This window comes from Moritella viscosa (genome assembly GCF_900120065.1).
GTDB lineage: Bacteria > Pseudomonadota > Gammaproteobacteria > Enterobacterales > Moritellaceae > Moritella > Moritella viscosa.
The window spans coordinates 57,672-115,342 of sequence record NZ_FPLG01000156.1 but is presented as its reverse complement, the minus strand read 5'-3'; the positions used below and the strand labels follow the sequence as shown (position 1 = coordinate 115,342).

Below are 57,671 nucleotides of genomic sequence, written 5' to 3'. Positions count from 1 at the left end.
GTGGGATTATTTGCTAGTTTAGGCAATGCAACATCAGGTATTATTTTAACGTTATTAGCGGCAATGGGTGTGTCAGCAATGATCGCGATGAGCCCGATGGCGCTTAAAGCCTTGCATTTATTGGGTGGTTTATATTTATTAAAAATGGGTTGGGATTGCTTACGCACTAACTCGGTTATTGCTCCTGAAGTGAATCAAACAAGCAAAATGGCGCGTTCACTGTATCGTAAAGCGGTATTCAGTAACTTATTAAATCCTAAAGCCTTATTATTCTTTGTGTTGTTTTTACCACAGTTTGTATCATCAAATATCGAGACGTCTTCTGGCGAACAAATGCTCGTGCTAGGCTTATTGCTTAACGTATTAGGCCTATTGTTTAACTTAATGTTAGTGGTGACGGTCGGTACCTTAGGTAAATCGTTATTAACCAATGAACGCTTCCACATCTACCAACATAAGATCATGGGTTCGGTATTCGTATTACTTGGCGCTTGGTTGTTATTCTCACAAGTACCTGCGGCAGTAGCCTAGTATATAAATAGTCATTAGATAAAATAAACAGTTAAACATAGCCTCTAGATTGCAAGGATGCAGTCAGTTCGTTCGTCAAATAAGCTCTAAAGTAATATTTTAAGTTATTCACTTATTTTTACCAATTAGACTACGTGATTTACATCACATTAGGTGCTATACTCCGCCAACTTAAAATTCAGTAATTTATATTTAGTCCACTTTTTGGACAGGAGCGTTCCCTATCATTAGCACAGCAAATATTACAATGCAGTTCGGTGCCAAGCCACTTTTCGAAAATATCTCAGTTAAGTTCGGTGGCGGTAATCGTTACGGTTTAATCGGTGCTAACGGTTGTGGTAAATCAACATTCATGAAAATCCTAGGTGGCGATTTAGATCAAAGCTCTGGTAACGTGAAGCTTGATGAGAACGAACGCCTAGGTAAATTACGTCAGGATCAATTCGCATTCGAAAACAACACGGTACTTGATACTGTGATCATGGGCCACGCAGAAATGTGGGCAGTGAAAGAAGAGCGTGACGCAATTTATGCTAACCCTGATATGTCTGAAGCAGATGGTATGCGTGTTGGCGATCTAGAAAGTGAATTTGCAGAGATGGACGGCTACACAGCTGAATCTCGTGCGGGTGAACTACTAATCGGTGTTGGTATCCCAGTTGAACTACATTACGGCCTAATGAGCGAAGTTGCCCCAGGTTGGAAACTACGTGTACTACTAGCACAAGCACTATTTTCTGATCCAGATATCTTACTACTTGACGAACCAACGAATAACTTGGATATCGCAACGATTGATTGGTTAGAAGAAACACTAAACGCGCGTCAAAGCACAATGGTAATCATCTCGCATGATCGTCATTTCTTAAACAGTGTTTGTACTCATATGGCCGACCTTGATTTCGGTGAACTACGCGTTTACCCAGGTAACTATGATGACTACATGTTTGCTGCTGCATTAGCACGTGAACAACTACTAACAAGCAACTCTAAAAAAGAAGCGCAAATTACAGAGCTTAAAGCATTCGTTGCTCGTTTCTCTGCAAACGCATCTAAAGCAAAACAAGCATCATCACGTGCTAAACGTCTTGATAAAATCGAACTTGATGAAGTTAAAGTGTCTAGCCGTCAAACGCCATTCATTCGTTTCGAGCAAGAAAAACAGCTTTACCGTAACGCATTAGAAATTCAAGGTCTAACAAAAGGCTTTGATGAAGGTCCGTTATTCTCTAACTTCAAGAGCATGGTTGAAGTTGGCGAGCGTATCGCAATTATCGGTACCAATGGTGTTGGTAAAACGACATTAATGCGTATGTTAGCAGACGAACTGACTCCAGATGCGGGTGAGTACAAATGGTCTGAAAACGTAAACATCGCTTATTATGCACAGGATCACGAATCATACTTCGAAGAAGATCTAACGCTAATGGAGTGGATGAACCAGTGGAAAGAAAAAGGCGATGACGATCAAACTGTTCGTGGTTTCCTAGGCCGTTTACTGTTCTCTAATGATGACATTAGCAAGAAAGTAAGCGTACTATCTGGTGGTGAAAAAGGCCGTATGCTTTACGGTAAATTAATGATGCAAAAACCAAACGTATTATTAATGGATGAACCAACTAACCACATGGATATGGAATCAATCGAAGCATTGAACATGTCTCTTGAGAAATATGAAGGTACATTACTGTTCATCTCTCATGACCGTGAGTTCGTATCTACAGTTGCGACACGTATCTGGGATATCACGCCAAACGGCATCGTTGATTTTGACGGTACTTACGAAGAATATATCGCAAGCAAATAATAAGCATTAACCGAGCAATCGGTGCTTGTTTTAAGTGAGTGAATTACTGATTAAAAATATAAAAGGCCATCACATTATGTGATGGCCTTTTTTGTACTTAATAACCAACCTCGGCATTATACTGCGTTATTGCTCACGCTTGATTTTGATTCGTACGTCACTGGTATGAAGCGGCTGAGTATCAAAGATAAACTGGCAATCGCCGCGCCTGCGTAAAATACTAACGATGGATTGTATAACCAGATCATGCCGAAAATCACCGGAATAACGACTGCGGCAATATGATTAATCGAGAAACTAACGCCCATGCTACCCGCAATGTCTTTTGGATCAGCAATCTTCTGAAAATAGGTTTTTAATGCAATAGCGACTGCAAAGAACAGGTGATCAATAATATACAGCACGGCAGCAAATTCAGCTGACTCCACCAAGGCGTAACCAATAAACACAAAGATAAGTCCGGTATATTCGAATGTTAATGCGCGGCGCTCACCTACACGACCAATCCATGCGCCGATTTTAGGCCCTAAATATAGATTAATAACATGGTTAAGCATGAATAGCGCGGTTATCTCTGGTACACCGTAACCGAATTTTTCAACCATTAAGAAACCAGCGAAGACGACAAATATTTGTCGGCGAGCACCCGATAAAAACGTCAGTAAGTAATACAAACTGTAGCGCTTACGCAAGATGAGTTTTTTGTATTGTACATGGGCGTTTTGGATTTTAGGTTTATGGGTTGCAAGCCAAGCTGTTATCACGAGCCCGAGCAGCCCACATGCCATGTATACGGTTACGTAGTCCGCATCAAACACGGTGAACGCCAGCCAAATACCTGCAAAGGTAAAGAGGGCTGCAAATGATTTCACCGCGAGTAGTTTACCTAATTGCGCAGGTGCTTCGGTTTTACTAAACCATTGCAGACTTAATGATTGGTTGATGGTTTCGTAATAATGGAAGCCCACAGACATAAGTACGGTTGTGGCATATAAGCCATAAACAGAGGGGGAAAATCCTGTTATCGCCACACCAATCGAGAGTAAAGATAAGGCAATAATGGCAAATACTTGTTCTTTTAGTATCAGTAATACAAATGCAGCTGTGAAAGCAAGTAACCCAGGGAGCTCACGTATCGATTGTAAGGTGCCTATTTCGGCCCCTGTAAATGCGGCATTCTCGATAGCAAAGTTATTCAGTAGTGCGTTCCATGCTGAAAAGGTCATCGACATGACAATACCGGCAAGGGCGAGAAAAACAAATGGGCTTTCTTTGGAGAATGAGGTAGAGGGTGATTTAGGTAATAGTTTCATGGCTATCGACTGCTAATTGGCTGAGAGCCAGTTAGATTAGCATTGTTATTGTGAAAATAAAAAGACCATCATGTTGAAATTATGGTCTTTTTTAGTGTTATTTTAATTTTCCTTTTTATCTTTAGAGCATATGACGATCAAAAGAATCATAATCATATAAGTTATTGCAATCATTGAAAACCCTTGATTTATCGCTAAAAGACTTATACTAATAGCACCAACTCCAATCCCTATTAATGCGCCAAGCTTGCTCGCACTGTGGCCCATACCGATACTTTTGCCAATGTCATTTGTCGTCACTAATTTTCGTAACTGCATAAATAACAACGGTAAAATAGCTGCAAGAAAAATACCCCATATAAAACGTAATAAGCCTGCCAGTAGCAAGCTTTGTTCTACAAAACTAAAGGCAAATTGTGATAGACCTGCCATGGTACAGATTAAAAGCAGACTGTTTTTTATTTGTTTATTATTGGCTCGGTCAAAGTATCGTCCCCAATAAGGAGCAAAGAGTAAAATAGCGAAGCCGGTTAACCCGTATAGCATGCCGATTTGAAATGAACTTGCTTCTAATATGTCTTTCCCATAAATGGCAAAAAAGCTGCTAGGCAAACGTTTAGCAAGTTGTGCCAATGCTAACAAACAGAGTAAAACGGGGAGACTAAAAAGAGGAGGTGAAATAACTCGCGCTGTAGACTTCCCCCTCGCTTTGTTAACTGGACCATTTTTATCTTCAGGTAATAACAAGGCGACGGCAAAAAATACCAGCAAGCAACTGACGGAGCCTAATGTAAACACGCTATTGAACCCCCAGTAATCGATTAGCATTCCGCCTAAAACGGGTCCTAATAGCGTACCGGCGGCAACAGATGATTGTAGTTTACCCAAGATCTGACCTTGTTCTTGTGTCTTACTGGTTCGTAAGGCATAGGCTTGCATTGCTGCAATCGACCCTGCGCAAACCCCTTGTACAAAGCGGATCAAACAAACCCACTCCACTTCTTTCACATAAAGTAATAAACATTGTGATAGAGCTAAAACAAATAGTGCTCTTAAGATCATATATTTATGCCCTATACGATCACCTAATTTACCCCAGATAGGCGCGCTAAACATGGCACCTAATAGAGGTAATATATAAATGAGGGCAGAAAATACTGATAAGCTGACACCTTGGCTCTGTTGAGATAAAATAAGTGGCCAAAAAGGGCCACTCATTTCCATCGAACCAATCGCGATTATTTGACTAAACCACAGTAAACGAATCACATTGGTTGGCATCTAGTACCGCCTCCTGACTTAAAGGATTCAACAATGCCTGATAGTTATATTCATTGTTATTGGCTAATCTCATTAAAGTGAAGCGTTTCATTTGCCAAGGTTCATTTAATAACGCTTGATATTCCTGAGCCCACCATTGCGCTGGCGCATCATGTTTAGTTTGCTCGAAAATAGTAGCAATACGTTGGTAAGCCATTTTCCAAGCCTGTGCTTCATCAATATAACCCCGCACGACCAAGTGGTTAATTAACTCTGAAAGATGACAAATAAATACCGCGTGTAATAGTTTATTTCTGACATCTTGCTTGTCATTACTGAGTACACTTTTATCTTGGTGAAACTCAAGTTTTTCACCACTCGAGATAAATGTGTCTTGGTGTGCTCTAAAAGCCCCAAAGTCTCTTAACAGTAATGATTGTGGTAGGCCCTTATCATTAAAAATCATCATGGAATTTTGCTGATGAGCCTCTAGGCTAATGCCAAAGCGTAAATATACTTGTAGTACTGGCGTCAGCAACACATCAAGATAAGTGTCTAAAACGGACGCGATAGAAAGTTGATTGCTTTGGGCTATCTCTGCAAATAAAGAGTCCGAACTCGGGGTGTCAGCCATGAGCGTAGCAACAGGTACGGCAACCTCATTATCGATTAACTTTTCACGGGGGTTTTGACGAAATAGCACCGAAAAGTATTTGCCATATTTTTCTTCTCTGTATTTATCGCCAGCATAATGTAATCCTGGTGTTTCGCGCATAACACGTAATTTACAGCCAATCTCGGGGTACTTTTCAGCAATGGTCTCTAAAAACTGGCTCACTCTTGGTCCCATATGGCAAGAACGATTGGATAAAACGCGTTCCGCACTGGTTAAGCGCATTGCGATCGGCAGTTTGATATGCGGGTAAAATGATGAATTTTCAGGAACTAAAGTACGAAAAGACATAGTAGGACCACAGTTTATTTGTGGTCCTGAGTCGAGTAGTAATAAGCCTTGCTTCATAATTAAGTCTGCAAAAACTTCGGGTAAAAAGCTATCTGCCTGAAATGGGTGTACGGGCACAGGAATATAATCGTTAGCGTCTGCACCCTGCGTTATTAATGCTGTTTTCCAGCGTTGTTGCCATTCTGGATACTGTTCGGCAAACCACTCTTGATACTGAGATTGTTGATAACCCTCTATGGAAAATAAATTGATTTTTACTGCAGCGAGACGTACTGCAACATTAGCTTGAAACTCGGGTGACATGGTTAATACTTGATGTGCAGTTAGGTCCTGCTTACATTTTACGCCGGGGTGGATCGGGTGACCGACTGTTCCCCACTGCTCTAGTAGCAAGCAGTTATTTTTTTCATTTAAGTTTTCCACCCAAGACCAGAAGTTTGCATACCCAGCTTGTTTTCTTTGTTTCTCTATTTGTTGTCCCCACACGAACCGATAGCTTAAAAACAAAGCGTCGTTTAGCATAGAATTGAGCAACTCATGTGCGAATCGCTGTACTTCAATTAAAGAGTAGTTTGTACAAACCTGTAATAGAGCCAAGAGTTTAGTTGGCTCGTCCAAGACGTAAATAAGCTGATCATCTTCGTGTAAGGTTAACTCTGTAAAACCTTCCAGAAAGCCATAGCGTACCTGTTCAATATTTTTCATTTTTAAAGTTAACGGGGTATTATTGATACGTAAATAAGCATTGTTATCATTAAATTTCAGGTTTTCTGGCGAATTAAAGATACCTTCTCGCAACATCGACTTACATAATGTGACTAAACAGCGTCTCTGCGCATTGGTAAATTGTGCGTGTATATCGACGACTGATAATTGCTTCTCTTGCAGCGTATCATGCTGTAATTGTGAGAACCATAATTCGCTGAGTTGCGCGGTTTCATGGTTAATTTGTTGATGGGCGTGCGTTAGGCTTTGTTGATATTGATTCATTATACTTCCTTCACTTTATTTGGGGTTACGCGAAGCAAGCCTAAAGGGTTAGGGAAGTCCGTATATTCAGCTTGTTTATCGGCACGCTTTAAAAATCGGGTGATCAGGTTGGCTTTATTCGGGATCGCTTTTCCTGCTAATAAATCACCTAGCTTGTTAGTTGCAAATTCACTGTCGCTTTGAGCTAAATACTGTTGAATCGTTAAACGTACTTGATGCCAAAGTCGCGCTTCAAGTACCGACTCTCGTCTAGCGATGCAGAAAATCGCCTGCACAATATTATTAATCAATAAGCAATAAGCGAGGCGATTCCAGCATTTCTCTTGATCGTATAACACACTACTACTTGCCTTTTCACTCATACTTGAGAGCTGTTGGGCTTGCCACGTTTGCTTATTGAGCTTGGTGCCTTCTAAATCGCGGATCCAAACACCTGCCACTAAGTCCAGCTCTAGTTTGATTAAAATATTTTGTAGGTGCGGCTCAAACACTAACCCGTGTTCAAACAGGGCATCAAACATACTTGGCAATAATGCATCAAGGTAACTTCTAAACCATAATAAACTGCTTTGTTCGTAGCTCATTTGATTGCGCTGTGAAAGATGCCAAATATGGGTTTTTACATTACTTTCCCCGGATACACCTTGGGTAAATAGAGAGCCAGCTAATAAGATATTTTGCTCTCGTAATTCAGCTGGATTTTCACGAAATAGAACCCCGAAACCTTCTTCTATTTGTACTCGTTTTTCTGTATCTAATTCATCAAAATCAAGAGTCAAACAACCAGGCTCATGCATGATTTTAAGACCTGGGTATTTTTTTTCTAATTGATTAAAGTTAGGTGTTAATAGTTCGGTTAACTTAACTGCGCTTTCAAGTTCGTAATAGGCATTTTTACGTACGCAATTTGTGATGCGGACATTGAGGGACCCTTTAATAAAAAAATCCAATTCTGGATTATATAAGGTACGTAGTGATGACGTTGCTGTTAGTTTTTTTCCGCGGACACCGAGATCAATTAATAAACCTTGTTCGATTAATTTTATAATTACATCCTGTTTCAGCAGGTATTTTGCCTGCCAAGGATGCACAGGTAATAATGCATAATCAGGTGGTAAACTATCATAGGTAGCTGAAAAAACACGTAATGTGTCATCACTCAAGCCTGTGCCTAAACGTTTCACCTTGTCGCTCTTTGCCGCGAAATAATGTAACTGAAAACTAGCGCGTAATTCTGGGGAATAATCTAGTATATCTTGCTGACTAAAACCTAGGCGTGATTTTGCAGCAGGGTGAGTGGCATGACCGAGTAATAACTTAGATTCTGATTCAAGATAGAGGTTTGTTGATTCTTTTGATCTTTTTCTATTTAATAATAAATAAGCTAATACTTGTTCACTATTATCCATTTGTTCTAATAACTCATCATTAGCATCGGTATTAAAACGATTCGCAAGATCGTTTAACAGTATAATTTGTAGCTCATTCCAGTTTAATTCCTGTTGATCTTGGGTATGACTTTGAAATAAAAAATAAGATAAATAACGGTATTGGTAACTTTGTGATTTTTTATCAACAACACAGACTAATTGTCCATCATGTAGGTCGATGTTTAATAAAATACCACCAGTTTCTTGTAAACTTTGAAGAATACTGTCAGGTAAGTTAATGATATCTTCTGGGTAAGAAAGTGCGCCTTGTGGCCCAGCTACTTCACGGCAAAAACAATTTAGAAAACCACGTAGTGAATAAATTTTTGCAAGATTTTCGTGCAAGATTTGATCGTAACTTCGTATCATATTCGTTCCTTAATAGAGGTGACTTTACAGCCACCTTTAATTGAATTACCAGTCAAGGCTGTAGGCAAGACCAAAGACTCGTCCAATACCTTTTGCATATTGCGCATTACGGTTTCTAAACTGTGATTCGGCAGTGTAATAATCTTGGTTAAATAAATTTGCTACAGAGAAAGATACTTGACCTACCGGCAGGTTATAGCGGCTAACAAAATCAACAATGGTGAAAGATTCTACCTTGCCTTCAGCGTATTGACGTTTAACTTTATCGCTCGGGTCGACATCAGCAGCTGTATTGTTATCTGCGAATTTATCTCGATTTCCTGAATAAAGTATATCTAATTGGTTATACCAACTTTCGCTAGTTTGGTTTGATATAAACGCGGTGATTTTAGTGGGTGGAATACGTTCACCAGTTAGGTAATCGTCATAATCGCTATTGCCTTTAGGGGCTGACTTTCCTTCTTGCCAGCTAAATGTACCACCAGTGTTCCAGTCATTACTGATGTTGTAATTCAAGGCTAGCTCTATACCATAGATTTTTTCTGGTTCACGTTTAGGGCTGAAATTAGTATCATTGGCATCACCTACAAAGCGCAGACCTAAATCAGAGGTGTTATAAAAAACGGCAATATTAGCATCAAGATGTTTCCATTGGCTTTTGCTACCAACTTCATAGTTTTTCACTCGTATTGGCTCAGGATCTAGTAACTCGACGCTACTTGCACCACCATCACGTAAAATCCTACCAACATCAGGTAAAGAGAAGCCTTCTGAATAAGAAACATAGACAGAGTTACTATCGCTAAGAAGATAGGTTAAGCCAGCATTATAGGTGGTTGCTGAATAGCTTAAATCACCACCGGTGACCGTATCGCCTTTATTTTTCCCAAAATTCACTTGGAAGGTATCAATATCTAAATCAAAAAGATCATAGCGCGCCCCAAAACGTAAGATCCAACTGTCTGTTAGCTGTAATCGTACGTTCGCAAAAGGGGAGATAGTTTGTTGTTCGAGATTAGGCGACCAAAGTCGACCATCTGTCATATATTGTCCTGCTTTTTCTTGTGCTAAATCAGCGCCCCAAAAAACAGATCCATTCACGAATTTTTCAAACTCAGTATTTACAGTAAGGCGTAAGCCTAATTTATCTGAATCGGTAACAGACTGCGCTTTATTTTTTGTATTGTATTTATTTCTTGCCTTGCTGCTTTGCGCGTACGCTTGCAAGGTCAACTGGCTGCCCATAAGATCATCATGGTGATATTTGCTGTTAACCGACCAACTTTCACTCTCTTGTCCGAGCGCATTTTTCTCTGGACCATCAGCCAGTATCGCTTTGTCTTTACCGTACAGGCCACTAACAGTGTGATAATTATTTTCTTGTGTTAAGCGTGAGGTGATTACTGATAATTCTATACTTTGATTATCATCTAAATAGTGGTCTATTTTCCCGTATAGGTCGTAGTCTTCTGAATCACTGACACCACCTTGACCATGTGGACTGACTGGGATTGCATCACCTTCTGCATCATAAAATAATCCAGTGCTAGCATATTTTGCTGAAGCAATATAGCTGGTATCTCCGCTAGCTGCACTAATCTGTTGGAAAATATCAGCAGATGCGCTTTTACTAAAATTTTCACTTTGTGCATGTGTCGACACTTTGGTGGTGAAGGTAAGCGCTTCTGATGAGGCTCGACGGGTTATAATGTTGATAACACCACCCGCAGCACCTTGGCCGTAAATTCCTGTAGGCCCACGTAATATTTCCACACGTTCGACCATATCAGGAGAAATATTAGCTAAATCTCGTGATGAGCCTCTTAATGAACCTGATTGCGGTACGCCGTCAATTAACACTTGTATCTTACGACCACGAATCGTTTGGCTATAATTAGACATACTTTGTGAGCTGGTGGCCATACCGGGTACAGTTTTAGCTAAAATTTCACCTAAACTAGTGGCATTTGATGACAGATTTTCTATTTGTTCTCGGTCAACAATTGTGACTGAATTGGGTAGGGTTAAATTTTTCTCTGGATTGCGGGTGGCCGTAATTACCGTATACCCAAGATTCTCTTTTTGTTGGGTAATAGACGCTTCCGCTAAAACTTGTTGGCTCATCAACAAAGAAATTACAATGACGTTCAATTTAAAGGGGGTATTATTTACTAACATTTATGTCTCCATACATTTTGTTATACAAGTGATAATCATTATCCGTACACTAAGATGCTTCCTTTTTTTCCTCAGAATATATAGCTAAATTTCAGATATTATAAACACATACAACCTAAACGCAAATGGAAATCATTATCATTACCTTTTTTGTGGTGAGAAAGTAGTGACATAAGTTATTCTTAAATGATGCTTAAATTAAGGTTTTTCACAATGTTTACACTGCAAACTTAACTGTCGATAATATTCAGACTGAGGAGCGAAACATTAGCTACAATGGTTCTCAATTTTTGAGAACGATATTTCCGTTGGATAGCATCAAGTAAGCCCTTCATTATTATCTGGCTTTTTTATCAAGTATCTTTATTGATCACAGGTATATGTTTTAATTATCCAACAGTAGCAAATGAAAATTATTATCACTTGCATTTACTACTTAATGCTTATGTAGTAGATTTGCAAAGCTAATTTTAAGGGGGCTGAGTAATGAATATGAAATATGGAGATATATCGAAGCTTATCAATTTAAGGTGATACAACGAAATAGTGGTGCTAGGTGATCTAAAACTTACTTATAAATCTGTTGATAACCAAAGTGCACCCTCCAACTTATTGCTTACTTAGAGTTATTCATTTAAATAGTTATTCATTCAAATAAAGGGCAATAACGTTAATTAATGAGACTACTTATTTTGCTGATTTTTTTAGTTTTACCTAGTGTAGGTAGGGCTGTTGTGGTTTCGGACCTGAGCGGCAGACAGGTCATATTCGATCAACCACCAAAGAATATAATTCTTTCTGAAGGGCGTATGATGTACTTGGTGATGGCGCTGCAGCCTCAGAATCCTGGGCATAGTATTCGCGCTATGGCTGATGATTTGGCTAAAGCCGATCAAGATACTTGGCAAAAACTCACTGAGTTGTATCCATCATTCCTCAATAAGCCAACCGTGGCTAGTCCTAGCACTGGTCAATTTGACGTTGAGCAAGCCTTTAGCTTAAATGCTGACTTAGTTATATTTAGTCTTAATTATCAAGAAAGTTTGCAGCAATCGGAAACATTAAATCGCCTTGATGCTTTGTCTATTCCTTATTTATTTATTGATTATCGCCATGACTTAAGTCGAAATCTTTTACCGAGTATGAATATTCTCGGCAAGGTTTTAGGGCGCGAAGCACAGGCGCAGAAGTTTTCTAATTTTGTGCAAAAGCAATTGAATATTGTTGAGCAAAGGTTGGCGGAAAATAAACATCAACAACCTCTAGTATTACTGGAGCGTGCAGCAGGAATTAATGGTCCGGTTTGTTGCCGCGTTTTTGGTCAAGCCAATTTTGGTGCATTTGCTGAGATGGCAGGCGGAAAAAATTGGGGGAGTAGCAAAACCTCGGGTGTTTCTGTGGATCTAAACTCGGAAACCCTACTAGTAGAAGATTTTGATATTATTATCGCCACTACAGGTAACTGGTCTCATAAAAAACAGAGCATTTCTCCGCCACTAGGTTATTCGGCGGAGCAAACCCTGGTCGACTCAGGTATGAAAGCCTTAGTGCAGCGAACAGGTTGGTCACAAATGCCAGTGGTAAAAAATAAAAAGGTATACGTAATATGGCACCAGTTTTATAACCACCCGGGTTATTTTGTCGCTATTCAAATGATGGCTAAGTGGATGCACCCGAGTTTGTTTACCGATTTGAATCCAGAGCAAGTTTGGCAGGAATATCACCAGCAGTTTATGCCATTTCAATCTTCAGGTATTTTTTGGAGTCAATTACCGTGAGCAGTACTCAGTTTGTTATTACTCAGCAGCATTTTTTCTATCGTCGCCAACGTTTAATTAAATCAATGATTTTATTGGCGTTAAGTGTTTTATTAGTCGTTAGTTTTATTTGGGATTTAAGCTCAGGGCCAAGTAGCTATGGCTTGTTTGAGGTCGGTGCCTGTTTAGTGGACTGCCCAGATCCTAAATTAGATTTAATCCTGTGGAAAATACGAATGCCTATCGCCCTGATTGCTATGTTGGTGGGGGCTATGCTGGCTTGTGCCGGTGCGCAGATGCAAACTATTTTAAATAATCCGCTGGCCGATCCCTTCACCCTTGGGATCTCTGCTGCTGCCGCCTTTGGTGCTGCTTTAACTTTTGTTTTGGATTGGGCTGTGTTGCCTGTTGCTGGCATATACATCGTATCGGTTAATGCGTTTCTATTTGCCATGCTCAGTGCTTTGGTGTTGTTTGCCATCAGTAAGATGCGGGGCGTGGGTTATCAAACGTTGGTATTAGCCGGAATTGCCTTGATGTTTAGCTTTAATGCCTTGTTAGCCTTTTTACAATACATCGCCAGTGAAGACGCCTTACAACAATTGGTCTTTTGGACCTTAGGGTCTCTTGCGCGGGCCAGTTTTGAAAAAGTCATGATTTGTTTTGTTGTATTGCTCAGTATGTGTACCTATTTTTTCTGTTACAGAGACCAATTAACGGCGTTACGTTTTGGTGATGAACAAGCCAGAAGTATGGGTGTTAATGTGGATCGGTTACGTTTATTTTCGCTATTGGCTTGTGCGTTATTAGCCTCGGTTGCCGTGGCATTTGTTGGCACCATAGGTTTTGTTGGTTTAGTGGCCCCTCATATAGCACGTTTATTACTCGGTGAAGATCAACGTTTTTTCTTACCTGGCAGTATTTTAGTCGGGGCTAGCCTGTTATCGCTAGCTAGTGTCCTCAGTAAATTAGTCATTAGTGGTGCTTTGTTACCCATAGGTATCACTACGTCCTTGATTGGTATTCCTTGTTTCTTCATTTTAATTTTTACAATAAGGCAGAAATAAAAATGGCTTTATCAATGTCAAATATCCACCTTAGTTACGGTAAAAGAAAGGTCTTAAATAACCTCAATATAGCAAGTGTTAACCGAGGCGTATTAACTGCATTAATTGGCGCGAATGGTACGGGTAAATCGAGCTTGTTTCGCTTGATTGCCGGTATCACCAAAAATCGTAGTGGAAAAATAATGCTAGAAGGTCAGGACCTCGATCGAATACCTAGCAAACAGCGTAGTTTAGCGGTTTGTTATGTACCTCAGCTAACGGATTACCATATTCGCTTGACGGTCTTTGAAGGCTTGATGCTTGCCCTTAATCTAGCATCTGAATCAATAAATCAACAATCTAAAGAGCAAAAAGTCAGTGATATTATGCAGCTTCTTAATATCAGTGATTTAGCTAATCAATTTTTAGCGGATTTAAGTGGAGGTCAAAAACAACTCGTGGCTATTGGTCAGGGCTTGATCCGTAATCCCGATGTATTGCTTTTGGATGAACCTACTAGTGCCTTGGATTTATCGCGGCAGCTGCAGGTAATGATGTTATTAGCTGACTACATAAAGCAGCATAATATGCTGTGCATTATAGCCATTCATGATTTAAATTTGGCTAGTCGTTTTTGCCCACAAATGATAGCGTTGCATCAAGGGGCTTGCTTTGCTCAAGGTCCTACACCAACTACTTTAAATTCTCAGTTAGCTGAGAAAATGTTTAATATTAGGCTAAACAAGGTTGCTTCGAACTCAGGCTACGATTTACTCGATGCGCAGTATATCGCTTAGTAATATTCTGATTTTAGATTCTGAGTTACTCGTGTGCGTTATTTTGTGGGAAAGGGTTCTTACACTGAATAAGCTATGTATTAAAACAAAGCACCAAACGAGCGAGTAAGCTGGTTTACTTGGTGCTTTGTCTCAATATTGATATCCGCTTATTAGATTTATTTAGGGCGCGGATTATCGTGTAGGTGTATAGCGTTCGATTTCTTCTTATTTTTCGTTAACAGCTTTTGTTATTGCTTTAATTTTTTTGCTGATTTCACGGCGTTCTTTAGATAGTTCTGCACCTGTAATGATGTGGTCATCAACACGGTCTTCATAATCTGACTTCATGTTCGCAATGATTTCAACAATCTCTGCTTGAGTCATTTCTGGCGCAAGATAATCAAGTAGATTATCAAGTAGATCGACACGTTTTTGGTTATCACGGATCTTCTTCGCATTATCGAGAATCTCACGTTTTAGCTTGTTTTTACGACGAGCACTTTTTACTGCATCAAAAGCATTATTCATTATTACACCCTATTTTATGGAAAATTATGAAAAGAAATCCTCTTTAATTTAGCAGGATAATGCCCTAAAAGCTCTGTGTTTTTGACCTAATTAGGGGCAATTTTCAAATTTTTGCACTAAATCAAGAATGGTTATTTTATAAACCACGCAGTAAAAATGCGGCTTGTGTTATTATTACTTGATAACTTATTGAAGGAATTACCATGCAATATCAAGATCTAACTCAGCAGTGGCCAGCATTCTCTAAAGCGATTTTAGCATTTTCACATAAGCTTGGTTTACTTGAGCACTCAAACCCAAAAACTGAGTCTTTATGGTGTGATCATGTCGCATTGCGCGTTAATGATATTGCAACCGCAGAGTCACTACTAGCTGAGTTTACACAACGTGGTCAGGTTATTTCTGATAGCATTATTAACGGTCGACCGATATATATAATAGTATTAGATGAGCCGCTAACATTAGGTGATTGGCTAATTGATTGTGTGGAACTGCCGTTTCCAGCTAAGCATTATCCTCAACAAGGTTGGGAACATATTGAGTTAGTATTACCAGGTGATGCGACTAATATGGCAGCGCTAGAACAGGTATTACGCGTGATTAATCCAGATATTGATACTTTGTTAGCGAGCGATGACAGCATTAAAATTAAACGTTCAGCACCACAGGTTGAAGGCGAGATACTCGCTAATCCAACGATTGCATTTAAACAAGATGGTATCTGCATCAAGGTACATAGTGCAGGTATTAAAGCTGTTGTTGCAAGTGAATCTACGGCATAATACTCTAATTGATAATCATTCGCAATAACAAGGTAGACGTGGTTTTATATACATTATGATAGAAAAAACTCCTCAATTTCAGCAAGGTAATCAGCAAGCGTCTGAGCAAGCGTCTCAGCAAAATTCTTTACAAAATAATAGAGGCACTCGTATTAGTTGGCAGTTGATCCGCCAACGTGTATTACGCCAAAAGAAACCATTAATTACAGCTCATATCATTGCCGTTTTTGCTACCTTAGTCAGTGTCCCTATTCCGCTAATGATGCCTTTACTCGTGGACGAAGTATTGTTAGAAAAACCTGGCGCGGCAGTACAGGGAATGCAAAATATATTTCCTGAATCGTGGTGGGGGCCGCAACTGTATATCTTGGCAGTCCTTGGTTTTGTGGTGTTGTTACGCTTGTCTAGTTTAGTCTTGTCGGTATGGCAAGCGAGACAGTTTACGATCATTGGTAAGAATCTCAGTTTTTATATTCGTAATAAATTAATGCACCATTTACCGCTGGTATCATTAACTGAATATGAAACGCAAGGTTCGGGTGGGATCAGCTCCCGTTGTATTACTGATGTTGAAACTATAGATAAATTTTTAGCTGAAACTTTATCTAAGTTTCTGGTCAGTATGCTCACTATTATTGGTACCGCAGTCATTCTGTTATGGATTGATTGGCAGTTAGGCTTAATTATCTTATTGCTTAATCCGGCGGTGATTTATTTTTCTCGTTCGTTTGGTAAGCGGGTTAAAAATTTAAAAACACGTGAAAATGCCGCGTTTGAAGCATTTCAAGAAGCGTTAATTGATACCTTAGATGCTATCCAACAGTTACGTACCGCGCAACGTGAGAAGCAATATTTCAGTCGAGTTATTGATGCGGCGAGTGAGTTACGCCATAGCGCGATCCAATCACAATGGAAAACCGATGCGGTTAACCGTTTAAGTTTCACTATCTTCTTAATTGGTTTTGAAGTGTTTCGTGCGATTGCTATGTTGATGGTCGTTTTCTCTGATCTGACAATCGGCCAGATTTTCGCGGTATTTGGTTACCTGTGGTTTATGATGGGACCAGTACAAGAATTATTAAGTATGCAATATACCTACTTTGCAGCTTCGGCGGCATTAAAACGATTAAATGGTGTGTTCGAGTTAACGCAAGAGCCACAACATCCGTGTGTGGTAGACCCGTTTGCGAGTCAAGATGGCGTTGCAGTTGAATTCAAAGACGTGTGCTTTGCTTACAATAGCGAAAACAAAGTGATCCGTAATGTAAACTTAGTTATCCCGAAAGGTAAAAAAGTCGCGATTGTTGCGGTGAGTGGCGGTGGTAAGTCAACACTGGTGCAGCTGTTATTAGGTTTATATGAGAAACAACAAGGCGAGATCTTAATTAACGATGTGCCGCTAAACCAGATTGGTTATGATAAAGTACGTGAGAATATTGCGACAGTATTGCAGCAACCTATCTTGTTTAATACCTCTATACGTGAAAATTTATCTATGGGTAATCGTTTTACCGATGATGAATTATGGCAAGCGCTACAAGTTGCCGAAATGGCAGAAACAATTAAACAACTGGGTCATGGATTAGATACCTTAGTCGGACGTAATGGTGTACGTCTCTCTGGTGGTCAACGCCAGCGTTTAGCTATTGCGCGAATGGTATTAAGTAAACCGCAAATGGTGGTGTTTGATGAAGCTACATCAGCATTAGATACCGAAACCGAAAGTCGTTTACACCATAATCTTAGCGAATTTTTAGAAGACAGAACGACATTAATTATTGCTCATAGACTCAGCGCAATTAAACAAGCTGACTTGATCTATGTGCTCGACGATGGCCAAATAAGCCAGTCAGGACAACATCATGAACTATTACAGGTTGAAGGGCTTTATCAAACATTGTACGGCCGCTTACAATCAACTCATTAACGGTGAGGATAAAAAGAGTATGAATAAAGATATAAAAAGCACAGATAAAAGCAGTATTAGAGTGACTAAAACTGATGCCGAATGGCAAGCTGAGTTAACGGATGAAGAGTTTCACGTGTGCCGTAAAAAAGGCACCGAGCATCCTTACACGGGGACGCTATTAAACAATGAAACAGTAGGTGTTTATCACTGTAAATGCTGTGGCAGTGAATTATTTACCAGCGATAGCAAGTTTAATTCGGGTTGTGGTTGGCCGAGCTTTGACAAAGAGATCAAATCGGGCGCGGTGGTGTATACCGAAGATAACAGCTTAGCCATGCAACGTATTGAAGTGACGTGCAGTAATTGTGACTCTCATTTAGGCCATGTATTTCCAGATGGGCCAACAGAGACGGGTCAACGTTTTTGTATTAACTCAATATCAATGGGTTTTAAAGCCGATAGCAAAGACTAGGTCGTTAAGCTAGATCGCGAAAGCAATCGTCACAAAATAGTCGATGAAGCATATACCCAAGTTGTTGTTAGGTGTTGAACACAATACCATGCAATAATTTGGGTATATTTATATAAAGCCTTAACCGCAGGGATAATCCGTGAGCATCGTTAATAAGCCAGTAGACAGCCATGAACAAACCGGTAGGCTTGATAAGCTGACAAGTATTGATTCACTGAACTGTGATAATCACTATGCGACGTTGCCCGCACATTTTTATAACAAGCAAATGCCAGATGGGATCAGCGATCCGAAAATGGTCAGCCTAAACCCGCAAGTATTAGTCTTGTTAGATTTAGATAATGTAGTTGCTGATAGCGATGCATTATTGCAGCTATGCTCTGGTAATTATCTACCAAGCGGTTTCGAACCCCTAGCAATGAAGTATACCGGTCATCAATTTGGTCACTATAACCCTGATCTCGGTGACGGTCGTGGCTTGCTATTAGCACAAGTTAAAGGTAATGATGCTCGTGGTGATAGTAACAATCACACGACTTGGGATCTGCATTTAAAAGGTGCAGGCCGAACGCCTTATAGCCGTCAAGGTGATGGTCGTGCTGTATTGCGTTCAAGTATTCGCGAGTATTTATGCAGTGCGGCAATGCAGGGGTTAGGTATTCCAACTACACAAGCATTAAGTGTGGTTGTTGGTAGTGATACGGTGATGCGCGAGCAAGTTGAACAAGCCGCCATGGTCGTGCGTGTTGCTGAGTCGCATGTGCGTTTTGGTCACTTTGAACATTTTTATTATACCCAGCGTTTAGACGATTTAAAGCTGATGTTGGATTACACCCTAACCAAACATTTCCCTGATGCCTTAAACGAAGAAGTACCTTACTTGGCGTTTTATAAGCAAGTGATGACCACTACCGCGGAGTTAATGGCACATTGGCAAGCGGTTGGTTTTGTTCATGGGGTGATGAATACCGATAACATGTCTATTTTAGGGCAAACCTTTGATTATGGCCCGTTTGCGTTTCAGGATAACTTCGATCCCGCTTATGTCTGTAATCACACCGATTATTCGGGTCGCTATGCTTTTAATCAGCAACCACAAGTGGGTTATTGGAATTTAATGGCGTTAGGTCGTGCGCTGACTCCGTTCGTTGATATCGATCCGTTAAATGCAGTGCTACAAACTTATGATGATATATTTTTAGCGAAATTGCGTGAGTTGATGCGTGGTAAACTTGGTTTACAACAAGTGCACGATACGGATGGTGAGTTGATTAAAAACTTACTGGAAATATTGGCAAGTAGCGCGGTGGACTATACCTATTTCTTCCGTCTATTAAGTGGCTTTAATAGCGCCGAGGATGCTGATAACAGCGCAATACGCGATCAGTTTATCGACCGAGAGGCATTTGATGCTTGGGCGGTCAAATATCAGCTACGTCTAGTACTAGAATTGAGCGTAGATGACGTCCGCAAAGTGAGTATGAACCAAGTTAACCCTAAGTATATTTTACGTAATTACTTAGCACAGCAAGCGATCACGCAAGCAACTGATTATGACTACAGTTTGGTGAATGAGTTACTTGAAGTATTAGCGAATCCGTTTGCTGAACACCCTAAGTTTGAAAAGCTCGCTGCATTACCACCTGAGTGGGGACGAAAGATGGTGCTGAGCTGTTCGTCTTAGTCGCAAGTTAGTCAATTTAGGGAATAACGATTCCCTATTTTTAACGTATTATATTTTCAGGTTTAATAACCACAAGGATTCAATGATGAATTTAGATAAAGCAAAAAAGCGTATCGAAAAATTAGTTAAGAAAGGTTTTAAAGGTTATCCGTTAGTAGCGTTAGCGTACTTTGGTGAAACGAAGGATGCTGCAACCGAAGTTGTTGTTACGTTCACGTTAGAAGAGGGCGCGGAACCACAAGCACAAAAGTTTGTGAGCAAAAGCGATGCTCGAGAAGATGAAACGATTCAATCTGTGCTTGTTAAAACAATCGAACGCACTAATGCTAGCTCTGTGACTCAAGCTGAAGGTGTGTCGCTCATTAAATAAAGGATTATAACGGGATGAACTCATCTCTAGGATAGGGATATTAAATTAATGATGCATAAGAATAAAGGTTTTACCCTTATCGAGCTGGTTATTGTGATCATTATACTCGGCGTGCTTGCCGCAGTTGCAATCCCTCGATTTATTAATATCCAGCAAGACGCTAGAATAGCTGTGATTAATGGTATTGCTGGTAACTTTAGCTTTGTTGTTGAGCAAGTTCATTATGCCGCGATCATGCAAGGTGTTGCAGATAAGTCCAGCGTCAAAGTGACTATCGGTGATGTCGAAATAAGTACCTACTTTGGTAAGCCACAAGAGATTTGGGATAATGCGTTAGCAAAGTTAATGAACAGTAACCTACATTATCTAGGTAATGGTTATTATCAATCGGCTGTTTTAGATGAGGTGTGTTCGAAAGCGCCTGCATGTGTTGTGGATCAAACGCCTGCTGGTAGCATTACTGACGGTTACCCCCAAGGCTGGGGCATGCTGTTTATACCAAATGGTAAATCAGTGAGGGACCAATGTTATGCATTTTATGCATTCAGGGTGAGTAATGGGAGTGTCGTATACAATGAAGTATCTACAATTGAAGACGGGTGTTAGCTTTATATCGCGCTATTTTATTTGATGATTATCTGGTTAAGAATAAAAAACTAAAAAGGGGAGAAACATATGTGGTTTCCCCCCTTTCGGTTTGTTTTGTTCTACTAACTGGTATTTTATTAAAAATGGATACCATTTTCTAGCGAACTGATACGGGCTAATGATAAGGTATCAATACCTTTTTCAGCTAACATTGCTGCGCCACTTTGGAATGATTTTTCGAATAAGATCCCAACACCAACTAATTTAGCTGTGGTTTGCTCAAGAATCGCTAGCGTCCCTTCAACCGCATTACCGTGTGCTAATACATCATCAATAAATAATACGCGATCATTGTCCTTAATGTGTTCAATATTGCAGTTCAATTCGTATGAGGCATTTTTAGTAAAGCTGAATACGTTAGCCGTTAATACATTCTCTGGGTCTAACATGCTACGCTTTTTCTTCATGACCACTAATGGCACATTTAGTTTTAATGCCACCAATGTCGAGATCGCAATACCACCGCTCTCAATCGTTAAAATACGGTCGATATTAGCATTTTGAAAGTGGATAGCTAATTGAGATGCACACCAGTCTAAAATTTGAATATCAACTTGTTTTGTTAAAAAACTACTTGCGTCTAGGGCTACGTTGTTAACTGATTTACCGTGCTCTAAAATCGCTTTTTCTAATAAATTCATGTGTCAGTCCCTAAATTATGAAAGTGCTAAATAAACAATAAATAGTAGTGCGAGTGAGTAAATAATTGGGTGAACTTTTTTCCCGTCACCTTGTACTAACATGACGAAACAGTAACTGATAAAACCCATTGCCATACCGTTTGCAGGCGAAAAGGTTAACAAGCTAAATACCATAATGAAGAATACAGGTATTGCTGACTCTTTCTTATTCCAGTTAATGTTTGCCAAGTTCTTAATCATATAAATACCGATAACAACCAGTGCTGGTGCTACAATCGCCGAGGTAAAGATTGAGAATACAGGGAACAAGAACATAGATACTAAAAACATCACGGCAACTGTAATCGCACTGATACCTGTTTTAGCACCTAATGATGACGCCACGGCAGATTCTGAATAAGCAGTAATTGATGTTGTCCCTAGTATAGTACCAATGATTGTACCGCCGGAGTCGGCTACTAATGCCGATTTCGCGTTTGGTACTTTACCGTCTTTACCGATAATTCCCGCATCACGGCCGACACCGACAATCGTGCTTAAACCATCGAAGAAATCGACAATAAAGAAGATAATAACTAAGAAAATCAAATCAGTCATTTTTGGCATTGTCAGTTGTGACAAATCAAATATAGCACCAAATGTGGGCGCTAAACTGGGTGGCATTGAAAATACGTCTGTTGGTAAGGTAATTAAGTTACTACCTAGGAAGTGATCACTTAATAAGCTTAAAATAATAGACGAGATGAATGAAATAACAGTCGCTAGTTTCATATCACGGACTAAACAGCCTATCGCAATAAAGATGCTGAACAGGGCGATAAACACTTTTGGATCGTTAACATCACCCATACTTACCAAAGTAAACGGGTTACTCACAATGATGCCAGCATTACGTAAGCCAAGAAAAGAAACAAATAAGCCTAGACCAACTGCAATACCGAGTTTTAAATCTTCAGGAATCGCATCAATCATCACCTTACGAGCAGGTGTTAAGCTTAAAATTAAATAGAGGCAACCAGAAAGGAAAATAGCAAAGAGAGCTTCATGCCAAAGTAATGAGATACCGCCACCCAGTAAGATAGCTTTAAAGAAGCCGTTCATCGACATTCCTGGCGCTAACATAATTGGATATTTAGAAAATGCACCCATAATAAATGTTGCGATAGCTGCAGATAGTGCCGTCGCGGTAAATATCGAGCCTTTGTCTATCCCTTCGATGCTTCCTAAGATTGCCGGATTCACTGCTAAGATATAACTCATCGCTAAAAAGGTAATTAAACCCGCGTAGATTTCATTTTTTACAGTTGCGCCACGCGCAGACAGGAGGAAGTACTTGTCCATTAAACATCCATTACTATTAAGTTGGTTGATTTAAAATGACAATATTCCGAAGTATAAACTTGGGTAGGGGAACCATACCAGAAAAAAGGTACAATTATCCTGCTTCATTGTAGGTCTGAAATTTACGGTTTCAGAGTAGAGACTTAAGGCCCATATTGCCAAAATTATACAACGTCACATTGCTTGCGGGGCATCTTAAAGATGTTGACGCGGTTGTCAATTTTTTTTGTGTGATACGATGATTTAAAATAGGTCGATATCTATACCGTAAACAGTGAGTATTGTTAGGGTGAAGTGCTACTTATATGGGTTTGAAGGGATTTAGGTGTATAACTGGATAATATTAAATAATTTTAATTTAACTGACTTGTTGGTCAATATTTAAACAAGTATATAACATACTTTATATGGTTATATTTGGCTGAATATTGGTGAATCTGTTGATAATTTGCTCTTTATTATACTCTAAAACGAAAAATGGCGAGCCTAGGCTCACCATATATATCAACTTTAAAAGAATAACTTTAACTTTAAAAGGGTTACTTTTTAAGTTCTGCAATTGCTTTCGTTAATTCGTCAACTTTAGCATTTAATGTGTCAACTTTAGTGCTATCAACACCAGAGATTTTAGTGAAAACTTGGTTTACGCGAGTTTCTAAAACATCTGTAGAGATTTTTTTATCAGATAATTTTGCTTTTGCTGATTCTTCAATCTTAGCGCCTTTAGCAACAAGTTCTTCGAATAATGTTGAAGATTTGTCTGAAACTCTGTTCGCTTCATCAATGCTTTTACCGTATGCACCAAGACCTGCTAGCCAAATATTTTTAGCGATTTCGTCTTTGCTGCTCCAAAGTTTTTTAGCTGTATCAACTACGTTTAATTGTGTCATGGTACTTATCCTTTCTGGGTGCGTTTCGATTTGATGTGGCCAGAATATGGTTTTAAATTAGAAAATGCATACAAATTGTGGATTTACTTTTATAGAAAATAAAGATTAATTTAGAATGGTTTTTCAGTCTAATTATGCTTCACTCATTTGGTCGTAACCGATTTTTTTATTAGTAATTCAAACATGTATTTGCGTGATTATATGAAAGGGTGATGGGAACGATTTTTTATTCATATAATACTTATCAAGGTTCATAACTTTTATTTATACATATTGTTAGTCATTAATTGAACAGCTATCTTATTATTAATGACCATATGTTGTTTTTTATGACCAGTTGCATTGTTATAACGAAAATTTAATTATATTCAGCTCTGCTTTTTGAGGATGGTGATTATAATTCGGCGACTTATATTTAATTGAGAGGCTAACAGTGGAATTTCAACAATTAATAAAAGATGGTTTGGCGCTTGTATCACGCGTAAAACAAGAGATTAGTTTTATCCGTGGATGTAATTATACGCAAGCAAGTTTAGACATCTTACACACCGCTTCTTTTAATTTGGCTTCTGCTGAAGATTTACTGAATTATGCCGATGAACTTGCCTTAAAACAGAGTGATGCTGCAGGCGAAAAAGTATTGATTGCCAGTGATGCGATTAAAAACGTACAGTCGATGTTATCACGTAAATTTGATGTAGAACTCGACTGCGAAAGCCAACCTTGGTTTGATGATGTAAGCCGTCATATTGGTATTTGTGCTTAACGAAAGATTATCACATTCAAGTTAAAGTACGCGATAACCGTATCGATAAAAGCCAGTTACATTTTGTTTCTGGCTTTTTTGTATGCGTCATTCTATATCAATGGACTAGTCACTTAATTTGTGACGCTCGGTTAAACCAAAGTCATCTAAGATGCCATAAAAAGCCGGTAGAATTAAAATCACTAACATGGTTGATGCTAACAAACCAAAAATTAACGCTACAACTAGTGGGATAATTACCTGAGCTTGGATACTTTGTTCAAGTAATATTGGCATTAAACCCGCAGCTGTTGTCGCTGTGGTAATTAAGATCGCACGAATACGGTGAGTTGTGGCATGTATTGCCGCTTGTCTAATGTCATTACTTTTGACTAAATCTTCTTTGATAAACAGCACTAACAAAATGGAGTTATTTACTACTATCCCAGCCAGTGACGTAAAACCCAGCATTGACGGCATAGTCAGATCATAATTTAGCATGTAATGACCCCAGAATACTCCAATAAGTGCCAGCGGGATCGCAAGCATGACAATGAGAGGTTCAACATAACTGCTGAACTGTAAGCTTAATATAGCAAAGACCACGAACAGACCAATTGAGAAACTTTTCACCATAGAGCTAGCTGTTTCAGCTGTTGATTCAACTTCGCCACCTAAGCGTACTTCAATGCCTGGGTATTTTTGAGTCAGAATAGGGACAAAGTCTTTTTCCATCTGCGTCATTAGTTCAACTGTGTTGGCCTTCTTTTTATCAATATCACCTTTTAACGACATAGTGCGAATGTTGTTAATACGGTTTAACTGACTCACACCACGGCCCCATTCAACTTTAACTATGCTGGCAAGTGGTACTTGGCTACCATCTGCAAGGGTAAAAGGGAAATCTTCATAGTAAGCCAGATCGGAGCGATAACGTTCAGCGAGTCTTACGTCTAATTCTACATTTTCACTGCCGATCTGTAATTCGTCTATCGTAACCCCGAAAAATGCTGCGCGCAGTTGCATTGCAACGTCTTGCCCGGTTACGCCAAATGTTTCTGCACCTGGCAGTAGTGACATTCTCAGCTCAGGCTTACCATCGCGGAGGTTGCTAATGATGTTACTCACACCATTAAATTGAGACAGGTATTGTGCTAATTCATTACCTGCATCCTTTAAGATCTGAATTTTAGGATGACTGAGTTCAATGTCAATCGCACGACCAGCTGGCCCGATAGCAGGTTCACGAACAATCAGGTTTGTTACTCCGGGAATAACACCAATCTGCTGTTGCAGCGCCGCTAAATAACCGGCCATGCGCGTTGTTCGTTTTTCTGATGTTAATAGGTCAATAAAGATAGTTGCTACATGCTCTCCCGTTTCGCCCGCATCAGGGTTAGCGCCACTTTGTACCGTGATATATTTTAGTAATGATTCATTATCGGGTTGTTCACCAAATGCAGCACTTGTGATCTGGATGTCCTTACTAATACGAGCCACAACTTTATCGGTTTTTTCCAATGGTGTTCCGGGTGGCATCATTACTGTTATTTGCACCCAATCACCTTCCACTTCGGGAAAGGCTGAGAAGCGTAGCATGCCACTAGATGCCAACGATATTGTGCCTATAAATAAAGCTATTACTCCGGCCGTTACGATATAGCGACGATCAACAATGGTACCAATCAGTTTAGGTAAAATAGTAAATTGGAAGTATTCGAATTTCTTATTAAAACGGCCTTTTAAACTGTTGTCTGCAACGCTGTCATCGGCATTTTTAATCGATGTGTACAGGTGGTGTGGTAAGATTAAAAATGCTTCAACCAGAGATACACTTAAGGTAATAACTAAGGTTATTGGGATAACTTTGAGTACTTCACCCATGTCACCTTTAAGGAATGCCAGCGAACCAAAGATCGCCACTGTAGTTAAGAAGGATGAAAAAACACCATTCTTAACCCGGTTCACACCGTTCACGATACCGGCAAGTTTATCTTCGGTTTTATTTAGTTCGTGGGCGACACTCTCGGATAATACAATAGCATCATCCATTAACAGGCCGATAGCGACTAATAGCGCTACCATAGACATCAGGTTTAAGCTAATACCGACCAATGACAGCACGTACATACTGGCAAGGAATGAGACCGGTAGGCCCATTGCAACCCAAATAGCGTAGCGCCAAGGGAAGAATAACCACATCACTAAGAATACTAAAATGAACCCCTGCCAACCGTTTGATAGTAGTAGGTCAAGACGATCTTTTGCGACAGATGCCATGTCTTTTGTTAAAGAGAATTCGATGCTATCAGGAGTTCGTAGTTTTTCGTTTACAATAAATTTCTGTACTTCTTCAAGTACATTAAGGGAGTCATCAGCCTTTGATTTTTTAATATCGAGCATGGTACCTTCTTTACCATTAACTGATATTTTGGATTCGTCTAATTCAAATCGTTGGGTGATTGTAGCTATGTCTTTTAGTTGAACTTTACTGCCATCTTCATTGCTTAAAACGATGATGTCACCGAGTTCGCGAGGGGTATAACGTTGCGCATCGAAACGTAATAAGATCGTACTGCTTGGGGTATTCAAGCTACCACTGGGCATTTTTACATTTTGTTTTGCGATTTGACTTGCTACTTCTTGGACTGACACGTTAAGTCGACGTAGTGCGACTAAATCAAGTTCGACACGAAGTTGTGGATCAGAAAATCCGTTGATCTCAACTTGTGCAATGCCTTTTAAGCGTTTTAAACGACGCTTAACATCTTCTGCATACAGCTTAAGTTCTTGTTTATCCATGTCACTGTAAATAACTAAACTGACCACATCGTCATACGTCATCAGCTCTTTTACTACGGTTGTTTCGACTTCATCTGGGAATTGGTCAATGGCATCGATCTCGGTTTTAATATCCGAAATAAAGGTTGTGCTATTACCGTCATGAGTCATTTCCGCAGTCGTTACAGCTAATCCTTCACTGGCACTGCAGGTAAGTTTTTTGAGATTGTTGATCCCATCAAGGGCATCTTCCACTGGTAAGCAAATTGCTTGTTCTACATCTTCAGGGCTTGCGCCTGGGTAGGGGACTGTAATCTGTGCAATAGTGACTGAAAAGTCGGGAAAGGTTTCCCGTTTCATATCTGGAATTGTGATCGCGCCGAGCGCTAAAAACATAACCATAATTAAATTGGCAGCTGTTGGGTGTTTAGTAAAGAAGTTGACCATTATTCTTTATCCTCTATCCATACTGTCGGTGCAAGCTTTAAGCCATTAGACACAGGTATAATGTCTGATAGCACGACTTGTTGACCTGCTTGTAGACCATCAGCTTTAATGGCAGCTACTTGGTCGCGGATAAATAGAACATCGACATTTTGTAATTGCAGTCTGTTATTTTTATCCATGAGATATAAACGGTTATTGTGCAGGGCCGCTAATGGTACGGTTAGTTGTGGTTGTGCTTGGCCGTTTACGGTCACTTCAACAAACATGCCTGAAATAATAGGAGATTCTGCTGAATTATTGCGTTTGATGAACTCAAGGAAGTCAAAATCAGTTTCGACGACCAGTCCCGCGGTACCCAAACGAGCATCTATTTCACCTAATATTCGTGTAACTTTACCCTGCCAGTGAGTTTCTGTTGACGAGTTACGTAGGGTAATACGGGCTGTTAAATTAGCTACTGCAATATCGGGTACAGTATTTAGTTGGTCTAAGACTACTTTGTCTTGTTTTAAGCTATGTACCAAACGGCTTAGTTGGCTAGTCGGCATTTTAGCTTCGACTTCTAATTTCGATATATCATGGGCTAAGATAAGGCTTATTCCAGCTGAGACAAACTGCTGCAGTTCGGCGTTAACATCAATAATACGGCCATTAAATGGCATGATAATGATGGTATTTTCCAAATCCAGCTGTGCTTGGTCGATTTGGCTTTGCGCTTGTGCTATTTGTGCTTGTAGTGCTTTTTTACGTGCTGGAAGTTGATTTATTTGCGCTTTTAAATCATTTAACTGTAGCTGGGTATTATATACGATACGTTCTTGCTGTTCTAAACTTGATGCCGAGATAGTGCCTTTTTTGTTTAGTTTGATATTACGTTGGTATTCTTTTTTTTCTAGTGCGAGGGTTTTGCTCTCGACTTGGTATGAACGCGTTAGGCGCTGTTCTTCAATATCTAACTTTTCAACTTCAGAGCTAATATTATCTAAGTTCGCCTGTGCAGTGGTTAGATTTAATTCATACGAGGTTGGGTCGATACGTAGTAGTTCCACACCTTCATTGATAAAAGTACCTCGTTGTAGCCGTTCATTTTTGTAAATCACTTTTCCACTGACTTCTGATATAGCTTGCCACTTGTTCTTCGCAACCACATGACCATAGCCTTTTACTGCGGGTGCAATGTTTTTCTCTCGAATTTGGGTCACATAAACACTGTGTGCAGGTTCTATCGCTTCTAATACAACGTCTTCTTTCATAATGAAATTATTAATGGCCATGATACCTAGCCCAGCAGCAACGCCGATTGGTAGCCACATTAGCTTAGATTTCTGCATTATATTTCTCCGTTGTAATTGAATTGATTAATAAAGTGTAATTCTGCTGTGCCAATCGATGGTAGAACTGCATATCAATATCTGTTGTAATTAATCCTTGAATCAAAGGTTTAAAGGCGCAAGGGTAGATGCACAAACTTAAGATTTGAATGGTTAGTAGTTCAGGGTCAAGTTCAGGTTTTATATCGCCTTTGGCTTGTAATTTCGTGAGCATAGTTTTGATAAATTTAAAGGAACGCTGTGGCCCCTCTTTAATTATGTGCGCTTTAATCTGCGGATTGTCATCACTGACCATATTGCGCTTGATGATATGGTGTAAGCTTTGATTTTCTTGTACAGCGGTATAAAACAGAAGAAATATGTCGTGTAGATTTTGTAATGATGGATTCGCTGCATTTTTTCTTAACACATCTACCATTGGCTGACGGTATTGTTCCATTGCTGCATGAAATAAACCTTCTTTATTTTGAAAGTAATAACGAATCATGGCTGGCGTAGTATTCGCTTCAGCTGCAATTTTTCGGGTGCTAATTTGGTTGTATTCATTTTTGGCAAACAGGTCAAACGCTACTGTCATTAAATGCTGGCGGATGTTGGTGTCGGAAGATTTTTTTGGTCGACCTATATGACGAGTCAGGGGCTCACTTTTGTTATCGATATTATCCATCTCTGCATCACCATTAATTAATCACCTGGATAATACTGAACCTGTTTGAATTAATTATCCAGATGATTAATTTCCCACTTTAACTGTTTTGGGTAAATTATTTTGTTATCAAGTGTTTTTAAGTAAATGCCGAATACGTCGAGATATCAACTTTTCAATACCGATGCTAATTAATTTTTTATTAAATAATTCATCAATTATTCATAAACAGTATATATCAGTATTTAACTGAAACTGAGCTATCAATGGCTGAGCGAAATAAAGTTATTGCCGAGATAGGGCTAAGAGTATTTAACTCACTTGATTTGTGGGAATGACGTATCCATAAATCAAGACTTATTTTGTCGTTTAATAATCTAGCCAATCGCAAGTTTAGTTTCTGCGTAGCGCAGTTTTTTTGTTCTTGGACTCGCCAGAAAATAGGCTAGCGTTAATGGTCCTAAACGTCCCATAAACATCATGAAAATGATAATGAATTCACCAGACTCAGAGAGACTGCCCGTTAAACCTCGGGATAAACCGACAGTACCCAGAGCAGAAACAGCTTCAAAAACAATGTCAATCATAGGTGCATTCTCACTGAGTAACAGTGAAAAAATGGCGAACCAAGTGATGCCTACCGATATCATCGTCAGCGCCAGTGCTTTACTCACCGTGTCTTTAGCTATTTCACGTTTAAATACGTAGACTGACTCGTCACGACGCAAGTAACTATATGTTGCCATAATCAGTAGCATAAAAGTGACTACTTTTATGCCGCTGGCGGTACTTGACGACCCCCCACCAATAAACATTAATACTAGCATTATAGCAGTGGTTGCATCTTCAAGCTGGTCAATCGCTAAGGTATTAAAGCCCGCTGTACGAGGGCTGACAGCCTGAAACCAAGATGCTAACCATTTTCCCTGTTCGCTGAGTGGCGCTAAGGTATTTGGGTTATTGTATTCAATCAGATAGATGGTAATAACGGCGACCGCATTGATGAATATTGTTCCTGTAATCATCATCCGGCTATAAACGGTCAAACGTGACCAGCGTCGGTTACGGCGTAGATCTGTCCAGACTGAAAATCCAAGACCGCCGATAATGAGTAGCCCTGTGATCGTCAGGTTAACAACCGGATCTGCGACATAAGGCATTAGACTATCTGCACTCAAGGCAAAACCAGCATTGTTAAATGCGCTGATGGTGTAGAAAAATCCATGAAACAAACTGGTTGTCCAACCCAATTCGCCACTCCAGTATACCGAGAGAATCACCATACCAATGAGTTCTACGAATAACGAAAATACCAATACCGACTTGGCTGTGGATGCTAATGTTGAGGTGTTGGTTTGGTTAAAGGCTTCTCTTGCCACTGTGCATTGCAAAAAACCTATTTTTCCGCCTAGGGCAATCAGTGTGACAATCGCGAACGTCATTAATCCTAGGCCACCACATTGGATCAGTAGCGCAATAATGGTTTGACCAAATGGCGTGAATGCAGTTCCCGTATCGACCACAACTAATCCAGTGACTGTCACTGCTGATGTTGCTGTAAAAAAACTTTGTAACCAAGAAATAGGTTCTAGTGTAGCGATCGGTAATTTCAGTAAACAGGTTCCAAGCAGAATTAAAAGTGCAAAACTACCACTCAAAATTAGCGGTGGTGCGCCAAGTAATTTTTTACCTGCTTTGGGCTTACGTTCAATGGGTGAAATTGAAGGATGCCATAACACCACGCTACACCAACCTTGGAGCTATGCTCTTTAGTTCCGTACGAGTGCCACACAGCAATAGCGTGTCATTCACATGTAATACAAAATCATCATGAATGTGAGTGAAAACCTCCTGTTCTCGATTAACTAAAACCGCACGTACATTACTTCGAGTATTACTAAGCACTTGCGAGATTGGCTTCTCATGCAATGTTGATTTTATATGAATTTCGACTACATAAAATCCATGGCCTATGGATAGATAATTGTTCACCATAGGGTAATTAAGGGCCTGAGCGACACGAACCCCCATTTCTTCTTCTGGGTGAATTATCCGTGACACCCCGAGTTTTGATACTATCGTATGGTGGGCTTTCGTACTTGCTTTAACCCAGATGCCTTTTACGCCAAGATTCTTTAATGCAAGTGTGCAAAGCAGGCTGGACTGCATATCTTTCCCTATTGCAACGAGCACGGCTTCACTGTTTGCGAGGTCTAATTCACTTAGCACACTTTCGTCGGTCGCATCACAGATAACTGCCTGAGTCAGTTCTTCTACGTATTTTTCAACAATTTTCGGGTCTGTGTCGACCCCTGTTACCGTGTGGCCAAGATGAATTAATTCCAAGCTGGCTGAGATGCCAAACCGTCCCAAACCAATAACTGTAAAATGAGCCATAATGACTGCCTTTTCTATTTTCCAAAAGTGATAAGAAGCATCCGCAAGCGCTGCTCGGTATCGTTATGTTAAGTAAATAAAATGAAATGAAATGTGTTCTAGGATCAATGACGTTCGGCATTATCTGAGATTAAGCGGTAGCCCAGTCCTGATTCTGTCTTTATGAGTTGTTGCAAATCGGCACTATCGCTGAGTTTTTTACGCAGCTGGCTCACTAAAATTCGCAGATAATGAGTATCACTGCGATGCGTATGTCCCCAAATGTCCTCAAGTAATTCTGTTTGTTTCACTAGTTTTCCAGGCTGGTTCATTAGCTTTTCAACGAAAGCAAATTCCTTTTTGGTTAAGGCGATCTCTTTACTATCCAGCCAGACTTGATTCGTGCTTTTCTGTAATTGAAGTCGGTCACTGACGAGTATATCTGAGCAAGACGCTTCATCGACCAAATCACGAACAAGCACTTTAATGCGCACGATCAGTTCTTTAATGCCGAATGGTTTGCTCAAGTAATCATTCGCTCCCGCTTCTAATAGGCGTACTTTTTCTGCTTCCTGATCTCTTGCTGTTAGGATAAGCACAGGTGTTTTAACTGTTTGACGAATAGACTGCAAAAATTGAGTACCATCCCCATCAGGTAGTCCCAGATCAAGCACAATAATATGCGGTTGCTCCCGATGGAAAATATCCAGCGCTGATTTAATCGATGTTGCACCAATATAGTCGAAGCCTTCCGCAGCTAATGAGATTCGAATAAAAGTATGGATTTGTGGTTCATCATCGACCACCAATACTTTATAAGTCATTTATTGCTCCTCTTTAGTGATGGGTAAACGTATACGAATGAGACAGCCATGAGTCACGGGTATCGCTTCAACATTACCGTTATGAGCGGTCAGAATCCCCTTAGCGACGGCTAATCCCAGTCCGGTGCCACTATCATTATTTTTGAGCGTATTCTCGCTATAAAACAAGTCAAAAATATGTACAGCTTGATCAATCGTAATACCGTCGCCTTCATCCTGAATATCTAAAATGACGTCATTACCTGCTTGGTAGGCGTTGATATTGACCATGTTGTCTGAAGGGGTGTACCGGAGTGCATTATCTAATACATTAAAGATAGCCTGTTCAATCAAGGAGCTGCTTATCTGCAACGTGGGTAATGGCGTTGCAGCGATGAGCTTGATACGTTGTCGTGATTCTGGAAAGCGATCGATAGTTTGGCTAACGACGTTTAAAATGGAATCGGTACTTTTATTGAACCTAAGCGCGCCATGTTGCAATTTGGTTGCCTGTAGCAGGTTTTCTATGTATTGATGCAGTCGATGGCTTTCTGTTGTTGCGCTATCTAATAACTCTATTTTTTCGCTTTCGCTAAGCTTTTCCATGTATTCTTTTAGGGTCGTTAGCGTACCTATGATAGTCGCTAACGGCGTGCGTAAATCATGTGAAACCGAGAGTAGGATATTGTTTCTAAGCTGAGCTTGTTTTAACTCATTTTTCTGACGTTGATAATGCTCTGCCAATTGACTTGCTGTCAGTGCGACGATGACAAATACCAGAAGATTCACTATATCGTCCATATGAAACATCTGTAATGAATAACGCGGAGTTGTGAATAATAAATTGAAACTCACGGCTTCGAAGATAGCAGCAAAATAAGCAAACTTCGCGTTACACCGTAAGGCCACTACCACCACGGCTAATTGTAAAATAAGCAGTACCGCAATCGTTGCACCGAACAGCAGATCAATGATAATGCTACTTAATAGCGCACTCATTAATATAACGAATGTGAAGAACATGAGGTTAGAACGCCAATACTTGTACATCATACAAACAGGCCATAAAGAATGATTTGTAAATACTTTAGCAAATTAGTGCCAGTGGTTCGCGTAAAGAAAGCGTAAAATTAGTGATTATTTATGATGTAAATCTAATAGTTAAATACGTAAAAAGGTTGTTACTCGGCAATTAGTTATCGTTAATCGATAGCTAATTGTTGAAATGTACTTATCTTTGCCTTAATATCCAGTTATCAATTCAACAGGATTACTAATTATGTCCAAGATTCAAAAGCAAAGCCGTCGTGCACGGATATTTTTTCAAAGCCTTTTTGTGCTAACTCCAATAGCGGTATGTTATTACTGGCTAACGGTTGAAACGTCATATGATTTTCTTACATCATTCGGTATTATTCAGGTCACTCACAACATTGACAGTTACACACAATTACCGCTAACGTTAACAACGCGAATATTAGCCACCATCGCCAGCTTATTTTTATGCAGCATCATTATGTATGCACTTAAGGTACTGATTAATTTATTCCGCAGTTACGAACGTAATGAGATTTTCACACTTGATAATGTGATGAGTTATCAAAAGTTAGGTTATAGTTTATTCTATTGGGTTGGTGCTTCTGTGGTTTACGGTGCATTGATGTCGGTTATCTTGTCGTTTAATAATGCTCCGGGTGATCGCATACTGGCAATTGGATTTGTCGGGGTGGATTTTTTAACATTAGTACTTGGCTTTATTATCTTGATTATTTCATGGGTGATGAAGGAAGGTTATATTCTTGCTGATGAAAATAGCCATACAGTTTAAGGAGGCGAGATGACGATTTGTATTAATTTAGATGTAATGATGGCCAAGCGAAAAATGCGCCTAAAAAATCTGGCGCAAGAAGTTGGCATTACAGAAGCAAACCTCTCGATTTTAAAAAACGGCAAAGCGAAAGCGGTTCGGTTATCGACACTGGATAAACTTTGTGAAGTACTTGAATGCCAGCCTGGTGACATTCTAGAGTTTAAAGTTAATAGTGACCTTAACTGTAATGATAATACGCGTTAATTTTAGAACCTATACTTACGAGATTACCTCTTAATTTATCTTTGTTAACTTGGTTTGTGGGTATTTGGCCTACAAACCAAGAATTCCTTTCCGTTTGTCTCTGTTATGCTTGCTATCAAATCATCGGTACAATTGAAAGTACCAGTAATCCCGCCATGCTGTAGTTAAAAACCTTAATTTTTGCTGGCGCTTGTAAGATCCCCTGCAGTTGTTTTCCGGCTGTTGTCCATAGGCTAACGGAAGGCACGTTTACAAGACCAAATATCAGCGATACCAGTAAGATATCTCGCAGTTCTGCAGAGGCTGCATAAACACTGATAGCGGTTAATGCCATTGTCCATGCTTTCGGGTTAACCCATTGAAAACTGGCGGCTGATAGGAAAGACATTGGTTTGTAGTCAGATGCGTCGTTTGTCATTGGTTTGCTTTTGGCGATCTTAACTGCTAAATACAGCAGATAAAGCATGCTAGCGATGCGTAAACTTTGCTGCATGATAGGGTAAGCGGTGAATAGTTCTATTAAGCCAAAACCAACCAACACAACCATCAAACTAAAGCCAAGTGTAATACCTAGCATATGAGGAATTGTACGTATAAAGCCAACATTAGCCCCAGAGGTCATTAGCATAATATTGTTTGGTCCTGGTGATATGCTTGAAACAATTGAAAAAGTTATTAGTGGTATAAGTTGTTGATATTCCATGTGTATCCATATTTCAGTTTCGATTTGTAGTTGTGTTTTAAGTGAATGCGAGGTAAATTTTGTGTCTATATTTGCTCTTATTAAAGAAAGTTCACAAGGAATGTTCGCTATGGATAGGTTTGACGAAAGAATATTGCGTGAGCTTAAATTGAATGGCAGATTGTCTAATGTTGAGCTTGCAGAAAGGATCGGATTATCGGCTTCTGCGACATTACGTCGTGTGCAAGAACTGGAACGCACTGATATTATTCAGGGCTATCGTGCCATATTCAACGCTAAAAAATTGGGTATCGGTTTTATTGCTTATGTAACGATTAGTTTGTCGAGCCACAGCAATAAATCTCAACGCGGTTTTGAAGAGCAGATCATGGACGTGGAGCAGGTGACTGAGTGCCACAATGTTACTGGTGCCAATGAGTATCTTCTGCGAGTCGAGACTACTGATCTGACCGCTTACAAACGCTTTCATTCTGATGTACTCGGCGAGATCCCACAGGTAAATTCAATCACAACGCTGGTGGTGATGGAAACACCGAAAGATGAACGGACGTAGCGTTTAACTCTAATCCCATTTCTATTAAGCCGTTTGATTCAGTGAGCACTTTGAAGCCAAAACGGCAGTATAGGTTTGATGCCGGATTCTCTGCAAATACGCGAAGCTTAATCCATATATCATTACGCGTATTGGCATACTCAACAATATAGCTTAGGCATTGTTTTCCAATTCCTAAGCCTTGGTATTCAGGTTCAATTTGTACATCTCGGATGTAACAATTTGAATCACCAAAGGATAGGCGTAAGACGCCAACACGTTTAGCGTTAAAATATACCTCTTTATTTTCAAACACGTGCCAATTGGCAGCAAAAAGCGCGGGATCCCATGTTAGGTTTCTTGCCTTATAATATACTTTCATATTTTCTTGAGTTAGTTGTGAAGCATATCCGCTCGATTCCGCTTTCCGAATATCAATGTTCATTAAACTTCCTTTTTAAATTGTTATTGGTCTGCTAACTGTATCTTTCTTAACAAGTTTGCTAACTGCGCTTGCTCTTGGTTGCTAAGTACGCTGAGCATGTTGTCCATGTTAGCAACATGCGCATTCAATGCTGTGTCTACCAACTCAATTCCCTTTTTAGTCAGAGTTACCTTACAGCTGCGTCGGTCTTGCTCGCTGGCAATGCGTTGGACAAATCCATTTTTTACTAAGTGTTCAATACGCATGCTGACCGCCCCAGAGGAGAGCATAAGGGTATGATATAACTCTGTTGGGGTAACCGCTGTATTGCTGCGACGTATGGTGGCTAAAATATCAAACTCGATGCCGCTTAATTCATATTCTTTAAAAACAGGATCTAACTTTTTCTTCCATGCATCATTGGTTTGACGTAATCGCCCGATAATCCCCATTGCAGAGCAATCCAGATCGGGCCTAACTGTTAACCACTGTTCAAGGATTTTATCGACTTTGTCTGATGGCATTTTTATCTCTTAAATAAATATCTTTTCAAAAAGATACTTGATTTAAAGAACTTTTTCCATTACTTTTTAAAAAGTATCTTTTTGAAAAGATACTTTGTGAAATCTTAATAATTACAATGAAGGTGAATGATGAATAGGATTCAGCAAATTAAGACAATAGCATTAACCGCAATTGCGCCCATCGTTTGGGGGAGTACTTATATCGTGACAACAGAAGCGTTACCACCAGAAAGTCCGCTTATTGCTTCAACCATCCGTGCACTTCCCGCAGGGATATTACTAGTGCTAATTAGCCGGACAAAGCCTACTGGGATTTGGTGGTTACGTTTGGCTACGCTCGGTTTTCTGAACATAGGTTTATTTTTCTATTGCTTGTTTTTTGCGGCAACCTACCTACCGGGTGGCATGGCGTCGATGGTCATGTCTAGTCAGCCAGTGATTATTATGATCTTAAGTTGGTACTTACTGGGTGCAAGTTTTTCTTCACAACAAATGCTCGCCTGCGGATTTGGTATTTTTGGAGTGAGCCTGCTGGTGCTAAATAGCTCTGCGGAACTAAATATTGAAGGTGTGTTGATTGCCATTCTTGGCACCATAAGCATGGGGTTAGGTGTCGTACTGACAAAAAAATGGGGACGTCCAACGGGGATGACAATGCTTGGATTTACGGGGTGGCAGCTATTATTTGGCGGTATAATTCTGTTACCTGTTTCACTTTGGTTGGAAGGTGTTCCAACCCAACTGACGCCAACCAACTACTTTGGTTATGGGTATTTAAGCCTTGTTGGTAGCATTTTAGGTTACTTTCTCTGGTTTCGTGGTATCGAAAAACTACCACCCGTGTCGGTTTCTTTTATCGGCTTTTTAAGCTGTGTTTCGGCCTGTTTCCTTGGTTATCTCATCCTAGATCAAACGCTGACTTGGCCTCAATTTATAGGTGCTTCAGCCATTTTGTTTTCAATCGTGCTGGCTGCGCCTCGGCCATCCGCACAAACCAATTACTTAGCACAATTTCAAACTGTAAAACGGAGTTAATATGAAGCTTACTATAGTATCTGGAAGTCAAAGAGCGAATTCTCAAAGCCTGAGTGTTGCCTATTACCTACAAACATTGGCTGACCGCCATTTTGATGAGGTAACTGTTCTCGATTTACATCAACTGGAGCTGCCATTTTGGAATGAGGGAGTATGGCAAGACGATGAGGAGTGGAAACCATGGGAACCTATTTCGCAAACGCTCAAGCAATCGGACGCGTTCATTTTTATTACGCCTGAATGGCATGGAATGGCAACGCCTGCATTAAAAAATTTTTTGATGCTAGCTACTGACGAGGAATTAGCTCACAAGGCCGCGCTGCTGGTGGGCGTTTCTGCAAGTGTTAATGGTGTTTACCCGATTAGTGAATTACGAATGACGGGAAACAAAAACAACCATGTATGTTTTCTGCCTGATCATCTTATATTTCGGCACTGCGATGATGTTCTGATATCTGAGAATGAATGTACTGACCAGAATTTGCATGATCGCAGCGAGTATACGGTAGCGTTGCTTGCCGCTTATGCTAATGCGCTTGCGCCTGTGCACCGCGATATGGTCAATGTGGGGAAACCGTTCCGCTATGGCATGTAGCCTCATATCTCATTTAATAAGGCGTTGACTGTTGCTAGTCAGCGTCTCTTTGCTTAACCATTAAGGAATAAATTAACATCATGCGGGTAAATTACTGCCTCATATACCTGCGGAACAATTCCCCGCACATGCCTTAGCTTGCGAGTTATATAAAGTAGCCAGTACTTCGTCACTTTACTGCGTTACTTAAAGAGGTTGATACAGTCAGAAAATTAAAAAAGTAGACTCTAGAACGCTAGAAGAAGTTTAGTCAGCACTAACCTAAAGTTAACAAAAAGCGCCACCTATTTCTTATTTACAGTGATTTGGTGGCGTTTTTTATTCATGTATCACGAAGAATGGTCGATACCCTACTTTGTGTAATTAATGGATTATTCAGAGCATTCTCGTAATTATGGAATGATAAGTAGAGAGTTAAGGATGTAATTTAGGATATGTAATTAATTTAAAGCATATTCTAATCTTGTTAAATACTGTTGAGGCGTAGATTCTCTCAGCTGTTAATCTCTGATCAATCTAATTGTGGAATAAAAACAATGATAAAAAATTTAGGATTTAAAAGACTCATCATATTATCGGTAGTAATCTTATTGACCGCTATTTTACTTGTTTCAAACATAATTTCTTACAATATAATTAAATCTAAAACCATTGAAGATGTAAACCTGCTGTCGAGTTCAATCGTAAGCTACGAAGCTAACAAAATTGAAGATTGGTTTACAACAAAAACAGATGCGCTTAATGCCATCAGTCAAAAATACAAGTCGAATGGCCTAGGTGATGATTACGTCACAATCGCGCGACTAATGAAGGAAACCAGTGGTTTTGCTAGTGTCTTTTTCGCATTTGATGATGGTGTCACGTATTCTACAGCTCAAAATGCAGACTGGGTTAATGGCGTTGCGATTATAGAACGTTACGATGCGCGTAAACGCCCTTGGTATACCAAAGGTAAGAACACTGCAACGCTAGATGTGACGGATGTTTATAATGCTAGGAGTACCGGTCTTCCAGTTATTTCAGTCGTGCGTAATATCGGTAATGGTGTGCTGTTAGGTAATATTGGTTTAGAAATTCTTGAAGAAACAGTTAAAAATGTTAATTACCCTGGTTCTGCGACAGCTATTATGGATAGCGATGGTAATGCATTAGCATCCAATTCACTTATATTGAAAACGGGGGTTAATTTTTCTGATATCGGCATGAGTGATGTTAAAACCGGCATGCTAAGCGAAAGAGCACATACTACAGCTTATACTTTAGATGGTGTCGATAAGTTAGCCTTTACTCAAGAAATTACACTCGTAAATGGCAAGCGATGGTACTTATTCATTGGTGTTGATAAGTCAGTCGCTTATGCAGAAGTCGATGAAGCGTTAGAGAGTGCTGTTGTGGTCTCTGCTATTATGCTCGCAATTGGCCTATTCTTGACTATTTTCGTATTGAATATTGTTTACCGTCCAATTGTATCATTGAAAGCAGTTGTCATGGATTTATCGAAAGGTAATGGCGATTTAACGCGTCGTTTACCGGTTGAAAGTAACGATGATTTAGGTGATATTTCGGGCGGTATTAATGCCTTCATTAAGAACCTACAAACCTTAATGCTTGAGATCGATAACTCTTCACAGCATATTTCTGAAAGTGTGGGAAAGCTAGAGCAGCAAGCGACAAGCAATAACCAAGTATTAGATGCTCACTCAATTGAAACAGACCAAATTGCAGCAGCAGTAGAAGAAATGAGTGCAACGGCGAATGATGTTGCCAGTAATGCTGAGGAAGCGTCGCAATTTACAGATGCAATGAATAAGCAGGTCAGTACGTCGAAAGTGACGGTTACATCAACCACATCGACAGTCTCTAAGCTGGTTGAAGATGTAGAAAGTTCATCAAAAAGTATCCAAGACATTGAGAAGGATACGCAAGCCATCACTAAAGTACTTAATGTGATTGGTGAGATTGCAGAACAAACAAATCTACTTGCGCTTAACGCGGCAATTGAAGCTGCGCGAGCGGGTGAGCAAGGTCGGGGTTTTGCTGTCGTTGCTGATGAAGTTCGTGCGCTAGCGGCAAGAACACAAGTGAGCACGGCTGAAATCAAAGAGACGCTAGATGCATTAACTGCTGGTTCGAGCTCTGCGATTTTAGCGATGAATATGACACAAACGACTTGCCAACAGGCGGCAGAAAGTACGTATACGGTAGCTGAAGATTTGGATCATATCGCTAAATCTGTAACGAAAATTAATGATTTAAACACGCAAATTGCAACTGCGGCTGAGGAACAAAGTAGTGTCTCTCATGAAGTGACTCGTAACATGACTGCGATCCGTGAAATGGCGCAAGAGCTAGCCATAAACGGTCAATCTACTGCTCAAGAGTCGGTAAATGTTGCAGTCGCTAATGAGCAACTGAAATCAATTGTGGCTCAATTTAAACTGAAATAATCTAGTTCAGATTGACTTCATTGAATAAAAAGCCATTAAGCATTAATGTTTAATGGCTTTTTTATTCACTTAGGGTTTTTAACCTATAACTATTTGACCTAATACATAGCCAACAAAACAAGCTGAAATAACGCCGATTAAGCCCACCGACATAAACGAATGGTTAAAATAGTACTTACCAATTTTCGTTGTGCCTGAATTATCAAAGTTTACCGTGGCAATATCTGATGGGTAGTTAGGAATAAAGAAATAACCATATACTGCAGGCATTAAACCTATCACTAACGCAGGTTCGAGTCCTAGCGCCAAACCGACGGGTAACATCATTCGAGCCGTTGCCGCTTGTGAGTTAACCACAACTGAGACGATAAACAGTGATAATGCAAACGTCCAAGGGTGTAGCGTTACCATATCAACAATACTGGCTTTGAATTGCGGCATCGCGTATTGGAAGTAAGTATCAGACATCCATGCAATACCAAAGATAGCAATTGCTGCGACCATACCTGACTTGAAAACGACGCCATTCGGGACATCGCGCGGTTCGGTTTTGGTTGCGAGTAAAATAACACCACCAAACGCCAGCATCATCATTTGTATTACAACCGACATTTTGATTGGTGCTGCGCCGTCGGTGATAGTCCTAATGTCAGGAAACATAGCGATTACCACGATAGAGACGATCGCACCTAAAAAGATAAGTACTGCATTCCGTGCTTTGGCTGGTAGCGCTTCGTCTAAAGAAGTTGAGGTGGTATTTAAGATTTTTTCACGCCAGATAGGATCTTTTAAGCGTGCTTGGTATTCATCATCATCCTCTAATTCTTTACCTCGATGTAAACTATATAGTGCTAGCATTAATGTACCGAATAAAGTGGAAGGCACTGTGACCATTAAAATTGAAACGAGGGTGATAGAGCTATCTATATCCACTAATTGGGCTAAATAAAACACTACTGCAGCAGAAAGAGGAGAAGCTGTGATTGCGATTTGGGATGCTACTGATGCTGCAGCCATCGGGCGTTCAGGACGAATGCCATTTTTAAGTGCAACATCACCAATGATAGGCATAATTGAATAAACAGCATGCCCTGTACCAAGCAAAAATGTCATTGTATAGGTAACAAAAGGGGCTATGAGTGTTACGCGTTTAGGATTTTTTCTTAAAATACGTTCTGCAATTTGTAGCATATACTTAAGCCCGCCAGCGGCTTCAAGGACCGATGCACAGGTGACAACAGCTAAGATAATCAGCATAACCGTTACGGGAGGCGACGTTGGTGGCATTTTGAAGATAAATACTTCAACCACCAACCCTATCCCTGATACAACCCCTAAACCTATTCCACCAAATCGGGAACCAATATAGAGAATGATCAATAAAAACAGAAATTCAAAATACAGCATAACACCACCTTTAGTATAACTTTGTGGGTGGTATTTTATCGTGTAACGAATAACGCTAAATTGAGCTATTTCGCATATTGAATAGAAGATAAAGACTATTTAATGGTGATTTGATATGGAATAATATTTTGATAAGTAATGTAATTACCACACAATAATGTGAGCAGTAATCAAATTAGCTGGCATAGCAGCACACCATCAAGCGGCAGGATTTATCGAAGGTTAGAGCTGAGTTAGCTGGAAACCTTGATTGGTGATGCTGGTGGGATTATTATAGGATGGTTAGCGATTACTTAATCAACCGCTAGCAGAGCAGACTACATTTATAGACATAGTATAAAAACAGTATAGAAAGGTTATAATTGCGTAGTTACAACGAACTGTGTCATGACAGCGTTGCACATAATTAGGAAATTGACATGTTTTTGCTAAATAATATACATAATAAAAATTACAAAAAATGCTATCCACAAGAATCAGATGTTATATTTGATATCTCGGAAAAGCAACTAGGGAATGTTAAAAATGCAGCCTGGAAAGAACTTCGAGAAGGAAGTATCGTTTGTGTAGTCACAAGCACAAGAAAGGTAAGTACTTTTTGTAAGGTGACTGCAATTAAAGGCCTTGGAGATAATGACCCTGATTGTGGCGAAACATTTATTTTATTCGGCGTTGTAATCGCAAAACTAACGCCTGAAAGTAATATGGGGTTACTGCTTAGTAAGTTTAGTGTGAAGCATCAGTATCTTAGCAATAATAAATTTAGCATTGGCTCTAATGTTGCTGAACTGGGCTCAGTGTTAGACTCCCTACAAGTCAAAACCAGACGCGGTATTAAAAGCGTTGGTGAGCTCAAAGTAAACGCATAATAAATGTGTCAAGTTTGACGTTCGTACAAGGGCGTTACTTGACCTAAGTCTCTAATCTATCATCATATGCTACCCATGTTGATATACATTGCGTTAGATCATTGCGCCCATTCTTGGTTAGCAGAACAATAGCTGTATTGGCAATCTGATCAATGATGGATGATATGACAGATAAAAAGCTTATCCGTATTCTGCAAGCCTTTATTGCTATTGGTATCTCGCTCATCTTATTGGGCCATTATCTATTATCGTACACGGATTTTACTGAGCGGTATGGCGTGATGGGCATTATGATTTGTGCGGGCTGTATTGCTTTGGGGTTTGCTTGCTCGTTACCCACAAAAATGTATCTGACCTTTGTGCTTGTTAAACGTGAAAATGAACAAACAATAAAGGCGAGACAATAATGAGATTATCTCCCCCAAATATGCACTCGCCTTTATTATTCTTAAATAAACTGTATTAATTTAACTTAAAACGAGCAACTAACGCAGCAAGTGTATCGTTTTCATCGGTAAGGCTCTGCACACTTATCTTTGTTTCTTGACCGTTTTTACTTAACACTTGCACCATTTCTTGGATGGTATGCATATTACGTGTTATTTCTTCAGTCACAGAGCTCTGCTCTTCAGACGCTGTTGCAATTTGCGTGCTTAAATCATTAATTTCAACGATCGACCCAGTCATACTATCTAGGCTCTCTGTTACTAATGATGTGTTTTCTGCCACTTTTTGACAACTCTCTGTTGTATTATTCATTGAGGTGACGGCAGAGTCGGCTCGAACAGTCAGACTTTGTAACATATCATTAATTTTAGCTGTACTATCTTGGGTTAAGGCCGCTAAAGAACGTACTTCATCTGCAACAACGGCAAAACCACGTCCTTGCTCACCAGCTCTTGCGGCTTCAATTGCAGCATTCAATGCTAACAAATTCGTTTGGTCCGCAATGCCCCCAATGACTTCTAATACCGTTGTAATATTTTTCGTACTTTCATTCATCGCATGGATACTTTTTGCCGTATCATCCATCTCAGTTACTAAGGACATCACGCTATTTGATGCCTCGATAACCGTTACTTTGGATGCTTGTGCGTCATCATTGGCAACTTGTGTACTCGTTGCTGTTTGAAGTGCATTTTGGGCAACAATGTCTGCGGTTGAACTCATTTCGGTAATAGCTGTTACTGCTAATTCTGTTTCTGCACTGTGATTATCCAGCGCTTGTGTATTACGCTCAGACTGTGAATGAATATCATGAATACCACGTGTAATATTTTTTGACGCGCCGGAAATCTCTAACATCATTGATTGTAAGTAACCAATAAAATTATTCACCGAATGGCTAATATCGGCGACCTCATCATTCCCCTTAATTACTAATCTCGAGGTCAGATCTGCTTCACCGGTCGATAAATTATCAATACTTAATTTCAGCACGAGTAATTCACGAATAATACGGTTGATAATCCAAAGTGAAAGTGCAATAGCAAGAATGAAAAGTACAGTCGCGAATTTGAAGCTCTTTATAATTTCAGTATCGAAAATATCAGCTGTTGCTGTCGTTAAACTATCTTCAATTGTTAATATTTCACTCTCATAAGTACCAGTACCTAGTGACCAGCCCCAATCAGGGAAGATGTTACGTACATACAGGATCTTATTTTCTACTTTATTCGTTTCTTCATTTTTAAATGCCGCAGATATAAAAATCTCAGACTTATTTTGAAGACTGCTTGCTGCATTACGGGTAAAATCCGCAGTCGTACCGATTAACTTCGCGTCTGGGTGCATAAGGATTTTACCGTTTGCATCTTGAATCCAAAAGTAGCCATCTTTACCATACTGAGTAAGACTGACCGCATTCAATGCCATATCAATTTTGCTTTGTTTTAATCGGCTAGTATATTCACCTGTCGCAACAACAAGGTTTAGCGGCTCAAAATAGAAAGATGCCGACATTTTTTCTTCAACTTTCTCTGATGCAGGGTTTAGAAAGTAATATTGGCTATAACCCACAGTTGATCTCTTAGCACTATTGATAATATCTCGAGCGTAGTAATTGCCTTTTTTATCTTGTGAATTATAGCTCGACGTTCCAATAATCCGATGGTTTGCACCATTTGCCATGTTTTCAAATGAATCCGCATCATAAGCAAAAATGTAACGTCCACCATTCCAACGATAGTTATCTATAAATGCGTAGATATTTGCTTTTGCATCTTCGTCCGATGGGGAGTCTGTATACATACCAGCAATTGTTTTTTTGAATGTTAAGATCTCAGTGCGGAGTTCCTGCCTAATATTATTGGCGGAAGACGATTCATATAAATTGGCTAAAGAGAGGCTAAGGTTGTCGGTTTGACCCTGTAAGTTATTTTTTATTAAGCTCTCGACTTTCGTACGAATGTTAACTTTCTCTGCCTCTAGTACTGTCTTTTCTGTCATGAAAATACTGGTAATAAAGAATCCATTAACAAGTAATAGCATTATGCAAATTGTAAGCGTTAATTTTATTTTGATTGTTATTTTCATTAGACTCAATTTCGGAAAGGAGTGATTTAATATAAATCACTGAGATTACTGAAAAATAACATATAATCCACATTTTTCAATATCTTTATTAAACTTTAACGAGATAGATTTTAACAGTATGTCTCACTGATTTTTTCATCAATAACAATTAAACAACTAAATTAGTTATACATATCAACATGAAAGCAGACGTTAAGTTTTAAAATGCGTATCCAAAATGCGCAATTTGAATGTAATAAATCGATATTTAATATTGTGCTGAATATTTGTTCATTTATATTTATATCTTATTTTTCATTGAGCTTGTAGGTATTGAACGCGGGAAACTTATGGGTAGTCAGTTCAAACAGAAATACACCACCAGTGGTAGATTTACCAAAGATGGTGTGCTGATTTATCAGAATCGATTGTTATTGTTGTTGCGGTCTGTTAGTCAGTCGAAGGGTTTTACTTGGGTCCAGATAGACGCGAATAAATTGGTTCATGTCTGCAACCGAAATACTGTTAAATATCGCAGGTGCATTTTCTGTTGAGCCTAATGCATAATTAAACAAATGGTCACGGTGTAACAGCCATTGTTTACTTGGTGATTCAGTGAGTGAATAAGCCAGATCTTGCGCTATTATTTTCTTGTTTTCGTCCAGTTGTGCTTGTGTGATGCCGTTAGTCAGTAAGTCATCAATGATGTCATCAACAACCTGTTGAGTTGTTTCGATATCTTCAACTTTAGTCATTAACTCAATCATTACTTCGGTAAATGCAAGGCCTGCAGCTTGGTCGCGAACCCTGACTGAAGGAGAGTAAGTTAATGATAATTGTTCTCTGACGATCTTAGTCAGTGTTTGGCTAATCATAGCCTGCATTAATTCGGCCTGATAAACTGCTTTAATACTTTGGTTTGGAGTATCGGTGACAGTATAAAACAGTACCTGGCCATTATTTTGCGGGTTCGTTGTTTCATTCAGTTCAGTTGCCTTGGCGATTAACGATTGGGTAGGGTGGTTAAATGTATTGTTTTTACCCTTAGGTAGCGTCGCAACATATTGTAGTATAAGCGGTTTTAACTGCGCAGTATCAAAGTCACCGACGATAGTTAGTTTATAGCCGTTAGCGTTATTAAACAGTGTTTGATAAAGATCTTCAATATCAGTCTGTTGTACAGCGGCTAATTCCTGCACCGAAATTTGTTCCTGCTGAGGATTATGAGGGAATAGAATTTCGCCTGCTTTTATCCATGTTTTGGTTTCTGGTAACGCGAGGGTATTTTGTTGGTCTTCAATGGTGCTTTTCTTCTCTAGGGAAAATTGATGAGCATTTACTGTCGCGCTGGTCACGCTACTGTATAGCATTGAGAACAGCAGCTCCAAGCTCTCTGGCTCATTAATCGAGTACATATTGAAACCATGACTGTTGGCATTAATAATGGGCATTATGTCGATACGTTCTTGGTTAAATTTTTGCTGTATTGTTTGCGCTGATAATCCTTCTAAACCGCTATTTAAATAACTATTAATTAACAGGTAACTCGCAGCGCGCTGTTGCTTGGTAAATGCACTGATACCGCCGGGGGCTGTGAATTTAATATGCACTGAGTTTTTAATGCTGTTATCTGGCTGTAAAACAACACTCACACCATTACTTAATTGCCACTGGGTTAACTGTTGTTCAGCATCAAAACGTTCACTGCTAATCTGACTTTTTCCAACACTATTTTTAACGATTGGTAAGGTTAATGTTTCAATGTTAATGGCAATATTGTCAACCGATCGATTAATGACATTGGCAAACATTTTATCTGCCGCTAACAAATCAGGCTTGTCTGCTTGATAAGGCGTAGCGAAGGTCATTTTACGTGGGCTGTTAATAAGCACATTGGCGAGCTGATTAAGTTCTTCAAGACTTACTGTACTCAGTAATAACAGATAAGCCTGCTGCTCAATATCCAGTGTGAATTCAATATTTCCGGTTGACCAAGCAGCCATCGTCCCTTCAGCTAATTGCATCGCGTCTTGATTGATATAGCGATTGTTGAGCTGAGCTTGATCTGATTTTATCTGTGCTAGTTGTAGGTCAAATTCAGCTTGACTAAAACCGTGTTGCTGGATACGTGCTAGTTCTTGAGCAATAAATTTAACGGCCTGTTGGTTTTCATTTTTTTGATGATTCACCGTGATGTTCTTAACCGCTTTATCTCCTAATAATGGATCATGGAAAATACCAACATAACTAAAGGGTTCTTCACGTTGGCCGTTGGCTGCATTTAAACGGTAATTGAATAGCATACTTAACATATCGAGCTTGAGTGCTTGACTGAGATCTAGGCTGTTGGTAATTTTCAATTCAGGGACTTCGAAGAGCAGGTCCGTTTGTGAAAAATTAATCACTTTGCTGCTATAAGTCTGAGTCTTTGTGTTCAATGCGGGGGCGGTTAATACCTGTTGCTTGTTGTCGTGTGATGATTTATCGATTGTGGCAAACAATTCTGTGATTAATTGAGCCGTATTCTTACTATCCACATTACCCGTTATTAGCAATCTTGCATTATTTGGACGATACCAATCTTTGTAAAAAGCGTTAACAGAGGCAACAGTACTATTTTTAATGCTATCAATAGTACCGATTGGTAAGCGATTTTCGTATTCACTGTCTTTGATATAGTCACTAAACAATGCATAACTATAAGATTGTTCTTGTTGTGTGCTTAGGTGATATTCGTTTTCGACAATGCCTTTCTCTTTATCTAATTCACCTTGTTCTAATGTTATATCAGTTAAAATATCGCGGAAATACAACAGCACATCAGCGAGTAACTGAGGGTTAGATTTAGGGATAGACAGTGTGTAAACGGTTTTTTCAAACGAGGTATAGGCATTAATATCATTACCCACGATTAGTCCTGATTTTTCAAACAGCTCATCAATTTTTAGTTTGGGGAAGTGTTTCGTGCCATTAAAGGCCATGTGCTCAAGTAAATGCGCATAGCCTGATTGTGCATCTGTTTCACTTAACGACCCAGAGTTTATCATTAAGCGTAACTCAATTTTATTTGAACTTTCTTGCTTAGAATGAATGGCATAAAAGAAACCATTATCAAACGTATCACTGCTCACTGTCGCAATTGCGTCAGTTTGGTGGGGGTTACTGGCACAGCTAGACAGCGCAAATAGGGCAAAAGAAATCAGTAATAATTTTCTAAAGAACGTCATGGTCAAAATAACTCGTCAATAATTTAGGGTAACAGAGGTACATACAGCCTTAGGCTTGTTATGGACTTGGAGCGTTGCAACGGTAAAATTGCTAGATGAAAACCGTAGATGATAGAAATACTATGATATACATTTGAATTATAAACATTTTTATAGTTGCGAAGTTATCTTATAAGAACAGGCAGTGAAGCAGTATAAAATAGTGTATTTTCCCCTCAACAGTGTGACTTACGTTTAACAATTACAATTAGTTACAAATAAGCATAACTTAAGTGGTACTTTTAATACTGGCATATTTTTCAGGCCAAACATTCTGTATCTCAGGCAAACCCAGGCATTTATAGTACGCCTTTAAGCCTCCTTGGAAATCAAGCGTCTGCCTGTGGTGAAACATAGGTGTCATTATACTTTTTGGATGGTTTTAAGGTTGTATGAATTTTTATTTTGTAATCAATTCACCAAAGCCATCGCTTAATATTTCTAGACTAAAAAGAATAGGGCGATGACTTAAGTTGAACTGAGGTTAGCGATCTGACAACAGGTCAGGATTATTCACTAAGTTTCTCACTCCATGTGCATAGTGTTCGTCAAAAATATTGTTTTTTAGCCACTTACCTACGCTATTTATGCTCACCTTCATTACTTGTGGACGTACGCTCCAACTCACTTGAAAAGGAGAGCCTATTTCGTTATAACTAGGTCCAGTTGTTGAACCAGCATACTGTACTGGAATACCCGTATGACTTGGAATATTGACTGCTTGATTAACACCATTGGTCATACCTAGCTTAGTTAACTTAATAAAATTGGTCGCTTTTGGATCGTTAACAAGTACGTAAACTTGCGTTTCGACTCTAAGTTGTGGGTTTTTATTTGTATCACTGAAACATGAGCTTAAAGTTGGACCAGGGCTCACCTGAGCAGTTGAATAGACATAGTGAGCTTCAATTGTATCGCCAGGGTATAAACTACCGTGCTGACTTGCACCGACTTCATATTTAAGTGGAGATAATTCTTGTTGGGTTAATATACCTGAGTATTTATAACCGCTTTGATAGCCTTGACCGTCTCCGTTACCTGCATATTGAGTAAATTCCCCGCCTTTATGCTCTGCATTTTTATGAACATGGATATTACAGAGGTTCATTTTTGTGTATTCAGGCGCTTGTGAAAATACTTGTTTGTTTCGGCCTTTTATTAAATCTATATCACGTGGAGACTGGGGGCCGAAGCCTTTCCCCTGAGTATTTGCAGCCAGAGTAGTCCTTTGTTCTTGTATCTGTTTATCTGATATATGATAAATAATACTTTGATCAGAACCTGCATTGGCAAAAAATGGAGCTAATGAAGCTATGGTATATAATACTAATATCTTGTTATTCATGTTTATCCTTTTACTAATAAAAAGTTAAAATATACAAAAATAATTTGTCTGCATAACGAAGAGTATTAATATATATCTCAAAGAGGTTTTAAGATATCGGACAAGCTTGAATACTCAGTTCTAAAGCTATGCGTCAGCACCATTATACCTTGATATGATTCTGGTGCTAAATATTAGTGTATTCCTCAGACCAAACATTATGTATTTCAGGCCAACCCCAGACATTTATCGACACACCTTTGAGCACCCCTTGAAAATATAAGGTCTGCCTGTGATGCAGCATGGGTATCATCCAGTGCTCAGTAATCATTGCCGTGCTAATCGATTCCAACTCGGTAAGATAATGGGTTAATGGTTGTTGTTGGCGGATGTTGATTAATTTAGTTTGCAACCAGTCTCTGGCGTCAACAGAAAGACTGTGATTTAGAACCGCATTCGATAACATCCAGTGGAATACCGACGTTGGCAGGTTGTCGTCTAAATCCAAACTTATCAATATAAGGTCTTCCATTAGTGTATTGGCACTGGCCTTTTGCAGTAACTCCTCAAAGGAATAGACGTTAATTTCGCATTCAAATCCCGCTTGTTCAAGTAACACCGTCATCGCCTGTGCACATTCCTTTAAGGTATGGTGCTCGAATATTGCGATCGTCAGTTTGCTTGGCAAAGGCTGCGCTGTTGTGCCTGTCGACGTTATTTTTAACCAATTGGAAAGCAGATTGTATGCTGGAATGGCTTCAATCGGGTTGGTTGACTTACTTAATTCTGCCATTAATTTATCAGCCGCAAGCAGTTGGCTAAGGTATTTACGCTGTAATAATGAAAGCTGAGTTTTATTGTTTATCATCGCCAGCAGGCAGCCATATTCTATTCTGCTTTTTTGATCGCTTTCAATGGCCTGATCATTACTTGAAGTCCCCTGTTGAAGACTGCCGATTTCTTGCTCAGGGCTATTTTCCTGTTCAAGACTGTTAATGTCTCGCTCAAGGCTGCTAATTGCATAATTTGAACGGATCTGACTGGTTTTATGTACCACGTTTGCCTGTATTTCCCTGATACACGAAGGACTGATTTGTGGTGACGCTACTTGCCAAATAGTGACGGTATCGGTAAGTGCGCGATGGCCATAATAGTTGTCGTATGCCTGCAATCGCAAATACTGTTGTGTGTGTTCCTGTACCTTAAATGCACCACTACCGACGATAGCCGTGGTCGCGTTAAGCTGAGAGTAAGGTTGAATTGAGTACTTAACATCAGCAACGAGTCCTGCAAACCCAGGGTCTGGTTGATCTAATTGAAAATCGATACAGAGCGGGTTTATCGCTGATATATGGATGACATGTGCCAGTTCAGTTTTGTATGTCGCTAATCGTTTTAGGCGATTAAATAATTCCGCTATCTTATCGGCATTAATGGTACTGCCGTCATGAAAGGTAAGCGCTGGGCGCAGATAGAATCGCCAGCGCTGTAACTCTGCGTTGTAAACCCAGTGGTGGGCTAGTTGGGGGCTGATAACACCGTTCTTATCGCACTGTACTAGGCAGCAATAAACCTGGCGTAACAAGAAACGTTCGCTGTTTCTTAATGCTATATGCGGAAGTAGGGCTGAAAAAGAGCGCGCGTAAGTCAGTTGAATGTGTAATCGACCTTCACGTTGTACCGCGCCAGAGGTGTTTTGCAGCAATAGCCCAAATAACAGTTGATCATGGTCGATAAGCGCCAGTGCTTTCTCGTATTTACCTACGGCGATCATCTGCTGCGCTAGTTCTGCCTTCAGCTCATCGACAGCATAAATGAGATAGAGCCGAGAACGTTGGTTACGGCCTGCTTTTGGTGTCCATTCTAACCAGCGTAAATCACGCATCTCGTTTAATAAGGTGCGGCAATGTCGGGAACTGGTAAACGTTACTTCAGCCACTTCATGCAGGGTGATCGCTATTTCTTGCTTAACACCTAACTTACTTAACCGAGAGAAATACAGCATTTTCTTATCATTGTTCAAAACAGGCACCATATCGTCATCTTGACTTCCTTGTTTAGTGAGGAAATCGGGTAAAAAAGACATTATAGGTAAGATTACGACTTTAACCGGAAGTAAACAATATAATTCAATCTCTTTTTTACTTCCCTTTATTGGGTGATACTTACCTCAGTGCTTAAACAAACAGAGGAATTAACATGCTAGAGATAATCAAGAAAATATTACTAAATACATCAAGTAATGCACTTACTGAGTATTATCAGTCTCGGTTGAAAACAAGTAACAGTGCCGTTGAAGTAGAAGCGATTCTTAGTATTGAGTCGTTAATGACATTTAGTGAGGAAGAAGATCAGCAACGTGACGGGGTTAAATGAGAATCGAACATGTGGCAATTTGGTGCTAAGATCTGGAAGAAATGAAACATTTTTACATGCACTTTTTTAATGCTACAAGTAATGAAAAATACGAAAACCGGACCAAAGGTTTTCGTTCTTATTTTTTGACACTGTCAGGTGGTCCGCGTATCAAGTTGATGCAGATGGATTCGGTTTTAATATCTGCTGCTGATGTATATCCACAGTTCACGGGATTGGCTCATATTGCATTTTCTGTTGGTTCGGAGCTGAAAGTTGATCAAATGGCTGCGACTTTTATCGTCAATGGTTATGAAGTACTGGATGGTCCACGTTGGACTGGTGACGGTTATTATGAATGCGTAGCGCTCGATCCAGAGTGGAATCGAGTTACATAAAGAGTCTAAAAAACGGTCTTGGCTACGTCATGATGAACATTATCACGTAGATTTCAAAGTTTCGTGTAGATGAATACCAATAAATTTCGGCACTTGGACTTGATACAGTTGTCGTATTTTATGCCTACCAATACATACAATAGTACTATTAATTCTACCACCCCCTTCTTGCATGTCAGTATTTTTTACACCTGATAAGCCGATAGCTATATGTCATTTTTAAAATTCACTAAAATTATAAACGCAGCAGTAGGTTGCGGATATTGAAATGATACGTGCTTAAAGTAGTTTGGTGCTGATTTAAATTTCACATCATTCTCAAGTAATATTTTAGGAGATCTGAATATGAAAATTAAAAAGATCGCGAGTTTTTTACGGCGCTCTATTGTTGTCATCAGTTTGTGAGGTATGGCTGCCACTGCTATGGCAACTATCATTGATTTTGAAGATGTTGCTGTTACTCATAATACACACTTAATTGTTAATAGTTTTATAGCCAATGATTTCGTACTTTCCAGAGATGGAAATGGGCATATTGATCTTGGTAATGATGAGGTATTGTATACAAACAACGGCACACAAGTTGCTTTTGTGCATAATGGATCTTTTACCATCAATGTGGATTCTATTTCTGGCGACACGTTTGAGATTTCCGAGTTTGACGGTGCGGAGTTTTGGAGAGACGGAAAGGTAAATGCGAGCGCAATAACGCTCACTGGTGTTACAGACCTAGGGATTAATGTCTCAGAAAATTTTGTGTTGGACGGTATTTTTGATGGTCGTAACGGTGTTGATGACTTTGAGCTATTTACAGTCTCTAATGCCTTTCAAAATTTGGTTCATGCTGAATTTTCTGGCGGTGGAGCAGCCTTCTCTATTGATAACATCATCGGTTATACCGCAAGCGAAGTCCCTGAGCCATCTATCTTGTTTCTTTTAGGTGTTGGCATCGCATTTTTTGTTGCAGGGCGTAGAAAAATAGGCATAACGGATTAACTGATTTTTATTTATTTCAGTTGAATTAAGTTCTGGTTATGCTTCTTACATACAATCAGCGCCAAATTATCGATACTATCTATAGTATATGTCACAATTATCTGGGATAGGGTCTTCTTTACCCTGATTAGTCTCAAGAACAGCAAGCATGGAATTATTTCTGTGCTCTGATGGACACCAATATTCAGCATATTTATCAGGTTTTGATGGGTCGTATTCATGGTAAGAACATGATGCTAGTAAAGTAGTTAATAGGGATATAAATACGTATTTTTGTATACGGACCATTAAAGCTTAACCTAAATAAAGTCATAATTCATGATGATACGTCTGCGTTGTGATCGTGTAAATAATTGAAACGTAAGAGTATGTAATATTTAGCGCTGTTTAATCTATTCAACCATCCATAAACGCAAAAAGACGAGCACAATAATGGACATGCCCATATCAATGCTCGCCTTTGTTAGCTTAAATATGTAGTTCTAGACCTACATATTTAATAACTAATTTATTCTTTACCGAATACGTTATTTTCTTGCTCAAGTACGCGGATAAAGGTAGTACGTTTGCTTAGCTCTTTTAATGACGCTGCGCCAACGTAAGTACAAGTAGAACGAACGCCACCTAGGATATCGAAAATAGTATTTTCGATAGGACCACGGTAAGGTACTTCTACAGTTTTGCCTTCTGAAGCACGGTATTTAGCAACACCACCTGCGTGTTTGTTCATCGCAGTGGTAGAGCTCATGCCATAGAATTTCTTCGTTTTCTTGCCATCAACTTCGCACAGCTCGCCGCCACTTTCGTCGTGACCAGCTAACATACCACCCAACATGACGAAGTCCGCACCGCCGCCGAATGCTTTAGCAACATCACCAGCACAAGAACAACCACCGTCACCAACAACCATGCCACCAAGACCATGTGCAGCATCTGCACATTCGATGATTGCAGACAGTTGTGGGTAACCAACACCTGTTTTAACACGTGTTGTACATACTGAACCTGGGCCGATACCAACTTTGATGATATCTGCGCCAGACAGAATAAGCTCTTCTGTGATTTCACCAGTAACTACGTTACCAGCCATAATCGTTTTAGAAGGGTATGCTTCACGTACTTTACGTACGAAATCAATGAAAAATTCTGAGTAACCATTAGCCACATCGATACAGATAAACTGTAAACGCTCATCTAATGCTAGAACTTGTTGAAGTTTTTCGAAATCTGACTCTGATGTACCAGTAGATACAAAGATATGGTCAAAGATTTCTGGGTTTGCTTCTAGGAACTCTTTCCATTGGGCAACAGTATAATGCTTATGTACAGCTGTTAGCATTTTGTGTGCAGCAAGTTCTTTTGCCGCTTCAAATGTACCTACAGTATCCATGTTTGCAGCAATAACCGGTACACCTGTCCAAGTGTACTTGCTGTTAGGGAAAGTGAATGTACGCTCTAAGCTTACTTGTGAACGACTCTTTAGAGTTGAACGTTTTGGGCGGAAAAGTACATCTTTAAAACCTAGCTTCAATTCTTGTTCTATACGCATGACATCTATCTTCTGTTTGTTTGCACAGGCTCTTATTCTTGCGCTGCAATATATTGCGGGCGCAAGGAAAACCCTAAATGAATGGGTTCATGGATGGTACTGTGCAAAAAATTATAAGGATTTTAGTTTAAGCGGTACAAGCGAATCGTGTGTGCGGGTAAGCCGCGTTTATCCAACGCGCTTATACGGGTAGATACTAGTCCAAGGCTTGTTATCTTGTAAAGGCTTTATTTTGGGCTAAAAAGGCGGATATATTAATTTACTGACCTGAAAGTCAGTATTTATGCGGGTCTAGACGGTGTTTAACTTTTTTAAAATGATGAAAATAATTTTTAAGTGAATAGAGCCATATTTTAAACAGGAGAATCTAATCGCTGGTTAAACAAAAAAGACCAAAACCCCAACGGTATTATAGTGCTTACCGTGAGTGTTTTGGCCAAAGGCTTATTCATTTTAACAACTGCTCACTAGCCGCGACAGACTAGAGAACTGTTTTTTATATAGCGTTTATAGTAACGAGAATAAGTTTTTCACATCATCCAGTTCAGGGATTAATTCCATTTCGCTACCGATGTTATGTTGCTTAGCGAGTTTGTAGATCAAACGTAGTACTGAGTAATCTTCAAGTGCAAAACCTACTGAGTCATACAAGATAGTGCCGTCTGTAGCAACGTTTAGCGTTTTCTCGCCTTTCACAATTTCGTGTAGTTCAGTACAGGTAAAGTCAGGACCCAGTTGTTGGATCTCACCTTCAATGCGTGACTGTGGTAGGTATTCAACAACAATCGTTGCGCTTTCTACTAACTCTTTTTCGATTTCTGTTTTACCAGGACAATCACCGCCAAGACCGTTAATGAATACGTCTTTGCTGATCATGTCTTTGGTTAATACCGTTTGGTATTTCTTATCTGCTGTACATGTCGTAATTAAATCTGCACCTTGCACCGCTTCTCTTGCGTCTTTACATGGTGTTAGGCGAATGTCGAAACGCGCCATGTTCTGTTCAAACTTACGCATTGCTGCAGGATCGGTATCAAAGTAACGCACTTCTTTTAAATCAAAGATGAACGAGTACGCTAAGAACTGGAATTCACTCTGTGCGCCAGTACCGATTAACGCTAATACTTCTGAGTCTTTTTTTGCTAGATGCTTGGCAGCCATTGCTGATGTTGCAGCCGTTCTGAAACCAGTAAGCAGAGTCATTTCAGAGAACATAAGCGGTTCGCCAGTCTCAGTTAACGATAGCTGGCCTGTCGCCATTACTGTCATCTTATTTTGTGCTGGGTTTTTTGGGTGGCCATTTACGTATTTAAACGAGTACATTTCAGCATTAGAAATTGGCATTAATTCAATAACACCATCGTCAACATGGTTAGCAACACGTGGACATTTATCAAAGTCGTGCCAATTTTTATAATCTTCAGTTAATGTATCATTAAGCTGTGCAAAAAAGTCTTGATAGCCAACTTTTGCAATTACCGCTTTAATATCTTTTATCTCTAAAACAATCATGGTGATCCTTGTTAAATTCCGTCTAAGGTAAAAGAGAAAAATCGAATTTTTCCATTACATTCATGATTACAATAATCAATGAGTGGTTTATCTAATACGTTTATAATGAGATACACATCAGTTATGTGCATCGGGTTAAGTGCTATTTTTATTCGGTTTAGCTTAATAAATTGCCAGCATCACGCCCTAGGGGTATGATTAATTTTCGTCGAATAGACTCACCTTATACTTAAATACGGATTAAATACCTGCCTATGCCAGCGAAAGGAACGAAAGGTAAAAATCGTAAACAAGAGTTAATCAATGCCACACTTGATTGCATTGCTAAC

The 57,671-nt window shown here is 39.6% G+C and carries 50 protein-coding genes and 1 riboswitch (2 of these 51 cut by a window edge); of the genes, 24 read left to right on the top strand and 26 right to left on the bottom strand.

Annotation, left to right across the window (positions count from 1 at the left end; genetic code table 11):
* Together BT797_RS22725 and BT797_RS22720 are read left to right on the top strand one after the other, a co-directional pair.
* A protein-coding gene (locus BT797_RS22725) for a LysE family translocator (protein WP_045109480.1) crosses the window boundary here: on the top strand, window positions 1-531 show its 3' portion. Its footprint begins 114 nt before the window's first position; 531 of the gene's 645 nt are visible here — the last part of the coding sequence; the start codon falls outside the window, past its left edge; it ends in the stop codon at window positions 529-531.
* Window positions 532-754: 223 nt separating this feature from the next.
* A complete protein-coding gene (locus BT797_RS22720) occupies window positions 755-2,338 on the top strand; it encodes an ABC-F family ATPase (RefSeq protein ID WP_075473616.1) in 1,584 nt (527 codons plus the stop codon).
* A 116-nt stretch (window positions 2,339-2,454) separates the two neighbouring features.
* Here BT797_RS22720 and BT797_RS22715 read toward each other — a convergent pair whose 3' ends face one another.
* The 5 genes from BT797_RS22715 to BT797_RS22695 all read right to left on the bottom strand — a co-directional run bounded on the left by BT797_RS22715 (window position 2,455) and on the right by BT797_RS22695 (window position 10,842).
* Window positions 2,455-3,651, bottom strand: a complete 1,197-nt coding sequence (locus BT797_RS22715; protein WP_075473615.1) for an MFS transporter — start codon at window positions 3,649-3,651, stop codon at window positions 2,455-2,457.
* A gap of 102 nt (window positions 3,652-3,753) precedes the next feature.
* Window positions 3,754-4,932, bottom strand: a complete 1,179-nt coding sequence (locus tag BT797_RS22710; RefSeq protein ID WP_045109483.1) for an MFS transporter — start codon at window positions 4,930-4,932, stop codon at window positions 3,754-3,756.
* Window positions 4,898-6,865 carry an IucA/IucC family protein gene (locus BT797_RS22705; RefSeq protein WP_045109484.1) on the bottom strand — a complete coding sequence of 656 codons (1,968 nt, stop codon included), beginning with the start codon at window positions 6,863-6,865 and terminating at the stop codon, window positions 4,898-4,900. The genes BT797_RS22710 and BT797_RS22705 overlap by 35 nt, the downstream gene beginning before the upstream one ends.
* The gene (locus tag BT797_RS22700) at window positions 6,865-8,664 is read right to left on the bottom strand and encodes an IucA/IucC family protein (RefSeq protein WP_075473614.1); all 1,800 of its coding nucleotides are present in this window, start codon (window positions 8,662-8,664) and stop codon (window positions 6,865-6,867) included. Before BT797_RS22700 ends, BT797_RS22705 begins: the two co-directional genes overlap by 1 nt.
* Window positions 8,665-8,709: 45 nt before the next feature.
* Complete coding sequence (locus tag BT797_RS22695; RefSeq protein ID WP_045109486.1) at window positions 8,710-10,842, bottom strand: TonB-dependent receptor; 2,133 nt, start codon at window positions 10,840-10,842, stop codon at window positions 8,710-8,712.
* A 734-nt stretch (window positions 10,843-11,576) separates the two neighbouring features.
* On the opposite strand from BT797_RS22695, the gene BT797_RS22690 reads away from it, so the two are divergent.
* From BT797_RS22690 to BT797_RS22680, 3 genes are read left to right on the top strand one after another with little or no spacing between them, the layout of a single operon-like run.
* A complete protein-coding gene (locus BT797_RS22690) occupies window positions 11,577-12,620 on the top strand; it encodes an ABC transporter substrate-binding protein (protein ID WP_170860837.1) in 1,044 nt (347 codons plus the stop codon).
* A complete protein-coding gene (locus tag BT797_RS22685; protein ID WP_052678261.1) occupies window positions 12,617-13,666 on the top strand; it encodes a FecCD family ABC transporter permease in 1,050 nt (349 codons plus the stop codon). The genes BT797_RS22690 and BT797_RS22685 overlap by 4 nt, the downstream gene beginning before the upstream one ends.
* A gap of 2 nt (window positions 13,667-13,668) precedes the next feature.
* On the top strand, window positions 13,669-14,442 hold the full coding sequence (locus BT797_RS22680; RefSeq protein ID WP_052678262.1) for an ABC transporter ATP-binding protein: 774 nt from the start codon (window positions 13,669-13,671) through the stop codon (window positions 14,440-14,442).
* 207 nt (window positions 14,443-14,649) lie between these two features.
* Here the strand turns inward: BT797_RS22680 and BT797_RS22675 are convergent, their stop codons facing one another.
* Complete coding sequence (locus BT797_RS22675) at window positions 14,650-14,952, bottom strand: DUF496 family protein (protein ID WP_045109488.1); 303 nt, start codon at window positions 14,950-14,952, stop codon at window positions 14,650-14,652.
* Window positions 14,953-15,155: 203 nt separating this feature from the next.
* Here BT797_RS22675 and BT797_RS22670 point away from each other — a divergent pair, with 203 nt between their 5' ends.
* From BT797_RS22670 to BT797_RS22645, 6 genes are all read left to right on the top strand, one after another.
* On the top strand, window positions 15,156-15,734 hold the full coding sequence (locus tag BT797_RS22670) for a VOC family protein (RefSeq protein ID WP_045109489.1): 579 nt from the start codon (window positions 15,156-15,158) through the stop codon (window positions 15,732-15,734).
* Between the two features lie 55 nt (window positions 15,735-15,789).
* A complete protein-coding gene (locus tag BT797_RS22665) occupies window positions 15,790-17,661 on the top strand; it encodes an ABC transporter ATP-binding protein (protein WP_045109490.1) in 1,872 nt (623 codons plus the stop codon).
* Window positions 17,662-17,680: 19 nt separating this feature from the next.
* Entirely contained in the window at window positions 17,681-18,115 is a 435-nt protein-coding gene (gene msrB / locus BT797_RS22660) for a peptide-methionine (R)-S-oxide reductase MsrB (protein ID WP_045109491.1), read from the top strand.
* Window positions 18,116-18,254: 139 nt separating this feature from the next.
* Complete coding sequence (locus BT797_RS22655; protein ID WP_211705611.1) at window positions 18,255-19,799, top strand: protein adenylyltransferase SelO; 1,545 nt, start codon at window positions 18,255-18,257, stop codon at window positions 19,797-19,799.
* Window positions 19,800-19,884: 85 nt separating this feature from the next.
* Window positions 19,885-20,169 carry a hypothetical protein gene (locus tag BT797_RS22650; RefSeq protein ID WP_045109492.1) on the top strand — a complete coding sequence of 95 codons (285 nt, stop codon included), beginning with the start codon at window positions 19,885-19,887 and terminating at the stop codon, window positions 20,167-20,169.
* Window positions 20,170-20,217: 48 nt separating this feature from the next.
* Window positions 20,218-20,775, top strand: a complete 558-nt coding sequence (locus BT797_RS22645; protein WP_280173737.1) for a prepilin-type N-terminal cleavage/methylation domain-containing protein — start codon at window positions 20,218-20,220, stop codon at window positions 20,773-20,775.
* 119 nt (window positions 20,776-20,894) lie between these two features.
* Here BT797_RS22645 and BT797_RS22640 read toward each other — a convergent pair whose 3' ends face one another.
* The 3 genes from BT797_RS22640 to BT797_RS22630 all read right to left on the bottom strand — a co-directional run bounded on the left by BT797_RS22640 (window position 20,895) and on the right by BT797_RS22630 (window position 23,689).
* The gene (locus tag BT797_RS22640; RefSeq protein WP_045109493.1) at window positions 20,895-21,458 is read right to left on the bottom strand and encodes a xanthine phosphoribosyltransferase; all 564 of its coding nucleotides are present in this window, start codon (window positions 21,456-21,458) and stop codon (window positions 20,895-20,897) included.
* Window positions 21,459-21,473: 15 nt separating this feature from the next.
* Window positions 21,474-22,799, bottom strand: coding sequence for an NCS2 family permease (locus tag BT797_RS22635; RefSeq protein WP_075473613.1), 1,326 nt, complete (start codon window positions 22,797-22,799; stop codon window positions 21,474-21,476).
* A gap of 90 nt (window positions 22,800-22,889) precedes the next feature.
* A riboswitch (purine riboswitch) is annotated at window positions 22,890-22,991 on the bottom strand.
* 347 nt (window positions 22,992-23,338) lie between these two features.
* Window positions 23,339-23,689: a phasin family protein gene (locus tag BT797_RS22630; protein ID WP_045109495.1), complete on the bottom strand. Its 351-nt coding sequence runs from the start codon at window positions 23,687-23,689 to the stop codon at window positions 23,339-23,341.
* Between the two features lie 433 nt (window positions 23,690-24,122).
* Here BT797_RS22630 and BT797_RS22625 point away from each other — a divergent pair, with 433 nt between their 5' ends.
* On the top strand, window positions 24,123-24,455 hold the full coding sequence (locus tag BT797_RS22625) for a hypothetical protein (RefSeq protein WP_045109496.1): 333 nt from the start codon (window positions 24,123-24,125) through the stop codon (window positions 24,453-24,455).
* A 105-nt stretch (window positions 24,456-24,560) separates the two neighbouring features.
* On the opposite strand, the gene BT797_RS22620 is transcribed toward BT797_RS22625, so the two are convergent.
* The 7 genes from BT797_RS22620 to BT797_RS22590 all read right to left on the bottom strand — a co-directional run bounded on the left by BT797_RS22620 (window position 24,561) and on the right by BT797_RS22590 (window position 33,868).
* Window positions 24,561-27,662 (bottom strand): efflux RND transporter permease subunit, encoded by a 3,102-nt coding sequence (locus BT797_RS22620; RefSeq protein ID WP_075473612.1) that lies wholly within the window; start codon window positions 27,660-27,662, stop codon window positions 24,561-24,563.
* Window positions 27,662-28,993 carry an efflux RND transporter periplasmic adaptor subunit gene (locus BT797_RS22615; RefSeq protein ID WP_045109497.1) on the bottom strand — a complete coding sequence of 444 codons (1,332 nt, stop codon included), beginning with the start codon at window positions 28,991-28,993 and terminating at the stop codon, window positions 27,662-27,664. Before BT797_RS22615 ends, BT797_RS22620 begins: the two co-directional genes overlap by 1 nt.
* Window positions 28,980-29,660, bottom strand: a complete 681-nt coding sequence (locus tag BT797_RS22610) for a TetR/AcrR family transcriptional regulator (RefSeq protein ID WP_045109498.1) — start codon at window positions 29,658-29,660, stop codon at window positions 28,980-28,982. The genes BT797_RS22615 and BT797_RS22610 overlap by 14 nt, the downstream gene beginning before the upstream one ends.
* A 356-nt stretch (window positions 29,661-30,016) precedes the next feature.
* Window positions 30,017-31,381, bottom strand: a complete 1,365-nt coding sequence (locus BT797_RS22605; protein WP_075473611.1) for a TrkH family potassium uptake protein — start codon at window positions 31,379-31,381, stop codon at window positions 30,017-30,019.
* 1 nt (window position 31,382) lies between these two features.
* Window positions 31,383-32,036, bottom strand: coding sequence for a potassium channel family protein (locus BT797_RS22600; protein ID WP_045109500.1), 654 nt, complete (start codon window positions 32,034-32,036; stop codon window positions 31,383-31,385).
* Window positions 32,037-32,140: 104 nt separating this feature from the next.
* Entirely contained in the window at window positions 32,141-32,839 is a 699-nt protein-coding gene (locus BT797_RS22595; RefSeq protein ID WP_075473610.1) for a response regulator transcription factor, read from the bottom strand.
* Window positions 32,840-33,868 carry a sensor histidine kinase gene (locus BT797_RS22590; protein ID WP_045112436.1) on the bottom strand — a complete coding sequence of 343 codons (1,029 nt, stop codon included), beginning with the start codon at window positions 33,866-33,868 and terminating at the stop codon, window positions 32,840-32,842.
* A gap of 229 nt (window positions 33,869-34,097) precedes the next feature.
* On the opposite strand from BT797_RS22590, the gene BT797_RS22585 reads away from it, so the two are divergent.
* The gene (locus tag BT797_RS22585; protein WP_075473609.1) at window positions 34,098-34,646 is read left to right on the top strand and encodes a DUF2975 domain-containing protein; all 549 of its coding nucleotides are present in this window, start codon (window positions 34,098-34,100) and stop codon (window positions 34,644-34,646) included.
* A gap of 9 nt (window positions 34,647-34,655) precedes the next feature.
* Window positions 34,656-34,892, top strand: a complete 237-nt coding sequence (locus tag BT797_RS22580; RefSeq protein ID WP_045109503.1) for a helix-turn-helix domain-containing protein — start codon at window positions 34,656-34,658, stop codon at window positions 34,890-34,892.
* Window positions 34,893-35,007: 115 nt separating this feature from the next.
* Here the strand turns inward: BT797_RS22580 and BT797_RS22575 are convergent, their stop codons facing one another.
* Window positions 35,008-35,595: a LysE family translocator gene (locus tag BT797_RS22575; RefSeq protein WP_045109504.1), complete on the bottom strand. Its 588-nt coding sequence runs from the start codon at window positions 35,593-35,595 to the stop codon at window positions 35,008-35,010.
* Window positions 35,596-35,704: 109 nt separating this feature from the next.
* On the opposite strand from BT797_RS22575, the gene BT797_RS22570 reads away from it, so the two are divergent.
* Entirely contained in the window at window positions 35,705-36,148 is a 444-nt protein-coding gene (locus BT797_RS22570; RefSeq protein WP_045109505.1) for an Lrp/AsnC family transcriptional regulator, read from the top strand.
* Here the strand turns inward: BT797_RS22570 and BT797_RS22565 are convergent.
* Together BT797_RS22565 and BT797_RS22560 are read right to left on the bottom strand one after the other, a co-directional pair.
* Window positions 36,102-36,572, bottom strand: a complete 471-nt coding sequence (locus BT797_RS22565; RefSeq protein ID WP_045109506.1) for a GNAT family N-acetyltransferase — start codon at window positions 36,570-36,572, stop codon at window positions 36,102-36,104. The two genes, BT797_RS22570 and BT797_RS22565, sit on opposite strands and share 47 nt — an antisense overlap.
* A 20-nt stretch (window positions 36,573-36,592) precedes the next feature.
* The gene (locus tag BT797_RS22560; protein WP_045109507.1) at window positions 36,593-37,075 is read right to left on the bottom strand and encodes a MarR family winged helix-turn-helix transcriptional regulator; all 483 of its coding nucleotides are present in this window, start codon (window positions 37,073-37,075) and stop codon (window positions 36,593-36,595) included.
* 126 nt (window positions 37,076-37,201) lie between these two features.
* On the opposite strand from BT797_RS22560, the gene BT797_RS22555 reads away from it, so the two are divergent.
* The 3 genes from BT797_RS22555 to BT797_RS22545 all read left to right on the top strand — a co-directional run bounded on the left by BT797_RS22555 (window position 37,202) and on the right by BT797_RS22545 (window position 41,152).
* Window positions 37,202-38,110, top strand: a complete 909-nt coding sequence (locus tag BT797_RS22555) for a DMT family transporter (RefSeq protein ID WP_244534304.1) — start codon at window positions 37,202-37,204, stop codon at window positions 38,108-38,110.
* A gap of 1 nt (window position 38,111) precedes the next feature.
* A complete protein-coding gene (locus BT797_RS22550) occupies window positions 38,112-38,705 on the top strand; it encodes an NADPH-dependent FMN reductase (RefSeq protein WP_045109509.1) in 594 nt (197 codons plus the stop codon).
* Window positions 38,706-39,241: 536 nt separating this feature from the next.
* The gene (locus BT797_RS22545; RefSeq protein WP_075473608.1) at window positions 39,242-41,152 is read left to right on the top strand and encodes a methyl-accepting chemotaxis protein; all 1,911 of its coding nucleotides are present in this window, start codon (window positions 39,242-39,244) and stop codon (window positions 41,150-41,152) included.
* A 78-nt stretch (window positions 41,153-41,230) separates the two neighbouring features.
* Here the strand turns inward: BT797_RS22545 and BT797_RS22540 are convergent, their stop codons facing one another.
* Window positions 41,231-42,559 (bottom strand): anaerobic C4-dicarboxylate transporter, encoded by a 1,329-nt coding sequence (locus BT797_RS22540; protein ID WP_045109511.1) that lies wholly within the window; start codon window positions 42,557-42,559, stop codon window positions 41,231-41,233.
* Window positions 42,560-42,978: 419 nt separating this feature from the next.
* On the opposite strand from BT797_RS22540, the gene BT797_RS22535 reads away from it, so the two are divergent.
* The gene (locus BT797_RS22535) at window positions 42,979-43,428 is read left to right on the top strand and encodes a hypothetical protein (RefSeq protein ID WP_045109512.1); all 450 of its coding nucleotides are present in this window, start codon (window positions 42,979-42,981) and stop codon (window positions 43,426-43,428) included.
* A gap of 164 nt (window positions 43,429-43,592) precedes the next feature.
* Window positions 43,593-43,835 (top strand): hypothetical protein, encoded by a 243-nt coding sequence (locus BT797_RS22530; protein WP_045112437.1) that lies wholly within the window; start codon window positions 43,593-43,595, stop codon window positions 43,833-43,835.
* Window positions 43,836-43,890: 55 nt separating this feature from the next.
* On the opposite strand, the gene BT797_RS22525 is transcribed toward BT797_RS22530, so the two are convergent.
* From BT797_RS22525 to BT797_RS22510, 4 genes are all read right to left on the bottom strand, one after another.
* Window positions 43,891-45,963 (bottom strand): methyl-accepting chemotaxis protein, encoded by a 2,073-nt coding sequence (locus BT797_RS22525; RefSeq protein ID WP_045109513.1) that lies wholly within the window; start codon window positions 45,961-45,963, stop codon window positions 43,891-43,893.
* 410 nt (window positions 45,964-46,373) lie between these two features.
* Window positions 46,374-49,169: a M16 family metallopeptidase gene (locus BT797_RS22520; RefSeq protein ID WP_045109514.1), complete on the bottom strand. Its 2,796-nt coding sequence runs from the start codon at window positions 49,167-49,169 to the stop codon at window positions 46,374-46,376.
* Window positions 49,170-49,692: 523 nt separating this feature from the next.
* Entirely contained in the window at window positions 49,693-50,553 is an 861-nt protein-coding gene (locus tag BT797_RS22515) for a delta-class carbonic anhydrase (RefSeq protein WP_045109515.1), read from the bottom strand.
* A 166-nt stretch (window positions 50,554-50,719) separates the two neighbouring features.
* Window positions 50,720-52,567, bottom strand: a complete 1,848-nt coding sequence (locus BT797_RS22510) for an SgrR family transcriptional regulator (RefSeq protein WP_045109516.1) — start codon at window positions 52,565-52,567, stop codon at window positions 50,720-50,722.
* A gap of 164 nt (window positions 52,568-52,731) precedes the next feature.
* Between BT797_RS22510 and BT797_RS24015 the strand changes: the two genes are divergently transcribed.
* From BT797_RS24015 to BT797_RS22500, 3 genes are all read left to right on the top strand, one after another.
* Window positions 52,732-52,908 carry a hypothetical protein gene (locus tag BT797_RS24015; RefSeq protein WP_170860836.1) on the top strand — a complete coding sequence of 59 codons (177 nt, stop codon included), beginning with the start codon at window positions 52,732-52,734 and terminating at the stop codon, window positions 52,906-52,908.
* Between the two features lie 41 nt (window positions 52,909-52,949).
* Entirely contained in the window at window positions 52,950-53,285 is a 336-nt protein-coding gene (locus tag BT797_RS22505) for a VOC family protein (protein WP_244534303.1), read from the top strand.
* A gap of 423 nt (window positions 53,286-53,708) precedes the next feature.
* Window positions 53,709-54,281 carry a PEP-CTERM sorting domain-containing protein gene (locus tag BT797_RS22500; protein ID WP_170860835.1) on the top strand — a complete coding sequence of 191 codons (573 nt, stop codon included), beginning with the start codon at window positions 53,709-53,711 and terminating at the stop codon, window positions 54,279-54,281.
* A gap of 508 nt (window positions 54,282-54,789) precedes the next feature.
* Here the strand turns inward: BT797_RS22500 and BT797_RS22495 are convergent.
* Window positions 54,790-55,830, bottom strand: coding sequence for a GMP reductase (locus BT797_RS22495; RefSeq protein WP_045109518.1), 1,041 nt, complete (start codon window positions 55,828-55,830; stop codon window positions 54,790-54,792).
* Window positions 55,831-56,337: 507 nt separating this feature from the next.
* Complete coding sequence (locus BT797_RS22490) at window positions 56,338-57,342, bottom strand: ornithine cyclodeaminase (RefSeq protein WP_045109519.1); 1,005 nt, start codon at window positions 57,340-57,342, stop codon at window positions 56,338-56,340.
* Between the two features lie 254 nt (window positions 57,343-57,596).
* Between BT797_RS22490 and BT797_RS22485 the strand changes: the two genes are divergently transcribed.
* Window positions 57,597-57,671: the start of a TetR family transcriptional regulator C-terminal domain-containing protein gene (locus BT797_RS22485; protein ID WP_045109520.1), read on the top strand. 546 nt of this gene lie beyond the right edge of the window; the window shows 75 of its 621 coding nt (coding positions 1-75); its start codon is at window positions 57,597-57,599; its stop codon lies off the right edge, out of view.

Coding starts and splice junctions, on each gene's coding strand:
- BT797_RS22535 (WP_045109512.1), top strand. CDS start 42,979: ATGTTTTTGCTAAATAATATACATAATAAAAATTACAAAAAATGCTAT.
- BT797_RS22695 (WP_045109486.1), bottom strand. CDS start 10,842: ATGTTAGTAAATAATACCCCCTTTAAATTGAACGTCATTGTAATTTCT.
- BT797_RS22520 (WP_045109514.1), bottom strand. CDS start 49,169: ATGACGTTCTTTAGAAAATTATTACTGATTTCTTTTGCCCTATTTGCG.
- BT797_RS22500 (WP_170860835.1), top strand. CDS start 53,709: ATGGCAACTATCATTGATTTTGAAGATGTTGCTGTTACTCATAATACA.
- BT797_RS22585 (WP_075473609.1), top strand. CDS start 34,098: ATGTCCAAGATTCAAAAGCAAAGCCGTCGTGCACGGATATTTTTTCAA.
- BT797_RS22650 (WP_045109492.1), top strand. CDS start 19,885: ATGAATTTAGATAAAGCAAAAAAGCGTATCGAAAAATTAGTTAAGAAA.
- BT797_RS22510 (WP_045109516.1), bottom strand. CDS start 52,567: ATGGTGCCTGTTTTGAACAATGATAAGAAAATGCTGTATTTCTCTCGG.
- BT797_RS22560 (WP_045109507.1), bottom strand. CDS start 37,075: ATGCCATCAGACAAAGTCGATAAAATCCTTGAACAGTGGTTAACAGTT.
- BT797_RS22515 (WP_045109515.1), bottom strand. CDS start 50,553: ATGAATAACAAGATATTAGTATTATATACCATAGCTTCATTAGCTCCA.
- BT797_RS22550 (WP_045109509.1), top strand. CDS start 38,112: ATGAAGCTTACTATAGTATCTGGAAGTCAAAGAGCGAATTCTCAAAGC.
- BT797_RS22570 (WP_045109505.1), top strand. CDS start 35,705: ATGGATAGGTTTGACGAAAGAATATTGCGTGAGCTTAAATTGAATGGC.
- BT797_RS22700 (WP_075473614.1), bottom strand. CDS start 8,664: ATGATACGAAGTTACGATCAAATCTTGCACGAAAATCTTGCAAAAATT.
- BT797_RS22620 (WP_075473612.1), bottom strand. CDS start 27,662: ATGGTCAACTTCTTTACTAAACACCCAACAGCTGCCAATTTAATTATG.
- BT797_RS22505 (WP_244534303.1), top strand. CDS start 52,950: ATGAAACATTTTTACATGCACTTTTTTAATGCTACAAGTAATGAAAAA.
- BT797_RS22595 (WP_075473610.1), bottom strand. CDS start 32,839: ATGACTTATAAAGTATTGGTGGTCGATGATGAACCACAAATCCATACT.
- BT797_RS22580 (WP_045109503.1), top strand. CDS start 34,656: ATGACGATTTGTATTAATTTAGATGTAATGATGGCCAAGCGAAAAATG.
- BT797_RS22640 (WP_045109493.1), bottom strand. CDS start 21,458: ATGAATTTATTAGAAAAAGCGATTTTAGAGCACGGTAAATCAGTTAAC.
- BT797_RS22630 (WP_045109495.1), bottom strand. CDS start 23,689: ATGACACAATTAAACGTAGTTGATACAGCTAAAAAACTTTGGAGCAGC.
- BT797_RS22490 (WP_045109519.1), bottom strand. CDS start 57,342: ATGATTGTTTTAGAGATAAAAGATATTAAAGCGGTAATTGCAAAAGTT.
- BT797_RS22665 (WP_045109490.1), top strand. CDS start 15,790: ATGATAGAAAAAACTCCTCAATTTCAGCAAGGTAATCAGCAAGCGTCT.
- BT797_RS22545 (WP_075473608.1), top strand. CDS start 39,242: ATGATAAAAAATTTAGGATTTAAAAGACTCATCATATTATCGGTAGTA.
- msrB (WP_045109491.1), top strand. CDS start 17,681: ATGAATAAAGATATAAAAAGCACAGATAAAAGCAGTATTAGAGTGACT.
- BT797_RS22610 (WP_045109498.1), bottom strand. CDS start 29,660: ATGGATAATATCGATAACAAAAGTGAGCCCCTGACTCGTCATATAGGT.
- BT797_RS22710 (WP_045109483.1), bottom strand. CDS start 4,932: ATGCCAACCAATGTGATTCGTTTACTGTGGTTTAGTCAAATAATCGCG.
- BT797_RS22635 (WP_075473613.1), bottom strand. CDS start 22,799: ATGGACAAGTACTTCCTCCTGTCTGCGCGTGGCGCAACTGTAAAAAAT.
- BT797_RS22670 (WP_045109489.1), top strand. CDS start 15,156: ATGCAATATCAAGATCTAACTCAGCAGTGGCCAGCATTCTCTAAAGCG.
- BT797_RS22680 (WP_052678262.1), top strand. CDS start 13,669: ATGGCTTTATCAATGTCAAATATCCACCTTAGTTACGGTAAAAGAAAG.
- BT797_RS22675 (WP_045109488.1), bottom strand. CDS start 14,952: ATGAATAATGCTTTTGATGCAGTAAAAAGTGCTCGTCGTAAAAACAAG.
- BT797_RS22575 (WP_045109504.1), bottom strand. CDS start 35,595: ATGGAATATCAACAACTTATACCACTAATAACTTTTTCAATTGTTTCA.
- BT797_RS22600 (WP_045109500.1), bottom strand. CDS start 32,036: ATGGCTCATTTTACAGTTATTGGTTTGGGACGGTTTGGCATCTCAGCC.
- BT797_RS22645 (WP_280173737.1), top strand. CDS start 20,218: ATGATGCATAAGAATAAAGGTTTTACCCTTATCGAGCTGGTTATTGTG.
- BT797_RS22555 (WP_244534304.1), top strand. CDS start 37,202: ATGATGAATAGGATTCAGCAAATTAAGACAATAGCATTAACCGCAATT.
- BT797_RS22530 (WP_045112437.1), top strand. CDS start 43,593: ATGACAGATAAAAAGCTTATCCGTATTCTGCAAGCCTTTATTGCTATT.
- BT797_RS22540 (WP_045109511.1), bottom strand. CDS start 42,559: ATGCTGTATTTTGAATTTCTGTTTTTATTGATCATTCTCTATATTGGT.
- BT797_RS22565 (WP_045109506.1), bottom strand. CDS start 36,572: ATGAACATTGATATTCGGAAAGCGGAATCGAGCGGATATGCTTCACAA.
- BT797_RS24015 (WP_170860836.1), top strand. CDS start 52,732: ATGCTAGAGATAATCAAGAAAATATTACTAAATACATCAAGTAATGCA.
- BT797_RS22705 (WP_045109484.1), bottom strand. CDS start 6,865: ATGAATCAATATCAACAAAGCCTAACGCACGCCCATCAACAAATTAAC.
- BT797_RS22590 (WP_045112436.1), bottom strand. CDS start 33,868: ATGTACAAGTATTGGCGTTCTAACCTCATGTTCTTCACATTCGTTATA.
- BT797_RS22615 (WP_045109497.1), bottom strand. CDS start 28,993: ATGCAGAAATCTAAGCTAATGTGGCTACCAATCGGCGTTGCTGCTGGG.
- BT797_RS22715 (WP_075473615.1), bottom strand. CDS start 3,651: ATGAAACTATTACCTAAATCACCCTCTACCTCATTCTCCAAAGAAAGC.
- BT797_RS22525 (WP_045109513.1), bottom strand. CDS start 45,963: ATGAAAATAACAATCAAAATAAAATTAACGCTTACAATTTGCATAATG.
- BT797_RS22495 (WP_045109518.1), bottom strand. CDS start 55,830: ATGCGTATAGAACAAGAATTGAAGCTAGGTTTTAAAGATGTACTTTTC.